General features: G+C 69.1%; 66 protein-coding genes (2 of these 66 only partly in view). 52 read left to right on the top strand and 14 right to left on the bottom strand.

Annotation, left to right across the window (positions count from 1 at the left end; all coding sequences use genetic code 11):
* The 27 genes from rplB to truA all read left to right on the top strand — a co-directional run.
* Positions 1–766, top strand: the 3' portion of a protein-coding gene (rplB, locus tag BIV24_RS05315) for a 50S ribosomal protein L2 (RefSeq protein WP_071364965.1). Its footprint begins 71 nt before the window's first position; only the last 766 of its 837 coding nucleotides appear in the window; its start codon lies off the left edge, out of view; it ends in the stop codon at positions 764–766.
* A gap of 12 nt (positions 767–778) precedes the next feature.
* Positions 779–1,060: a 30S ribosomal protein S19 gene (gene rpsS / locus BIV24_RS05310; RefSeq protein ID WP_003948639.1), complete on the top strand. Its 282-nt coding sequence runs from the start codon at positions 779–781 to the stop codon at positions 1,058–1,060.
* A gap of 42 nt (positions 1,061–1,102) precedes the next feature.
* Positions 1,103–1,450, top strand: coding sequence for a 50S ribosomal protein L22 (gene rplV, locus BIV24_RS05305; RefSeq protein ID WP_019329637.1), 348 nt, complete (start codon positions 1,103–1,105; stop codon positions 1,448–1,450).
* On the top strand, positions 1,450–2,274 hold the full coding sequence (gene rpsC, locus BIV24_RS05300) for a 30S ribosomal protein S3 (protein WP_071364964.1): 825 nt from the start codon (positions 1,450–1,452) through the stop codon (positions 2,272–2,274). The genes rplV and rpsC overlap by 1 nt, the downstream gene beginning before the upstream one ends.
* A 5-nt stretch (positions 2,275–2,279) precedes the next feature.
* Complete coding sequence (gene rplP / locus BIV24_RS05295; protein WP_030811678.1) at positions 2,280–2,699, top strand: 50S ribosomal protein L16; 420 nt, start codon at positions 2,280–2,282, stop codon at positions 2,697–2,699.
* Complete coding sequence (rpmC, locus tag BIV24_RS05290; protein ID WP_018564811.1) at positions 2,699–2,923, top strand: 50S ribosomal protein L29; 225 nt, start codon at positions 2,699–2,701, stop codon at positions 2,921–2,923. The genes rplP and rpmC overlap by 1 nt, the downstream gene beginning before the upstream one ends.
* Positions 2,923–3,204: a 30S ribosomal protein S17 gene (gene rpsQ / locus BIV24_RS05285; RefSeq protein ID WP_071364963.1), complete on the top strand. Its 282-nt coding sequence runs from the start codon at positions 2,923–2,925 to the stop codon at positions 3,202–3,204. The genes rpmC and rpsQ overlap by 1 nt, the downstream gene beginning before the upstream one ends.
* Positions 3,205–3,388: 184 nt before the next feature.
* Entirely contained in the window at positions 3,389–3,757 is a 369-nt protein-coding gene (rplN, locus tag BIV24_RS05280) for a 50S ribosomal protein L14 (protein ID WP_071364962.1), read from the top strand.
* A 2-nt stretch (positions 3,758–3,759) separates the two neighbouring features.
* On the top strand, positions 3,760–4,083 hold the full coding sequence (gene rplX, locus BIV24_RS05275; RefSeq protein WP_059127179.1) for a 50S ribosomal protein L24: 324 nt from the start codon (positions 3,760–3,762) through the stop codon (positions 4,081–4,083).
* Positions 4,080–4,637, top strand: coding sequence for a 50S ribosomal protein L5 (rplE, locus tag BIV24_RS05270; protein WP_107459218.1), 558 nt, complete (start codon positions 4,080–4,082; stop codon positions 4,635–4,637). Before rplX ends, rplE begins: the two co-directional genes overlap by 4 nt.
* Positions 4,638–4,642: 5 nt before the next feature.
* Complete coding sequence (locus tag BIV24_RS05265) at positions 4,643–4,828, top strand: type Z 30S ribosomal protein S14 (RefSeq protein ID WP_003948630.1); 186 nt, start codon at positions 4,643–4,645, stop codon at positions 4,826–4,828.
* Between the two features lie 267 nt (positions 4,829–5,095).
* Complete coding sequence (rpsH, locus tag BIV24_RS05260; RefSeq protein ID WP_030046382.1) at positions 5,096–5,494, top strand: 30S ribosomal protein S8; 399 nt, start codon at positions 5,096–5,098, stop codon at positions 5,492–5,494.
* A gap of 24 nt (positions 5,495–5,518) precedes the next feature.
* Positions 5,519–6,058: a 50S ribosomal protein L6 gene (gene rplF, locus BIV24_RS05255; protein ID WP_071364960.1), complete on the top strand. Its 540-nt coding sequence runs from the start codon at positions 5,519–5,521 to the stop codon at positions 6,056–6,058.
* 3 nt (positions 6,059–6,061) lie between these two features.
* Positions 6,062–6,445 (top strand): 50S ribosomal protein L18, encoded by a 384-nt coding sequence (gene rplR / locus BIV24_RS05250; RefSeq protein WP_071364959.1) that lies wholly within the window; start codon positions 6,062–6,064, stop codon positions 6,443–6,445.
* Positions 6,446–6,480: 35 nt separating this feature from the next.
* Positions 6,481–7,086 carry a 30S ribosomal protein S5 gene (rpsE, locus tag BIV24_RS05245; protein WP_015658456.1) on the top strand — a complete coding sequence of 202 codons (606 nt, stop codon included), beginning with the start codon at positions 6,481–6,483 and terminating at the stop codon, positions 7,084–7,086.
* Positions 7,086–7,268, top strand: a complete 183-nt coding sequence (rpmD, locus tag BIV24_RS05240) for a 50S ribosomal protein L30 (RefSeq protein WP_071364958.1) — start codon at positions 7,086–7,088, stop codon at positions 7,266–7,268. Before rpsE ends, rpmD begins: the two co-directional genes overlap by 1 nt.
* Before the next feature lie 2 nt (positions 7,269–7,270).
* Complete coding sequence (gene rplO / locus BIV24_RS05235) at positions 7,271–7,726, top strand: 50S ribosomal protein L15 (protein ID WP_071364957.1); 456 nt, start codon at positions 7,271–7,273, stop codon at positions 7,724–7,726.
* Positions 7,727–7,970: 244 nt separating this feature from the next.
* Positions 7,971–9,284: a preprotein translocase subunit SecY gene (secY, locus tag BIV24_RS05230; RefSeq protein ID WP_071364956.1), complete on the top strand. Its 1,314-nt coding sequence runs from the start codon at positions 7,971–7,973 to the stop codon at positions 9,282–9,284.
* A complete protein-coding gene (locus BIV24_RS05225) occupies positions 9,284–9,946 on the top strand; it encodes an adenylate kinase (RefSeq protein ID WP_071364955.1) in 663 nt (220 codons plus the stop codon). Before secY ends, BIV24_RS05225 begins: the two co-directional genes overlap by 1 nt.
* A gap of 224 nt (positions 9,947–10,170) precedes the next feature.
* Positions 10,171–11,007, top strand: coding sequence for a type I methionyl aminopeptidase (gene map / locus BIV24_RS05220; protein WP_071364954.1), 837 nt, complete (start codon positions 10,171–10,173; stop codon positions 11,005–11,007).
* A 140-nt stretch (positions 11,008–11,147) separates the two neighbouring features.
* Complete coding sequence (infA, locus tag BIV24_RS05215; RefSeq protein WP_004927214.1) at positions 11,148–11,369, top strand: translation initiation factor IF-1; 222 nt, start codon at positions 11,148–11,150, stop codon at positions 11,367–11,369.
* Positions 11,370–11,561: 192 nt separating this feature from the next.
* Complete coding sequence (gene rpmJ, locus BIV24_RS05210; RefSeq protein WP_003974245.1) at positions 11,562–11,675, top strand: 50S ribosomal protein L36; 114 nt, start codon at positions 11,562–11,564, stop codon at positions 11,673–11,675.
* Positions 11,676–11,862: 187 nt separating this feature from the next.
* Complete coding sequence (gene rpsM / locus BIV24_RS05205; RefSeq protein ID WP_071364953.1) at positions 11,863–12,243, top strand: 30S ribosomal protein S13; 381 nt, start codon at positions 11,863–11,865, stop codon at positions 12,241–12,243.
* Positions 12,244–12,308: 65 nt separating this feature from the next.
* Positions 12,309–12,713: a 30S ribosomal protein S11 gene (gene rpsK / locus BIV24_RS05200; protein ID WP_003956432.1), complete on the top strand. Its 405-nt coding sequence runs from the start codon at positions 12,309–12,311 to the stop codon at positions 12,711–12,713.
* Between the two features lie 142 nt (positions 12,714–12,855).
* Positions 12,856–13,878, top strand: coding sequence for a DNA-directed RNA polymerase subunit alpha (locus BIV24_RS05195; protein WP_024755423.1), 1,023 nt, complete (start codon positions 12,856–12,858; stop codon positions 13,876–13,878).
* Between the two features lie 177 nt (positions 13,879–14,055).
* Entirely contained in the window at positions 14,056–14,547 is a 492-nt protein-coding gene (gene rplQ, locus BIV24_RS05190; protein ID WP_071364952.1) for a 50S ribosomal protein L17, read from the top strand.
* Between the two features lie 72 nt (positions 14,548–14,619).
* Positions 14,620–15,462: a tRNA pseudouridine(38-40) synthase TruA gene (gene truA / locus BIV24_RS05185; RefSeq protein WP_071364951.1), complete on the top strand. Its 843-nt coding sequence runs from the start codon at positions 14,620–14,622 to the stop codon at positions 15,460–15,462.
* A gap of 49 nt (positions 15,463–15,511) precedes the next feature.
* On the opposite strand, the gene BIV24_RS05180 is transcribed toward truA, so the two are convergent.
* The 6 genes from BIV24_RS05180 to BIV24_RS05155 all read right to left on the bottom strand — a co-directional run bounded on the left by BIV24_RS05180 (position 15,512) and on the right by BIV24_RS05155 (position 23,982).
* Positions 15,512–17,470, bottom strand: coding sequence for an acyltransferase family protein (locus BIV24_RS05180; RefSeq protein ID WP_245766673.1), 1,959 nt, complete (start codon positions 17,468–17,470; stop codon positions 15,512–15,514).
* A gap of 117 nt (positions 17,471–17,587) precedes the next feature.
* The gene (gene manB, locus BIV24_RS05175) at positions 17,588–18,688 is read right to left on the bottom strand and encodes a mannose-1-phosphate guanylyltransferase (protein ID WP_071364949.1); all 1,101 of its coding nucleotides are present in this window, start codon (positions 18,686–18,688) and stop codon (positions 17,588–17,590) included.
* Between the two features lie 16 nt (positions 18,689–18,704).
* Positions 18,705–19,931, bottom strand: coding sequence for a glycoside hydrolase family 113 (locus BIV24_RS05170; RefSeq protein ID WP_071364948.1), 1,227 nt, complete (start codon positions 19,929–19,931; stop codon positions 18,705–18,707).
* Between the two features lie 20 nt (positions 19,932–19,951).
* The gene (locus BIV24_RS05165; protein WP_071364947.1) at positions 19,952–21,403 is read right to left on the bottom strand and encodes a glycosyltransferase family 2 protein; all 1,452 of its coding nucleotides are present in this window, start codon (positions 21,401–21,403) and stop codon (positions 19,952–19,954) included.
* 263 nt (positions 21,404–21,666) lie between these two features.
* Positions 21,667–23,031, bottom strand: coding sequence for a glycoside hydrolase family 26 protein (locus BIV24_RS05160; RefSeq protein ID WP_107459215.1), 1,365 nt, complete (start codon positions 23,029–23,031; stop codon positions 21,667–21,669).
* A gap of 78 nt (positions 23,032–23,109) precedes the next feature.
* Complete coding sequence (locus tag BIV24_RS05155) at positions 23,110–23,982, bottom strand: hypothetical protein (RefSeq protein WP_071364945.1); 873 nt, start codon at positions 23,980–23,982, stop codon at positions 23,110–23,112.
* Between the two features lie 331 nt (positions 23,983–24,313).
* Between BIV24_RS05155 and rplM the strand changes: the two genes are divergently transcribed.
* The 3 genes from rplM (at position 24,314) to glmM (ending at position 26,927) form a co-directional block, all read left to right on the top strand.
* Entirely contained in the window at positions 24,314–24,757 is a 444-nt protein-coding gene (gene rplM, locus BIV24_RS05150; RefSeq protein ID WP_071364944.1) for a 50S ribosomal protein L13, read from the top strand.
* Between the two features lie 42 nt (positions 24,758–24,799).
* On the top strand, positions 24,800–25,312 hold the full coding sequence (rpsI, locus tag BIV24_RS05145; RefSeq protein WP_071364943.1) for a 30S ribosomal protein S9: 513 nt from the start codon (positions 24,800–24,802) through the stop codon (positions 25,310–25,312).
* Positions 25,313–25,568: 256 nt separating this feature from the next.
* Positions 25,569–26,927 carry a phosphoglucosamine mutase gene (gene glmM / locus BIV24_RS05140; protein WP_071364942.1) on the top strand — a complete coding sequence of 453 codons (1,359 nt, stop codon included), beginning with the start codon at positions 25,569–25,571 and terminating at the stop codon, positions 26,925–26,927.
* A gap of 87 nt (positions 26,928–27,014) precedes the next feature.
* Here the strand turns inward: glmM and BIV24_RS05135 are convergent, their stop codons facing one another.
* Positions 27,015–27,977: a DUF389 domain-containing protein gene (locus tag BIV24_RS05135; RefSeq protein WP_071364941.1), complete on the bottom strand. Its 963-nt coding sequence runs from the start codon at positions 27,975–27,977 to the stop codon at positions 27,015–27,017.
* A gap of 42 nt (positions 27,978–28,019) precedes the next feature.
* Positions 28,020–28,988 (bottom strand): type I pantothenate kinase, encoded by a 969-nt coding sequence (coaA, locus tag BIV24_RS05130; protein WP_071364982.1) that lies wholly within the window; start codon positions 28,986–28,988, stop codon positions 28,020–28,022.
* Positions 28,989–29,224: 236 nt separating this feature from the next.
* Between coaA and BIV24_RS05125 the strand changes: the two genes are divergently transcribed.
* The 10 genes from BIV24_RS05125 to BIV24_RS05080 all read left to right on the top strand — a co-directional run bounded on the left by BIV24_RS05125 (position 29,225) and on the right by BIV24_RS05080 (position 38,559).
* On the top strand, positions 29,225–30,022 hold the full coding sequence (locus BIV24_RS05125; protein WP_071364940.1) for a hypothetical protein: 798 nt from the start codon (positions 29,225–29,227) through the stop codon (positions 30,020–30,022).
* A gap of 100 nt (positions 30,023–30,122) precedes the next feature.
* The gene (gene glmS / locus BIV24_RS05120) at positions 30,123–31,970 is read left to right on the top strand and encodes a glutamine--fructose-6-phosphate transaminase (isomerizing) (protein WP_071364939.1); all 1,848 of its coding nucleotides are present in this window, start codon (positions 30,123–30,125) and stop codon (positions 31,968–31,970) included.
* Between the two features lie 388 nt (positions 31,971–32,358).
* The gene (locus BIV24_RS05115; RefSeq protein ID WP_071364938.1) at positions 32,359–32,571 is read left to right on the top strand and encodes a DUF4287 domain-containing protein; all 213 of its coding nucleotides are present in this window, start codon (positions 32,359–32,361) and stop codon (positions 32,569–32,571) included.
* A gap of 33 nt (positions 32,572–32,604) precedes the next feature.
* Positions 32,605–32,976: a holo-ACP synthase gene (locus BIV24_RS05110; RefSeq protein ID WP_071364937.1), complete on the top strand. Its 372-nt coding sequence runs from the start codon at positions 32,605–32,607 to the stop codon at positions 32,974–32,976.
* Between the two features lie 43 nt (positions 32,977–33,019).
* Positions 33,020–34,456, top strand: coding sequence for an NAD(P)H-hydrate dehydratase (locus BIV24_RS05105; protein WP_107459213.1), 1,437 nt, complete (start codon positions 33,020–33,022; stop codon positions 34,454–34,456).
* Positions 34,457–34,541: 85 nt separating this feature from the next.
* Complete coding sequence (locus BIV24_RS35040; protein WP_425442525.1) at positions 34,542–35,045, top strand: L,D-transpeptidase; 504 nt, start codon at positions 34,542–34,544, stop codon at positions 35,043–35,045.
* Between the two features lie 58 nt (positions 35,046–35,103).
* Positions 35,104–36,267: an alanine racemase gene (gene alr / locus BIV24_RS05095; protein ID WP_071364936.1), complete on the top strand. Its 1,164-nt coding sequence runs from the start codon at positions 35,104–35,106 to the stop codon at positions 36,265–36,267.
* Between the two features lie 70 nt (positions 36,268–36,337).
* Positions 36,338–37,555 carry an alpha/beta fold hydrolase gene (locus BIV24_RS05090; protein WP_071364935.1) on the top strand — a complete coding sequence of 406 codons (1,218 nt, stop codon included), beginning with the start codon at positions 36,338–36,340 and terminating at the stop codon, positions 37,553–37,555.
* An 88-nt stretch (positions 37,556–37,643) separates the two neighbouring features.
* A complete protein-coding gene (tsaE, locus tag BIV24_RS05085; RefSeq protein ID WP_071364934.1) occupies positions 37,644–38,162 on the top strand; it encodes a tRNA (adenosine(37)-N6)-threonylcarbamoyltransferase complex ATPase subunit type 1 TsaE in 519 nt (172 codons plus the stop codon).
* A 214-nt stretch (positions 38,163–38,376) separates the two neighbouring features.
* Positions 38,377–38,559: a hypothetical protein gene (locus tag BIV24_RS05080; protein ID WP_071364933.1), complete on the top strand. Its 183-nt coding sequence runs from the start codon at positions 38,377–38,379 to the stop codon at positions 38,557–38,559.
* 9 nt (positions 38,560–38,568) lie between these two features.
* On the opposite strand, the gene BIV24_RS05075 is transcribed toward BIV24_RS05080, so the two are convergent.
* On the bottom strand, positions 38,569–39,126 hold the full coding sequence (locus tag BIV24_RS05075; RefSeq protein ID WP_079168022.1) for a hypothetical protein: 558 nt from the start codon (positions 39,124–39,126) through the stop codon (positions 38,569–38,571).
* Between the two features lie 193 nt (positions 39,127–39,319).
* Between BIV24_RS05075 and tsaB the strand changes: the two genes are divergently transcribed.
* Genes tsaB through BIV24_RS05055 form a run of 4 tightly spaced genes read left to right on the top strand, consistent with a single transcriptional unit; the run spans position 39,320 to position 41,844 of the window.
* Complete coding sequence (gene tsaB / locus BIV24_RS05070) at positions 39,320–39,973, top strand: tRNA (adenosine(37)-N6)-threonylcarbamoyltransferase complex dimerization subunit type 1 TsaB (RefSeq protein WP_071364931.1); 654 nt, start codon at positions 39,320–39,322, stop codon at positions 39,971–39,973.
* Positions 39,970–40,500 (top strand): ribosomal protein S18-alanine N-acetyltransferase, encoded by a 531-nt coding sequence (gene rimI, locus BIV24_RS05065; RefSeq protein WP_071364930.1) that lies wholly within the window; start codon positions 39,970–39,972, stop codon positions 40,498–40,500. The genes tsaB and rimI overlap by 4 nt, the downstream gene beginning before the upstream one ends.
* Complete coding sequence (tsaD, locus tag BIV24_RS05060) at positions 40,493–41,590, top strand: tRNA (adenosine(37)-N6)-threonylcarbamoyltransferase complex transferase subunit TsaD (protein WP_071364929.1); 1,098 nt, start codon at positions 40,493–40,495, stop codon at positions 41,588–41,590. Before rimI ends, tsaD begins: the two co-directional genes overlap by 8 nt.
* The gene (locus tag BIV24_RS05055; RefSeq protein WP_071364928.1) at positions 41,587–41,844 is read left to right on the top strand and encodes a hypothetical protein; all 258 of its coding nucleotides are present in this window, start codon (positions 41,587–41,589) and stop codon (positions 41,842–41,844) included. Before tsaD ends, BIV24_RS05055 begins: the two co-directional genes overlap by 4 nt.
* Before the next feature lie 27 nt (positions 41,845–41,871).
* Here BIV24_RS05055 and BIV24_RS05050 read toward each other — a convergent pair whose 3' ends face one another.
* On the bottom strand, positions 41,872–43,056 hold the full coding sequence (locus BIV24_RS05050) for a class I SAM-dependent methyltransferase (protein ID WP_071364980.1): 1,185 nt from the start codon (positions 43,054–43,056) through the stop codon (positions 41,872–41,874).
* 91 nt (positions 43,057–43,147) lie between these two features.
* Here BIV24_RS05050 and BIV24_RS05045 point away from each other — a divergent pair, with 91 nt between their 5' ends.
* The 4 genes from BIV24_RS05045 to groL all read left to right on the top strand — a co-directional run bounded on the left by BIV24_RS05045 (position 43,148) and on the right by groL (position 47,379).
* Positions 43,148–44,116, top strand: a complete 969-nt coding sequence (locus BIV24_RS05045; protein ID WP_079168020.1) for a polysaccharide deacetylase family protein — start codon at positions 43,148–43,150, stop codon at positions 44,114–44,116.
* Positions 44,113–44,949, top strand: coding sequence for a polysaccharide deacetylase family protein (locus BIV24_RS05040; protein ID WP_071364927.1), 837 nt, complete (start codon positions 44,113–44,115; stop codon positions 44,947–44,949). The genes BIV24_RS05045 and BIV24_RS05040 overlap by 4 nt, the downstream gene beginning before the upstream one ends.
* Positions 44,950–45,295: 346 nt before the next feature.
* Positions 45,296–45,604 carry a co-chaperone GroES gene (gene groES / locus BIV24_RS05035; protein ID WP_071364926.1) on the top strand — a complete coding sequence of 103 codons (309 nt, stop codon included), beginning with the start codon at positions 45,296–45,298 and terminating at the stop codon, positions 45,602–45,604.
* Between the two features lie 149 nt (positions 45,605–45,753).
* On the top strand, positions 45,754–47,379 hold the full coding sequence (gene groL, locus BIV24_RS05030) for a chaperonin GroEL (RefSeq protein WP_071364925.1): 1,626 nt from the start codon (positions 45,754–45,756) through the stop codon (positions 47,377–47,379).
* Positions 47,380–47,461: 82 nt separating this feature from the next.
* Here the strand turns inward: groL and BIV24_RS05025 are convergent, their stop codons facing one another.
* The 3 genes from BIV24_RS05025 to BIV24_RS05015 form a co-directional block, all read right to left on the bottom strand.
* Complete coding sequence (locus BIV24_RS05025) at positions 47,462–48,169, bottom strand: ester cyclase (protein WP_071364924.1); 708 nt, start codon at positions 48,167–48,169, stop codon at positions 47,462–47,464.
* Positions 48,170–48,283: 114 nt separating this feature from the next.
* Positions 48,284–49,057: an SDR family NAD(P)-dependent oxidoreductase gene (locus BIV24_RS05020; protein ID WP_071364923.1), complete on the bottom strand. Its 774-nt coding sequence runs from the start codon at positions 49,055–49,057 to the stop codon at positions 48,284–48,286.
* A 90-nt stretch (positions 49,058–49,147) separates the two neighbouring features.
* The gene (locus BIV24_RS05015; RefSeq protein WP_071364922.1) at positions 49,148–49,822 is read right to left on the bottom strand and encodes an MOSC domain-containing protein; all 675 of its coding nucleotides are present in this window, start codon (positions 49,820–49,822) and stop codon (positions 49,148–49,150) included.
* A gap of 80 nt (positions 49,823–49,902) precedes the next feature.
* Here BIV24_RS05015 and BIV24_RS05010 point away from each other — a divergent pair, with 80 nt between their 5' ends.
* On the top strand, positions 49,903–50,799 hold the full coding sequence (locus BIV24_RS05010; protein ID WP_071364921.1) for a LysR family transcriptional regulator: 897 nt from the start codon (positions 49,903–49,905) through the stop codon (positions 50,797–50,799).
* Between the two features lie 193 nt (positions 50,800–50,992).
* Here BIV24_RS05010 and BIV24_RS05005 read toward each other — a convergent pair whose 3' ends face one another.
* Complete coding sequence (locus BIV24_RS05005) at positions 50,993–51,325, bottom strand: WhiB family transcriptional regulator (protein WP_071364920.1); 333 nt, start codon at positions 51,323–51,325, stop codon at positions 50,993–50,995.
* A 381-nt stretch (positions 51,326–51,706) separates the two neighbouring features.
* Between BIV24_RS05005 and BIV24_RS05000 the strand changes: the two genes are divergently transcribed.
* The 3 genes from BIV24_RS05000 to guaB all read left to right on the top strand — a co-directional run.
* Positions 51,707–52,318 carry a response regulator transcription factor gene (locus BIV24_RS05000; protein WP_003948568.1) on the top strand — a complete coding sequence of 204 codons (612 nt, stop codon included), beginning with the start codon at positions 51,707–51,709 and terminating at the stop codon, positions 52,316–52,318.
* A 421-nt stretch (positions 52,319–52,739) separates the two neighbouring features.
* The gene (locus BIV24_RS04995) at positions 52,740–53,315 is read left to right on the top strand and encodes a sigma-70 family RNA polymerase sigma factor (RefSeq protein WP_030571403.1); all 576 of its coding nucleotides are present in this window, start codon (positions 52,740–52,742) and stop codon (positions 53,313–53,315) included.
* Positions 53,316–53,480: 165 nt separating this feature from the next.
* Positions 53,481–53,953, top strand: the 5' portion of a protein-coding gene (gene guaB / locus BIV24_RS04990; RefSeq protein ID WP_071364919.1) for an IMP dehydrogenase. Its footprint extends 1,033 nt past the window's final position; only the first 473 of its 1,506 coding nucleotides appear in the window; its start codon is at positions 53,481–53,483; its stop codon lies beyond the right edge, outside the window.

The raw sequence follows: 53,953 nt of genomic DNA, 5'->3' as shown, positions 1-53,953 counted from the left end.
CACGCGGTCCACGCCGGAGAAGTCGCTGGTCCGCCCCCTGCACAGCAAGGGCGGCCGTAACAACACCGGTCGTGTGACCGTTCGCCACCAGGGTGGCGGACACAAGCGCGCCTACCGCGTGATCGACTTCCGTCGTCACGACAAGGACGGCGTGCCGGCGAAGGTCGCGCACATCGAGTACGACCCCAACCGCACCGCGCGCATCGCGCTGCTGCACTACGCCGACGGCGAGAAGCGCTACATCCTCGCCCCGCGCAACCTGCAGCAGGGTGACCGCGTCGAGAACGGTCCCGGGGCCGACATCAAGCCGGGCAACAACCTGGCCCTCCGCAACATCCCGGTCGGTACCACGATCCACGCGATCGAGCTCCGTCCCGGTGGCGGTGCCAAGTTCGCCCGCTCCGCCGGTGCCTCCGTGCAGCTGCTCGCGAAGGAGGGCGCCTACGCCCACCTGCGCATGCCGTCCGGCGAGATCCGTCTGGTCGACGTCCGCTGCCGCGCCACCATCGGCGAGGTCGGCAACGCCGAGCAGTCGAACATCAACTGGGGCAAGGCCGGCCGCAAGCGCTGGCTGGGCGTCCGCCCGTCCGTGCGTGGTGTGGTCATGAACCCCGTGGACCACCCGCACGGTGGTGGTGAGGGCCGTACCTCCGGTGGTCGCCACCCGGTGTCCCCGTGGGGCAAGAAGGAAGGCCGTACTCGTTCCGCCAAGAAGGCGAGCAACAAGTACATCGTCCGCCGCCGCAAGACGAACAAGAAGCGCTAAGGACGGGTTGAGATGCCTCGTAGCTTGAAGAAGGGGCCCTTCGTCGACGACCACCTGATCAAGAAGGTGGATGTCCAGAACGAAGCCGGCACCAAGAACGTCATCAAGACCTGGTCCCGCCGCTCGATGATCGTCCCGGCCATGCTCGGCCACACGATCGCGGTGCACAACGGCAAGACCCACATCCCGGTGTTTGTCACCGAGTCGATGGTCGGCCACAAGCTCGGCGAGTTCTCGCCGACCCGCACCTTCCGGGGTCACGTCAAGGACGACCGGAAGTCGAAGCGCCGCTAGTAGCGGGGTGGAATGACCATGACAAACATCGAAGGGACAACCATGGAAGCCAGGGCCCAGGCGCGGTACATCCGCGTCACGCCCATGAAGGCCCGCCGTGTGGTGGACCTCATCCGTGGCATGGATGCCACGGAGGCTCAGGCGGTCCTGCGTTTCGCCCCGCAGGCCGCGAGCGTGCCGGTGGGCAAGGTGCTGGACAGCGCCATTGCCAACGCCGCGCACAACTACGACCACACCGACGCCGACAGCCTCTACATCTCCGAGGCCTACGTCGACGAGGGTCCGACCCTGAAGCGGTTCCGGCCGCGCGCCCAGGGCCGTGCCTACCGGATCCGCAAGCGGACCAGCCACATCACCGTGGTCGTCAGCAGCAAGGAAGGAACCCGGTAATGGGCCAGAAGGTAAACCCGCATGGGTTCCGGCTCGGTGTCACGACCGACTTCAAGTCGCGTTGGTACGCCGACAAGCTGTACAAGGACTACGTCAAGGAAGACGTCGCCATCCGTCGGATGATGACGTCCGGCATGGAGCGCGCCGGCATCTCGAAGGTTGAGATCGAGCGCACCCGTGACCGCGTGCGTGTGGACATCCACACCGCTCGTCCGGGCATCGTCATCGGCCGCCGTGGCGCCGAGGCCGACCGCATCCGCGGCGACCTCGAGAAGCTCACGGGCAAGCAGGTCCAGCTGAACATCCTCGAGGTCAAGAACCCCGAGACCGACGCTCAGCTCGTGGCCCAGGCCGTTGCCGAGCAGCTGTCCTCCCGTGTCTCCTTCCGCCGCGCCATGCGTAAGAGCATGCAGTCGGCCATGAAGGCGGGCGCCAAGGGCATCAAGATCCAGTGTGGTGGCCGTCTCGGCGGCGCCGAGATGTCCCGCTCGGAGTTCTACCGCGAGGGCCGTGTGCCCCTGCACACGCTCCGCGCGAACGTGGACTACGGCTTCTTCGAGGCCAAGACGACCTTCGGCCGCATCGGTGTGAAGGTCTGGATCTACAAGGGCGATGTCAAGAACATCGCCGAGGTCCGCGCCGAGAACGCCGCTGCCCGTGCGGGTAACCGCCCGGCTCGCGGTGGCTCCGACCGCCCGGCCCGTGGTGGCCGCGGTGGCGAGCGGCGCGGTCGCAAGCCGCAGCAGGCTCAGCAGGCTGCCGAGGCCCCCAAGGCCGAGGCTCCCGCCGCCGCTCCGGCTGAGAGCACCGGAACGGAGGCCTGACCGAAATGCTGATCCCCCGTAGGGTCAAGCACCGCAAGCAGCACCACCCGAAGCGCTCTGGTATGGCCAAGGGTGGAACGCAGGTTGCGTTCGGCGAGTACGGCATCCAGGCGCTGACCCCGGCGTACGTCACGAACCGCCAGATCGAAGCGGCTCGTATCGCCATGACTCGTCACATCAAGCGTGGCGGCAAGGTCTGGATCAACATCTACCCGGACCGCCCGCTGACCAAGAAGCCCGCCGAGACCCGCATGGGTTCCGGTAAGGGTTCGCCGGAGTGGTGGATCGCGAACGTCAAGCCCGGTCGGGTGATGTTCGAGCTGTCCTACCCGAACGAGAAGATCGCCCGTGAGGCGCTGACTCGTGCCGCCCACAAGCTGCCGATGAAGTGCCGGATCGTCAAGCGCGAGGCAGGTGAAGCGTGATGTCGGCCGGTACCAAGGCGTCCGAGCTGCGCGAGCTGGGCAACGAGGAGCTTCTTGGCAAGCTCCGCGAGGCCAAGGAAGAGCTGTTCAATCTCCGTTTCCAGGCGGCGACGGGCCAGCTCGAGAACCACGGCCGTCTGAAGGCGGTCCGCAAGGACATCGCGCGGATCTACACCCTGATGCGCGAGCGTGAGCTGGGCATCGAAACGGTGGAGAACGCCTGATGAGCGAGAACATGACTGAGAACACTGAGGCGCGCGGCTTCCGCAAGACCCGCGAGGGTCTCGTCGTCAGCGACAAGATGGACAAGACCGTCGTCGTCGCCGTCGAGGACCGTGTCAAGCACGCGCTGTACGGCAAGGTCATCCGCCGTACGAACAAGCTCAAGGCGCACGACGAGCAGAACGCCGCGGGTGTCGGCGACCGCGTCCTCCTGATGGAGACCCGGCCGCTGTCCGCGACCAAGCGCTGGCGCGTCGTCGAGATCCTCGAGAAGGCGAAGTAAGGAAGCGGGGGTCCGCCCCCGCTGACCCCCGCCGGGGGCCGCACCGAGAGGTGCCAGGCCCCCGGCGTGGGTCTCCGCCTGCAGAGGTGCAAGTAATTCCTGCGGGGCATTCCCCGCAGGACAGTTCCGCCAGGCTCTCCGGTTCAACACCTGGAGGGAACCGGCAGACGATCAGGAGATAGACGTGATCCAGCAGGAGTCGCGACTGCGCGTCGCCGACAACACAGGTGCGAAGGAAATCCTTTGCATCCGTGTGCTCGGTGGCTCCGGTCGCCGCTACGCGGGCATCGGTGACGTCATCGTCGCCACCGTCAAGGACGCGATCCCCGGTGGCAACGTGAAGAAGGGTGACGTCGTCAAGGCGGTCATCGTTCGCACCATCAAGGAGCGCCGCCGTCCGGACGGCTCGTACATCCGCTTCGACGAGAACGCCGCCGTCATTCTGAAGAACGACGGCGACCCTCGCGGCACCCGTATCTTCGGCCCGGTCGGCCGTGAGCTGCGCGAGAAGAAGTTCATGAAGATCATCTCGCTCGCGCCGGAGGTGCTGTAAGCATGAAGATCAAGAAGGGCGACCTGGTCCAGGTCATCACCGGTAAGGACAAGGGCAAGCAGGGCAAGGTCATTGCCGCTTACCCGCGCGACGAGCGCGTCCTGGTCGAGGGTGTCAACCGGGTCAAGAAGCACACCAAGGCCGGCCCGACCGCCAGCGGTTCCCAGGCCGGCGGCATCGTGACCACTGAGGCCCCGATCCACGTGTCCAACGTTCAGCTGGTCGTGGAGAAGGACGGCAACAAGGTCGTCACGCGTGTCGGCTACCGCTTCGACGAGAACGGCAACAAGATCCGCGTTGCCAAGCGGACGGGTGAGGACATCTGATGGCTACCACCACTCCGCGTCTGAAGCAGAAGTACCGTGAGGAGATCACGGGCAAGCTGCGTGACGAGTTCAAGTACGAGAACGTCATGCAGATCCCGGGCCTCGTCAAGATCGTGGTCAACATGGGTGTGGGCGACGCCGCCCGCGACTCCAAGCTGATCGATGGCGCCATCCGCGACCTCACCACGATCACCGGTCAGAAGCCGGCCGTCACCAAGGCCCGCAAGTCCATCGCGCAGTTCAAGCTGCGTGAGGGTCAGCCGATCGGTGCCCACGTCACGCTCCGTGGCGACCGCATGTGGGAGTTCCTGGACCGCACCCTGTCGCTCGCGCTCCCGCGCATCCGCGACTTCCGCGGCCTGTCCCCCAAGCAGTTCGACGGCCGTGGCAACTACACCTTCGGTCTCACGGAGCAGGTCATGTTCCACGAGATCGACCAGGACAAGATCGACCGCGTCCGGGGTATGGACATCACCGTGGTCACCACGGCGACCAACGACGCTGAGGGCCGCGCGCTCCTTCGTCACCTCGGCTTCCCGTTCAAGGAGGCGTGAGCGAGATGGCGAAGAAGGCTCTGATCGCTAAGGCTGCTCGCAAGCCCAAGTTCGGTGTGCGTGGCTACACCCGCTGCCAGCGCTGCGGCCGTCCGCACTCCGTGTACCGCAAGTTCGGCCTGTGCCGCGTGTGCCTTCGTGAGATGGCTCACCGTGGCGAGCTGCCGGGCGTGACCAAGAGCTCCTGGTAATTCCTCCCACCCGTCGCCCGACCACCGCCCCCTCAAGGGCGGCCCTTCGGGCCGACGGGCTGGATTGGGATTCCCAAGGCTCTCGGTAAGCATCTGGGGGCGGCGGGACGCCCAGCACCCATGCCTTAGGCTTGTGGGGTTGGGCGCCTGCCGTGCCCGTACGACTTACTACGCCGTAGGTCCACCGCGCCGCACCCGTCCCGTCTCGGATCGGGGAGAGGGATGGCGCACCAGGAAACCCCGGCGAGAGAGGCCGAAGGCCAATTCATGACCATGACTGATCCGATCGCAGACATGCTTACGCGTCTGCGGAACGCGAACTCGGCATACCACGACTCCGTGACGATGCCGGCATCGAAGATCAAGTCGCACATCGCGGAGATCCTCCAGCAGGAGGGCTTCATCACGGGCTGGCGCGTCGAGGACGCCGAGGTCGGCAAGAACCTCGTTCTCGAGCTGAAGTTCGGCCCGAACCGTGAGCGCTCCATCGCGGGCATCAAGCGGATCTCCAAGCCCGGTCTCCGGGTTTACGCGAAGTCCACCAACCTGCCCAAGGTGCTCGGCGGCCTCGGCGTGGCGATCATCTCCACGTCCCACGGGCTCCTCACCGACAAGCAGGCCGGCAAGAAGGGCGTAGGCGGAGAAGTTCTCGCCTACGTCTGGTAACGGAAGGGAACGGAGGAAACAGCTATGTCGCGCATCGGCAAGCTCCCCATCGCGGTTCCCGCCGGCGTGGACGTCACCATCGACGGCAGCACGGTCGCGGTCAAGGGCCCCAAGGGCGAACTGACCCACACCATTGCCTCGCCGATCGAGATCGTCAAGAACGAGGACGGCACCCTTCAGGTGACCCGCCCCAATGACGAGCGTCAGAACAAGGCCCTGCACGGCCTGTCCCGCACGCTGGTGGCGAACATGATCACCGGCGTGACCCAGGGTTACGTGAAGAAGCTCGAGATCAGTGGTGTCGGTTACCGCGTGACCGCCAAGGGTTCGAACCTCGAGTTCGCGCTCGGCTACAGCCACTCGATCACCGTCGAGGCGCCCGAGGGCATCACCTTCAAGGTGGAGGCCCCGACCCGCTTCTCGGTCGAGGGCATCGACAAGCAGAAGGTCGGCGAGGTTGCGGCCAACATCCGCAAGCTGCGCAAGCCTGACCCGTACAAGGCCAAGGGCGTCAAGTACGAGGGCGAAGTCATCCGCCGCAAGGTCGGAAAGGCGGGTAAGTAAGCCATGGCATACGGACAGAAGATCCTGAAGGGCGACGCCTACAAGCGCGCCGCGATCAAGCGCCGTCACATCCGGATCCGCAAGCGGATCAACGGTACGGCGGAGCGTCCGCGTCTGGTCGTTACCCGCTCCAACCGCCACATCGTGGCCCAGGTGATCGACGACCTCAAGGGTCACACCCTTGCGTCGGCGTCCACCCTGGACACCTCGATCCGCGGTGGCGAGGGCGACAAGTCCGCGCAGGCCAAGCAGGTCGGTGCCCTGGTCGCCGAGCGCGCCAAGGCCGCCGGTGTCGAGGCCGTCGTGTTCGACCGTGGTGGCAACCAGTACGCCGGGCGCATCGCCGCCCTGGCGGACGCCGCCCGCGAAGCCGGGCTCAAGTTCTGAGCCGCTGTAGCTAGCGGAAAGAGAGAGGTAATCCAATGGCTGGACCCCAGCGCCGCGGTGGCGGTGCCGGTGGCGGCGAGCGGCGGGACCGGAAGGGCCGTGACGGCGGCGCTGCTGCCGCCGAGAAGACCGCGTACGTTGAGCGCGTCGTCGCGATCAACCGCGTCGCCAAGGTTGTGAAGGGTGGTCGTCGCTTCAGCTTCACCGCGCTGGTCGTGGTGGGCGACGGTGACGGCACCGTGGGTGTCGGATACGGCAAGGCCAAGGAGGTGCCGGCCGCCATCGCCAAGGGCGTTGAGGAGGCCAAGAAGCACTTCTTCAAGGTCCCGCGGATCCAGGGCACCATCCCGCACCCGATCCAGGGTGAGAAGGCTGCCGGCGTCGTGCTGCTCAAGCCCGCGTCCCCCGGTACCGGTGTTATCGCCGGTGGTCCGGTGCGTGCCGTGCTCGAGTGCGCCGGTATCCACGACATCCTGTCGAAGTCGCTCGGCTCCGACAACGCGATCAACATCGTGCACGCGACCGTGGAGGCCCTGAAGGGTCTGCAGCGTCCCGAGGAGGTCGCGGCCCGCCGTGGTCTGCCGCTCGAGGACGTCGCTCCCGCGGCCCTGCTGCGTGCGCGTGCCGGGGCGGGTGCGTGATGGCTCAGCTCAAGGTCACGCAGGTCAAGTCCTACATCGGTAGCAAGCAGAACCACCGTGACACCCTGCGCTCCCTTGGTCTCAAGGGCATCAACACGCAGGTCGTCAAGGAGGACCGCCCCGAGTTCCGCGGCATGGTGCACACCGTCCGCCACCTCGTGACGGTCGAGGAGGTCGACTGATCATGGCGGAGCAGAACCCGCTCAAGATCCACAACCTCCGTCCCGCCCCGGGCGCCAAGACCGCCAAGACCCGTGTGGGTCGTGGTGAGGCGTCGAAGGGTAAGACGGCCGGTCGTGGTACCAAGGGTACGAAGGCCCGTTACCAGGTTCCGGAGCGCTTCGAGGGTGGCCAGATGCCGCTCCACATGCGCCTCCCGAAGCTGAAGGGCTTCAAGAACCCGTTCAAGACCGAGTTCCAGGTCGTCAACCTCGACAAGCTGGCCGCGCTGTACCCGCAGGGTGGCGAGGTCACGGTCGAGGACCTGGTGGCCAAGGGTGCCGTTCGCAAGAACAGCCTCGTCAAGGTCCTGGGCCAGGGCGAGATCTCCGTGGCGCTGCAGGTGACGGTGGACGCCGTCTCCGGCTCCGCCAAGGAGAAGATCACCGCCGCCGGCGGTACCGTCACCGAGCTCGTCTGACCCTTTCGGGCGTCTTGATGGCATGAACGATCCCGACCGGGGATACCCCACAATTGGGGTATCCCCGGTTGGTCGTTCCTAGGTAGGTGCTCTCGCCGGTAAGGTGGCCTGCACTGTCAACTTTCGCGGGGGTGTCGCGGTATGGGCACTCACGGCGGCAGTTGATCGTTACCCATGTCGTTGTCAGTCGGAATCTCAAGACCGTCACCCTTGACGCAGTCGCGCGGGGGTCGCAGGAGGCACCGTGCTCACCGCGTTCGCCCGGGCGTTCAAGACGCCCGACCTGCGCAAGAAGCTGCTCTTCACGCTCGGCATCATCGTGGTGTACCGGCTCGGTACGCACATCCCGATCCCTGGTGTCGACTACAAGAACGTCCAGACCTGTATCGACGTCGCCAAGGGCAACCAGGGCCTGTTCGGGCTGGTCAACATGTTCAGCGGCGGCGCGCTGCTGCAGATCACGATCTTTGCGCTGGGCATCATGCCGTACATCACGGCGAGTATCATCCTCCAGCTGCTGACCGTGGTCATTCCGCGCCTGGAAGCCCTGAAGAAGGAAGGCCAGTCGGGTACCGCGAAGATCACGCAGTACACCCGGTACCTGACGGTGGCGCTGGCGATCCTCCAGGGCACCGGCCTGGTGGCCACCGCCCGTAGTGGCGCCCTGTTCTCCGGCTGCCCGGTGGCAGGTTCGATCGTGCCGAACCAGTCGATCTTCACCACCATCACGATGGTCATCACCATGACCGCCGGTACGGCCGTCGTCATGTGGCTCGGTGAGCTGATCACCGACCGCGGCATCGGCAACGGCATGTCCATCCTGATGTTCATCTCGATCGCCGCGACCTTCCCGTCCGCCCTGTGGGCCATCAAGAAGCAGGGCAGCCTGGCGGGCGGCTGGATCGAGTTCGGCACCGTCATCCTGGTCGGCCTGATCATGGTCGCCCTGGTGGTCTTCGTCGAGCAGGCGCAGCGTCGCATCCCGGTCCAGTACGCGAAGCGCATGATCGGCCGTCGCGCCTACGGCGGTACGTCCACGTACATCCCGCTGAAGGTGAACCAGGCGGGTGTCATCCCCGTCATCTTCGCGTCGTCGCTGCTGTACATCCCGGCTCTGATCGCGCAGTTCGCCGGAGGCAACTCCAGCTGGAAGACCTGGATCGACCAGAACCTCACCAAGGGTGACCACCCGATCTACATCACCCTCTACTTCTTGCTCATCGTTTTCTTCGCGTTCTTCTACGTGGCGATCTCCTTCAACCCCGAGGAAGTCGCGGACAACATGAAGAAGTATGGTGGCTTCATCCCGGGCATCCGGGCTGGTCGGCCGACCGCTGAGTACCTGAGCTACGTACTCAACCGGATCACCTGGCCGGGTTCGCTGTATCTGGGTCTGATCGCACTCGTACCGACAATGGCGTTGGTGGGCTTCGGGGCGAACCAGAACTTCCCGTTCGGTGGTACCAGCATCCTGATCATCGTGGGTGTCGGCCTTGAGACGGTGAAGCAGATCGAGAGCCAGCTCCAGCAGCGCAATTACGAAGGGTTCCTCCGCTGATGCGAATCGTCCTCGTCGGGCCACCCGGTGCTGGCAAGGGAACGCAGGCCGCGTTCCTCGCCGAGAACCTGTCGATCCCGCACATCTCCACGGGCGACCTGTTCCGCGCCAACATCAGCCGGCAGACGGAGCTGGGCAAGCTCGCGAAGTCCTACATGGACGCGGGCAACCTGGTCCCGGACGAGGTCACCATCGCGATGGCCAAGGACCGCATGGAGCAGCCGGACGCGCAGGGCGGCTTCCTGCTGGACGGCTTCCCGCGGAATGTGCAGCAGGCCGTGGCGCTGGACGAGATGCTCAAGGCCGAGGGCATGAAGCTGGACGCGATCCTCGACCTGGAGGTCCCCGAGGACGAGGTCGTCAAGCGCATCGCGGGTCGCCGCGTCTGCCGAAACGACTCGGCACACGTCTTCCACGTCTCGTACAAGCCGGCGAAGCAGGACGGCGTCTGCGACATCTGCGGCGGCGAGCTGTACCAGCGGGACGACGACTCGGAGGAGACCGTCCGCAAGCGGCTGGAGGTCTACCACACGCAGACCGAGCCGATCATCGACTACTACAAGGCGCAGGGCCTGGTGGTCACGATCTCGGCGCTCGGCAAGGTGGACGAAGTCACCGCCCGCGCGATGCAGGTGCTCGACCAGAGGACCGGCGACAAGTAGTCGCCCCGCCCCGCCTCTGCCGCTTTACGGCCGCGGTTCCCCTCCCGGGGGCCGCGGCCGATCTGCGGGGCATCCCAGGTGTGGCGACCCCGCTGGGCGCCGCGCCCTCGCACTCCCGGTCGGCCTGAACGGGCTCGTCCCCCGAACGCCGGACGGGTTGGGTGGTCCCTCCCCGTATCTTTGATGGTGTCCGTCTCTCTCCGGTCCAGAAAGGCCGCAGCCGCATGGTGCAGATCAAGACCCCCGAGCAGATCGCCAAGATGCGTGAGGCGGGGTTGGTCGTCGCCGCCGTGCACGCCGCCACGCGTGAGGCGGCCGTGCCGGGCGCCACGACGAAGGACCTGGACGAGGCCGCGCGCAAGGTGCTCGCCGAGCACGGCGCGAAGTCGAACTTCCTGGGCTACGGCGGCTTCCCCGCGACCATCTGCACCTCGGTGAACGAGGTCGTGGTGCACGGTATCCCGTCCGACGAGGTCGTGCTCAAGGACGGCGACATCATCTCCATCGACGCGGGCGCGATCGTGGACGGCTGGCACGGCGACGCCGCCTTCACCGCGTTCGTGGGCTCGGGTCACGCTCCGGAGCTGGTCGAGCTCTCCCGGGTGACCGAGGAATCGATGTGGGCCGGGATCGCCGCGATGAAGCTGGGCAACCGGCTCGTCGACGTCTCGCGCGCCATCGAGACGTACATCCGCCGGCAGCCGAAGCCGGGCGGCGGACGCTACGGGATCATCGAGGACTACGGCGGGCACGGCATCGGCACCGAGATGCACATGGACCCGCACCTGCTGAACTACGTCGAGCGGCGGCGCGGCAAGGGCCCGAAGCTGGTGCCCGGGTTCTGCCTGGCCATCGAGCCGATGGTGTCGCTGGGGACGCCGAAGACGGAGGTCCTCTCGGACGACTGGACCGTGATCACGACGGACGGTACGTGGTCGTCCCACTGGGAGCACTCCGTCGCCCTCACCGAGCAGGGCCCGCTGGTACTCACGGCTCCGGACGCCGGCAAGGCCAAGCTCGCGGAGTACGGCATCACCGTCGCCCCCGACCCCCTGGCATGATGATCTCGTTCGTGGGGCAGACTGCCTCGATTCGTGTTTCCTGGGGCCCTGACGTAGACTGACTCGTCGGCTCTCGTGCATCCGCATGTCCGCGTGCGTGAGACGAAGTCGATCAAGGTAGTCGATTCGAAGGGCGAAGCGTGGCCAAGAAGCAAGGTGCCATCGAGATCGAGGGCACTGTCGTCGAGTCTCTGCCGAACGCCATGTTCAGAGTCGAGCTCCAGAACGGCCACCAGGTCCTGGCACACATCAGCGGCAAGATGCGCATGCACTACATCCGCATCCTCCCTGACGACCGGGTCGTGGTGGAGCTGTCTCCGTACGACCTGACGCGTGGCCGGATCGTTTACCGGTACAAGTAAGGCTTGGACGGGTCTCGCACCCGCCCCCGCGGCCGGAAGGGTCGTGGCTGGACAGGCCTGTCCTGTCAAACTCCCCGGAGTGATCCAGGGGAGCCACTCCGGACGTGTCCGGAGTGAACTTCAACGGTACAAGTAGATCTTTGCCCGCTCCCGCCCTCCAAGGCGGGGCATCGACCCGGAGAACCTCACCCCATGAAGGTCAAGCCGAGCGTCAAGAAGATCTGCGACAAGTGCAGGGTGATCCGCCGTCACGGCCGGGTCATGGTCATCTGCGACAACCCGCGCCACAAGCAGCGCCAGGGCTGACGCACGACCCACCCTCTGCATCCGCAGAGCTTCGCGCGACGCGAGCAATATGTTCATACGCAGGACCCGGGCCTGAAGTTCAGGCCTGACACCCCCGGTTCGGAGGCCGGGGACCCAGTTCGTACCTCGTACGGCGGCTGGGATCCGGTCCTGTGGAAGACCTCCGAAGATCAACTGGAGCCATTGAATGGCACGCGTTTCCGGTGTTGACATCCCGCGCGAAAAGCGCGTGGAGGTCGCCCTCACCTACGTGTTCGGCATCGGCCGGACCCTCTCGCAGGCGACGCTGGCTGCGACCGGCGTTGACCCGAACACCCGCGTTCGTGACCTCTCCGAGGAGCAGCTGGTCGCGATCCGCGAGTACGTCGACAACAACATCAAGACCGAGGGTGACCTCCGTCGCGAGATCCAGGCCGACATCCGCCGCAAGGTCGAGATCGGCTGCTACCAGGGTCTGCGTCACCGCCGCGGTCTGCCTGTCCGCGGTCAGCGCACCAGCACCAACGCCCGCACCCGCAAGGGCCCGCGTCGCGCCATCGCCGGCAAGAAGAAGCCGGGCAAGAAGTAGTCCGCAGCGGACACCTGTCCACGGTCTTCGCTGTAGGACCGACCACCTCCCGTAGGAGTTAGTAGATGCCCCCCAAGGGTCGTCAGGGCGCTGCCAAGAAGGTGCGCCGCAAGGAAAAGAAGAACGTCGCTCACGGCCACGCGCACATCAAGAGCACGTTCAACAACACGATCGTCTCGATCACGGACCCGTCCGGCAACGTGATCTCCTGGGCCTCCGCCGGCCACGTCGGCTTCAAGGGCTCCCGGAAGTCCACGCCGTTCGCCGCGCAGATGGCCGCCGAGTCGGCTGCCCGCCGCGCCCAGGAGCACGGCATGCGCAAGGTCGACGTGTTCGTGAAGGGCCCGGGTTCCGGTCGTGAGACCGCGATCCGCTCCCTGCAGGCCACGGGCCTCGAGGTCGGCTCCATCCAGGACGTCACCCCGACCCCGCACAACGGCTGCCGCCCGCCGAAGCGTCGTCGCGTCTGACGCCTCCCGGCCGCGGTTTTCCGGGCGGTACGGCCCTCTTCGGGTCGTACCGCCCGTACCCTTGTAGTACCCCGTGCCGTCGAGGTACGGGCTGTCGGGCGTCATATAGCGGGCGTCCACGACTGAAGGATCTGATCCACACATGCTGATCGCTCAGCGTCCCTCGTTGACCGAAGAGGTCGTCGACGAGTTCCGCTCCCGGTTCGTGATCGAGCCGCTGGAGCCGGGCTTCGGCTACACCCTCGGCAACTCCCTGCGTCGTACGCTCCTCTCCTCGATCCCGGGTGCGGCGGTCACGTCCATCCGCATCGACGGCGTTCTGCACGAGTTCACCACCGTGCCGGGCGTCAAGGAGGACGTCACCGACCTGATCCTCAACATCAAGCAGCTGGTCGTCTCCTCCGAGCACGACGAGCCGGTCGTGATGTACCTGCGCAAGCAGGGCCCGGGTCTGGTCACGGCCGCCGACATCGCGCCGCCGGCCGGTGTCGAGGTGCACAACCCCGACCTGGTCCTCGCCACGCTCAACGGCAAGGGCAAGCTGGAGATGGAGCTGACCGTCGAGCGGGGTCGCGGTTATGTCTCCGCCGTGCAGAACAAGCAGGCGGGCCAGGAGATCGGCCGTATTCCGGTCGACTCCATCTACTCGCCGGTTCTCAAGGTCACCTACAAGGTCGAGGCGACCCGTGTCGAGCAGCGCACCGACTTCGACAAGCTGATCGTCGACGTCGAGACCAAGCAGGCCATGCGTCCGCGTGACGCCATGGCGTCCGCCGGTAAGACCCTGGTGGAGCTGTTCGGTCTGGCCCGCGAGCTCAACATCGACGCCGAGGGCATCGACATGGGCCCGTCCCCGACGGACGCCGCCCTGGCCGCCGACCTCGCGCTGCCGATCGAGGAGCTGGAGCTCACGGTCCGCTCCTACAACTGCCTCAAGCGTGAGGGCATCCACTCCGTGGGTGAGCTCGTCGCCCGCTCCGAGGCCGACCTGCTGGACATCCGCAACTTCGGTGCGAAGTCCATCGACGAGGTCAAGGCGAAGCTGGCCGGCATGGGCCTGGCCCTGAAGGACAGCCCGCCCGGATTCGACCCGACCGCCGCCGCCGACGCCTTCGGCGCCGACGACGACGCGGACGCCGGGTTCGTCGAGACCGAGCAGTACTGAGAGTTCGGGCCAGACGGTCCGTACCCGGGCGTGGGTGCGTCGCTTGTCGACACCATCCCGCGCCCTTTCCGGGAGCACCCCTTCGGGGCCGCTCCCGGATCTCCGACAGGCGACCGCCTGCTCGGATACTGACCCCGGTACCTGACACGGCCGGGGCAGACACCAAGGAGAAAGAGAATGCCGAGGCCCACCAAGGGTGCCCGCATGGGCGGCAGCGCCGCGCACGAGAAGCTGATCCTCGCGAACCTCGCGAAGGCGCTGTTCGAGCACGGTCGTATCACCACCACCGAGGCGAAGGCCCGCAAGCTGCGGCCGTACGCCGAGCGTCTGGTCACCAAGGCGAAGAAGGGCGACCTTCACAACCGCCGTCAGGTGCTCCAGGTCATCACGGACAAGAGCATCGTTCACACGCTCTTCACCGAGATCGGCCCGCGCTACGAGAACCGTCCGGGTGGCTACACCCGCATCACCAAGATCGGTAACCGCCGTGGCGACAACGCGCCCATGGCTGTGATCGAGCTGGTCGAGGCGCTGACGGTGCAGCAGAAGGCCGTCGGCGAGGCCGAGGCCGCCACCAAGCGTGCGGTCAAGGAGGCTGAGGAGGTCAAGGTCGAGGAGACCAAGGCCGAGGAAGCCGTCGAGGCTGCCGAGGAGTCGAAGGACGCCTGAGGCCAGCCCTCGCGCTGAGCGGGTCCGTCCCTTGGGGCGGGCCCGCTTTCGCGTACCTGAGAGGATCCAGGAGTGAGTGACGAAGTACAGCCCGGACACGTCCGCATCCGCCTCGACCTTTCCTACGACGGCACCGACTTCCACGGCTGGGCCAAACAGGCCGGCGGCAGGCGGACCGTGCAGGGGGAGGTCGAGGACGCCCTGCGCACGGTCACCCGGTCCGGCCAGGCCTACGAGCTGACGGTGGCCGGGCGGACCGATGCCGGGGTGCATGCGAGGGGACAGGTCGCCCATGTAGATCTGCCCCGGGAGGTCTGGGCCGAGCAGAGCGGAAAACTGCTCAAACGGCTCGCCGGGCGTCTGCCCAGGGATGTGCGGGTGTGGGCGCTCAGGGAGGCGCCCAGCGGCTTCAACGCCCGTTTCGCCGCGATCTGGCGGCGCTACGCCTATCGCGTCACGGACAACCCCGGCGGTGTGGATCCACTGCTGCGCAACCACGTCCTGTGGCACGACTGGCCTCTGGACGTCGACGTCATGGACGCCGCCGCCAAGTCCCTGATCGGGGAGCATGACTTCGCGGCGTACGCGAAGAAACGCGAGGGGGCGACGACGATCCGCGAGATCCTCGACTTCGGGGTGCGCCGGGGGGCCGACGGCATCATCGAGATCGAGGTCCGCGCCGACGCCTTCTGCCACAACCAGGTGCGCTCCATGGTCGGCGCCCTGCTGTTCGTGGGCGACGGCCACCGTGGCGTGGAGTGGCCGCGGAAGGTCCTCGACGCCGGCGTCCGCGACAGCGCCGTCCATGTCGTCCGCCCGCTCGGGCTGACCCTGGAGGAGGTCGCGTACCCGGCGGACGACCAGCTCGCCGAGCGCCAGCGGCAGGCGCGGCGGGTGCGGGGCACGGTGCACTGAAAGGGGGCTCCGCGGCGGTCGCCGCAGAGCCCCCGGCCTGGGACGCGGGCTACGCCTTGTCCAGGATTTCCTTCAGGGCCGGCTCGAGGAAGGGCTTCAGGGTCTTCGAGTACGACGATGTGATGTGGCTGTTGTCGAAGTAGACGACCTGGTCGCCGATGACCGCCGGGCACACGTCCGCGGTGCAGAACGCGGGCGTCGTGTCGATGATGTCCGCGCCGTACTTCTCGGCCACTTCCCGCTCCATGGCGCGGAACTCCGTGTACTCCAGCGCCTGCCACTGCTTGCGGTTGCAGGGGGTGATGTCGTCGATGTGCGTGGCGAGACAGTCCGGGATGTTCTGGCCGGGCTCCGGGGTGTCCGTCATGTAGACGAGCTTGGCGCCGGTCTCCTTGAACACCTTGAACGAGGCCTCGGCGCCGGACCGGTTCGCCTCACGGCGCGCTCGGTCGGCGATGACGAGGACGTCCGGGTGGATCTTCTTGAGCTCCGCGAAGGCCGACTCGCGCCAGCTGTCGCACTCGGTGTACTCGCGGTTCACCTGGGGGTTGACGATGCGGTACATCTGCGGCGAGCAGCCGCCCTTCGACAGGGTCACCACCTTTACGCCCAGTTCCTCGCCGATCTCGTGGTAGGTGTCGCTCCACTGCCAGGCGTGCGAGTCCCCCATGAGGACAAGGGTCTTCGAGCCCTTCGGGTCGCCGATGACACACCCGTCGCGCAGCACGAACTTGGTGACGTCGAAGTTGTCGATGCAACCGCGCTCGGCGGAGTTCTTCGGTGTGCTGGGCAGGGCGCTCTGCACGGCCGCGGAGAGCTGTGTGCGGCGCACGGAGTCCTCGACCGACGCCGCGCTGGTGTACCCGACCGCGACCGTGCTCGACGAGGGCGAAGTCGCCAGGTTCAGCGGGACGATCGTCGCCAGGACCATCGCCCCGGCCGTGCCCGCGGTGGTGAATCCGCCGGTGAAAACGCCCTTCCAGGGGCGGGCCAGCAGCGACACGTTCTTCTTGAATGTGCGCTCGACGGTGTAGTGCAGAAGGACGGCCGCCAGGAACGAGAGGACGACGACGCGCATCCGCTCCTCGAACGTGAAGTCCCGGTCGGTGATGGACGGCCAGAGCACCAGGAGCGGCCAGTGCGTCAGGTACCAGCCGTAACTGGCGTTGCCGATGAAGTCCAGGACGGGATTGTCGAGCAGCCGCTCCACGCCGAACCGGGGGTTGGCGCAGCCGCCGGCGATGACCATGACGGTGCCGATGACCGGGCCGGCCACCGCGTATCCGGGCAGCGGTGTCTCGCTGGTGATGAGCATCGCGGTGACGAGCACGGTGCCGAGCCCCAGCCACGTGATGACCGCGGCCAGACCGGTGTTCATGCGGGAGACCTGCGTGGCGGCGAGGGCGAGAAGGACGCCGCAGGTGATCTCCCAGATCCGGGTGTGGGTGCTGAAGTACGCGAGCGGCTGGTTCTCGGGGGTCTTCGACCAGCCCAGATAGAACGATCCGGCGATGACGGCCATCAGGAACAGCGCGACCAGGGCACGGTTGCGGAAGATCTTGCGGCTGATCCAGACCAGCACGACGAGGAGGATCGGGGCGGCGAGGTAGAACTGTTCTTCGATGCCCAGCGACCAGAAGTGCTGATACGGGGTCTGCGACCCGTCGTTGGCGAAGTAGTCGGTGCCGTTCTCGACCAGGCGCCAGTTCAGGAAGCTGAGGGAGGCGCTGAGGCCGTCCTCCATGTAGGTGCGGAACCTGAGCGGGCTGCCGTATACCCATGCCATGACCGCGGTGCCGACGATGACGAGGGCCATGGGCGGGGTCAGGCGGCGGAAGCGGCGGGCCCAGAACTTGGTCAGGGACACCTTGCCGGTCTTGTCGATCTCGGCGAGGAGCTGGCCGCCGATGAGGAAGCCGCTCAGCACGAAGCTCACGTCCACGCCGCCGTGGATGTCGAGTATGCCGCAGTGCATGCTGACCACCATCATGATGGCCACGGCGCGCATGCCCTGAATGTCCGGCCGGTACTTGCGAAGACGCTCCGTCTGCGCGGCCGTTGAGCGATGGCGGGTCACGGTTCTCCCAGTAACTGTGCGGTCAAGCCGTTCGGCGGGCAGACGAGGTCAGTGGACCGTCGGGCAGGCGGCAGCCGTACCGCTGACGCGCACCCCTTGGGCGGGGATACGGATGCCGCACGACAGCCGCAGCTGGGCGGGCAGCTCGTTCTGTGCGCCGACGTGCGAGTGGCAGCCCACCACGACCTCGCGGAGAAACGATTCGCTGCCGATCGAGGAGTCGTGGTCGACCACGGACTCGCGGATTTGTGCGCCCTCGGCCACGGTGACGTTCGCGCCGATGATGGAGCGGTCGACGACCACGTGCGGACCGATGACGGCACACGGGCCGATCGTCGAGCCGCCCGTGATGCGGGCGGTCGGGTCGACGGCGGCCGTGGGATGGATCAGGGCCTCGGCCGGCATCTCCACGAGGGGAGAGGTCGCCTTGCCGGTGACGAGGTCGGCGGAGCCGTGGACGAAGGCCAGCGGCGTACCGAGATCGCGCCAGTAGTCCTCCGTGGTGTGGCCGAACACGCGTCGCCCCTGGGCGACGAGCTGCGGGAAGGTCTCCTGCTCGACCGAGACCTCGCGGTCGGCCGGGATGGTCTCCAGGACGGACCGGCTGAAGACGTAACAGCCCGCGTTGATCTGGTCGGTGACGCACTCCGCGGCCGTCTTGGGCTTCTCGAGGAAGGACAGCACCCGGCCGGTTCCGTCGGTGGGGACGAGACCGAAGGCGCGCGGGTCGGGAACCCGGGTGAGATGCAGGGTCACGTCCGCGTCCCGGTCCTCGTGCCGCGCCAGGACGGCCCGCAGGTCCAGGCCGGACAGGATGTCGCCGTTGAGGATGAGGACCGGAGCGTCGGCCGAGCCCCCGCGCAGCAGACGCGCGGCGTTGCGGATCGCCCCGCCGGTGCCGAGCGGGACCTCCTCGACGGCGTAGGAGATCTCCAGGTCCTGGGAGAAGTCCTTGAACTCCTGCTCGAAGAGGCTGGCGAGGTACGAGGTGGCGAACACCACGTGCTCGACCCCCGCGTCCATGAGCTTGGCGATCTGGTGCCGGATGAAGGAGGAGCCCGCGACGCTGAGCAGCGGTTTCGGAGTGTGGTTCGTCAGTGGGCGCAGGCGGGTTCCCTTGCCGCCCACCAGGATGATGGCTTCTTGCATGATTGCCTTCGCTCGGTCAGCTTGTGGTGGCGGTGCCGGGTCCTGCGTAGTCAGAGCTGAAACAGGACTTGATGGCCTTCTCGGAGAGGGGGCGTCCGGCGAAGTCCATCCGGGAGGCGACCTTGTCGTCGGGCTCGGTGTTCGGGTCGTCGTCGAACCAGAGCGACCACCAGTAGATGCCCTGCATCCGCCGGTCCTGGACGACCTGGCAGACGGCGTTGTACCAATTGGCCTGCACCTGGGGGTTGAGGGCACGCCTGGCATAGAAGTCACCGGGAGCGTGGTACGCGCCGTTCATGGCGCCGATGCCCGTCTCGGAGACGAGGATGTTCGGCAGCGGGCCGGTGGCCTTCTTGTCCAGCCAGTCGTTCCAGCCCTTGACCAGGTCCCCGACCGGAGCGGTGTCCGGCACCTTGATGGGGAAGTAGGCGTCGACGCCGAGGTGGTTGACCGGCATGTTGATCCGGCGGGAGACGTAGTTGTCCCAGTTGGCGTCGTAGGCGACCTCGCCGGAGAAGGCCTTCTCGGCGTAGCTGACCAGGGCATCCCAGCCCGCGTCGCCTTCCAGGGAGTTGAGCTCGGTGCCGATCACGAAGGTGTCCGCCTTCGTGTCCTGCGCGGCTTTGAGATACGGGGTGAGGAACTGCTGGTACGAGGCGAACCAGGCGGAGCGCGAGGCAGGCTCGATGCTGCCGCGCCAGTCCTTCGACTGCTCCAGGGTCCCTTCGGCCAGGATCGGACGGGCCGTGGTGCGGAAACCGGCGTCCTTGAACACCTTCAGCACCCGCTGCAGACGTTCCGGGGATGGTGTCTTGGCGCCGGCCGAAAGCTTGTTGGACGTGGAGTTCTCGATGAAGAACGGGAAGGAGACGGACACCGAGTTCGCGCCCAGGCCGATGAGGTACTTGGCGTGCTTGCGGGCCTGGTTCTCGATGAACGTGTCGGAGCTTTTGTTCTTCTCCTCCTCCCAGTAGAGCTGTACGCCCCACTGCGCCATGCCCTTCTTCCAGGGCTTGGTGACCTGGCGGGCGTCGGTGGAGGAGGACGGGGAGGAGGCCGGCGCGTTGTCGGCGGTGTGGCCGGTCGGGCCGGTGGGGTCCTCGGTGTCGCCCAGGACGATCTTGGGCATGGCCGAGCCCGCCTCCCAGCGCACCGGGTGGTCGCCGAGGACGAAGGGGGCGCCCAGCACGATGGTGAGGACGGTCACCGGGAAGATGGCGAGCAGGGGAAGTCGCGAGCGCATGTCAGTGGTCTCCCGGACGGTCAGGCGGGCTTGGCGATCACGACGAACTTGTTCTCCTCGCGCCGGACGAACTTCAGGAAGCCCTTGAAGCCTCCGAGTCCCTCCAGCACGGAGAAGACGGGGATGAGTGCGATCACGACAATCGGCTCCCACCACTTGCGCCGGCCGTTGACCGACGCGAGCGCGTTCAGTCGCAGGCCCTCCCAGTAGGTCCAGATGACATAGGCGAAGTTGAGCGCCCACAGGATGACCACGGACTGGGTCACGGGCGAGGTGTTCATGTCGTCGATCAGCCAGCCGAGAAGCAGCACGGCGGTGATGTGCTGGAGCGGGCCGAGGATCCAGGTGGCCACGCAGATCGACAGGAACCAGCGGTAGCGCCAGGGCACGGCCTTGTTGAAGCAGAGTGCCACCAGGCCCCAGGCCCACCGTTCGCGCTGCTTCACGAAGTCTGCCGAGTTGGCGGGGGAGGCGCCGTAGCAGCGGCCGTTGAACCAGTCGCTGCGGCCCGGGTACTTGCGGCAGAAGGTCAGGGCGAGGCGGGCGTCCTCGACGATCTCCTTGGGGCCGAAGTCCCAGCCGATAGTGGCCTCGATGGAGGCGCGCAGGACCAGCAGCTCGCCGTGCACACCGGCGGCCGGAGTGCCGAGGCCGGTCAGCGCGCGGAAGCGGGCGATGTCGTCGGCGGGCCGCACCGCGTCCGCGAGCCAGGTGAACTGGTTGACCGCGTTCTCGCGGGGATACGTGAGGATGCCCTGGGCCATGTGCTTGACCTCGTCGGGGTGGGCACGGCGCTGCCGGTTGATGAACTGGGCCAGCGAGGACGCGGTGTCGGGGCCGACTCCGGTGTCGTCGTCCATGTGCAGCACCCACACGTAGTCCAGGGCCTCGCCCTCCGCGATGCGCAGCTCGTGGGCGTAGTGGTTGGCGCGGGCCTTGAAACGGGTGCCGTTGGCCGGGACGTAGTCCTTGGGGACGGTGATCACCCGGATCAGCGGGTGGGAGTCGGCGAGCCGGTCGATGGCCTCCGCCGCCTCGCAGCCCTCCTCGGTGAGGATGTCGACGCGCATGTACGGGAACCACTCCGGCAGGTGCTCGACGTACGAGAGGATCGAGCGCTCCAGGGCCGGGTAGGTGTCGTGCCGTCCGATGGTCGGGCAGAGGGCGATCAGGAAGTCCTGCTCGACCAGTGCGGGAGGCATCATCCGGTCGCTCTGGCGGACCCGGCGGCGGATCAGCAGAGCACCTTGGAGGCCGACCATCACGCCGATCACAGGCAGGGACCAGACGATGGTCAGGGCCCAGCTCAGCGCGGACGAACTCGGCCGGTAGGTCCAGAGCCCCATGATGACCAGGAGGACGAACGGCAGCAGGAACGGGAGGATCCCGGGCTTCCACGTCGCGGTTCGCTGAGTGAGTTTCTGGTTGTGCCGCGAGTGCGGCGCACCCCCGTCGACAAATGTCGATGCCATGACGACTGCGGAACTCCTGTGAGATCGGTCGGCGCATCGAGGGAGCGGGCAGGGCGGAATGACGCCCTACGCGCGTCGCATGTTCACGTCCTGGCGTGCAGGTCCTCGAACGCCTCTTCGGCGTCTCGGCCGCTACCCCTCAGATGCCCCCCCATGGGCGCCCAGACCACCGGCCGAACAGGTGCACGATGTTTACATGCTTCAGATATGTAAGAGAAGCGTGTGTGAATGTTGTGGTCAAAAATTAACCGACTCGTAAAGGCTCATTGTTGACTGATGACCGAACGTGCCCAGTCGCTGCCGCTGATCACCTTGGAGGACCAGTAGGTCCGCTTCACATCCGCTCCCGTGTTCTTCCCCCGAGGCGATGAGACGTTGTCGTACGTCAGCGCCTGGCCCCACACCGTCCACAGCACCCACGGCGTTCTGGTCAGGGTGTCCGGCTGCGCGGCGTTGAGCGGCACGTGGAAGGACTCGGCGATGATCCGGGGCTTGCGGTACTGCTCCAGGCCGCGGTACCAGACCTCCGTCCACGCCCCCGGGCCGAAGGGCTCGGAGGGGGTGTCGCTGTAGTCGTCGACGCCCACCACGTCCACATAGCCGTGGCCCGGGTAGTAGGGGTCGGGCCGGTGTCCGTAGGACCCGTCCCAGGAGTTCGGCGCCCAGACGAAGATCAGGTTGTGCAGTCCGCGTCGCCGCACCAGGTGGTCGTACGTCAGGCGCCACAACTGCCGGTACCAGGCCGGGTCCCGGCCCGCCCACCAGAAGCCGTGCCCGGATCGCGTGTTCATCTCGTGGTACGGGCGCAGCAGAACCGGAACCCCGCGGTCGGCGAGGTAACCCAGGTGGTCGGTGAGGAAGTCGAGGTCGTGCAGCAGAGCCCGGTGCTCGGTGCTGCCAGGGGTGACCACACGGGCGAACCAGCCGGGGTCCCGCGCGCCGGGCGAGTTGCGGTGCAGCGTCTGAGGGAAGCCCTTGACCGGGCTTCCGGGGTACGGCTGATGGAAGGAGAAGCCGACGATGCCCGCCGGACCGCCCCCGTTGTGCGGCAGGGAGACCTCGCCGCCGGACGCGCAGTCCGCGTGTGTGCCGGAGGGGTGGTACGAGCCGTCGGCCGGCCGGGGCAGGCCCGTCCAGACACCGAGGGCGAGATCCACGGCGTCGTCGACGTACCCCCATAGCGGGCGGCAGCTCGGCCAGGAACGCGAGTAGGAACGGGATTCGCCCACCGCCCAGCCCGGCCGGCCGTACCCGGGGCCCAGGTCCAGCTCCACGAATCCGGGCAGCCGCCCGGTGATGTCCCGGGCCTTGCGGTAGTAGTAGCCCGGCTGCTTGGGGCCCCGGTAGTCGCCGTATCCCGGGTTGTACCGCTCGTTGTGCAGCTCCACGTGCTGGCCGATCACCGTGCGGCTCGGACGGCCGTGACGCGCGTCGTTCTCCAGGCCGGCCAGCATCGCGTACACCCGGCGTGCGGCCGGGGTCGCCTGCGGGTCCCGTTCGCGCAAGTCGGTCCGGACCGTCCCGGCTTCCTGCTCGTCCTTGTCCGGCCAGGCCCACACCGCCACAGGCGCCGTCAGCGCCGCGCCGATCGCGGCCCCAATCAGTCCGACCCGCCCCCGCATACGCATGACGTCACGCCGATTCCATGACCGGCGACACGACGTCCCGGCGTTCCCCGGGAAGGGCGTGGACCCCCGTGTGGCAGGTCACCGGTCGGCGGCTGCGGAGGCCTGCGCCTCGCCGCGGTGGCGGATCTGGCGGAACGCGTACTCGGCCAGGTCGTCACCGGCCGTGAACACCTTCGCGTCCTTGGTCGTCACGTTCTTGCCGTCGGTGAAGCCGGCGAGCGTGAAGTACGCGTAGCGGCCGACGGAGTTGGCGGTGTTGCGGCAGATCTTCGTACGGCAGAACGCGGGCACGCCGCCGCCGGAGAGCGAGACGACGTTGCTCTTGCTGTCGGCTCCCTGCTTGGCCTTGGTCGCCTGGGCCGTGGTGTCGAAGAGGGCCACGCCGACCGTCACCGCGACGCCGTCCCTGGTGTAGGTGGCGCGGATGACGCGGGTGCAGCCGTTCTTGGTGAGTACGGCGGGGAGCGTGCCCTGCGTGGCGGAGGCGCAGTTCGTCGCGGAGGCCGTGGGGCCCTTCTTGTAGACGTTCGCGCCCACGGTCAGCCGGGTGTCGGGGAAGAGCGTGTCCGGGCCGATCGGGGCGGTGTCCTTCTTCGAGCTGGAGATGAAATCCATCGGGTCCAGCGGGGGAGGGGCCGAGGTCGGCGCGAACGTCGGGGCGGTGTTGGCGCTCTCGCTGGGGATGTCGGCGGTGCCGGGCAGGCTGTGGGAGGGATTGTCGGAGGCATGGGAGCTGCCGTCCGCGGACACGATCGCCACAGCCACCGCGGCGCCCACCGCGATCGTGGTCAGGGCGCAGCCGAGGACCAGCAGCAGCCGACGGCGCTTGGTGCGCGCCTCGGAGGCCTCGGCGAGGGCGGCCCAGTCCGGAGTGCCGCTGCTACCCGACGGTGATTGCTGGGAACCCGGTTTCCAGGGATCCCACGGGGGCTCCCCCTGCCCATAACTCATGCGGCGCATCTTAGACGGGCCGCGACACGCCTTGTCCCGTCTCGGTCAAGCACCGCGGTCCACCCCGGCCCGGGGCGGTGAAGCGTTCCGTACCCCGGCCGAGCGCGCGGAGCGGGCCTGTTTTGACCCGTACGGGCGGTCCCGTTATTCTGGCTGTTCGTTGTGTGTATTGGCTTGCTCATTCTCACGTGAGGGGCCCTTACACCGGTCCGCCGGGCCGATGACCAGCGACCAGCACGCGGTTTGCGTCACCGTGGTGCGGTCAGGGCTGTCGTGATCGTCTTCGGTGACCTTGTCAGGAACCTCACTGAAGAAGCGAAGGCTACGAACCGTGCGTACGTACAGCCCCAAGCCCGGCGATGTGACGCGCCAGTGGCACGTCATTGACGCTCAGGACGTCGTCCTGGGTCGTCTCGCCACGACTGCCGCCAGCATTCTGCGCGGCAAGCACAAGCCGATCTACGCGCCCCACGTTGACACCGGTGACTTCGTCATCATCATCAACGCGGACAAGGTGCACCTGTCCGGCAACAAGCGGACGCAGAAGATGGCGTACCGCCACTCCGGCTACCCGGGTGGTCTGCGCTCCGTCCGCTACGACGACCTGCTGGCGAACAACCCGGAGAAGGCCGTCGAGAAGGCCGTCAAGGGCATGCTCCCCAAGAACTCCCTCGGTCGTCAGATGCTCTCGAAGCTGAAGGTCTACTCGGGCGACCAGCACCCGCACGCTGCCCAGCAGCCGGTGCCGTTCGAGATCACCCAGGTCGCGCAGTAATTCCGGCCACCCCCTAAAGCTGAAGAGAATCTGAGGAGAATCGTGGCCGAGACCACTGCCGAGCAGCCGCTCGAAGAGCTTGACATCGACAGCTACACCACCGAGACCGAGGTCCCGCTCGAGGGCGAGTACACCTCCGAGTCCATGGCCTCGCGCTTCGGTGAGCCCCAGCCGGCCGCCGGCCTGGGTCGTCGCAAGAACGCCATTGCCCGCGTCCGGATCGTTCCGGGCACCGGCAAGTGGAAGATCAACGGTCGCACCCTCGAGGACTACTTCCCGAACAAGGTGCACCAGCAGGAAGTCAACGAGCCCTTCAAGGTGCTCGAGCTCGAGGGCCGCTACGACGTCATCGCCCGCATCGCGGGTGGCGGTGTCTCCGGTCAGGCCGGTGCGCTCCGTCTCGGTGTCGCCCGTGCGCTGAACGAGGCGGACGTCGACAACAACCGCGGCCCGCTGAAGAAGGCCGGCTTCCTCAAGCGCGACGACCGTGCGGTCGAGCGGAAGAAGGCCGGTCTGAAGAAGGCCCGCAAGGCTCCGCAGTACAGCAAGCGCTAATCGCGTTCGCTGGCCGCAGCAGGCGCCATCCCGCCTGCTGCGCGCATGTATCGCCCCGGCAGCACGCTTCGTGCCGCCGGGGCGTACGTTTACCTGGGACGGTTGCATGTCACAGGCTTATGGAGCATCCCGACAGGCGGGAGACAGCTCCCTGGGATAAGCCTCGAGGCAGGGGCCCGGTCGATATGCGCATCCGGTCCCTGTCCGAACACCTGACATGAGCCGCACATTCGCAGCAAGTTCGGAGGACACCACAGTGGGACGACTCTTCGGCACGGACGGCGTGCGCGGTGTCGCCAACGCGGACCTGACGGCCGAGATGGCGCTCGGCCTCTCCGTGGCGGCGGCGCACGTACTGGCCGAGGCGGGCACCTTCGAGGGCCACCGGCCGACGGCGGTCGTCGGGCGGGATCCGCGTGCGTCCGGGGAGTTCCTGGAGGCCGCCGTGGTCGCCGGTCTCGCCAGCGCGGGCGTGGACGTGCTTCGCGTCGGCGTACTGCCCACCCCCGCCGTCGCGTATCTGACGGGTGCGCTCGGAGCCGATCTGGGTGTGATGCTCTCCGCCAGCCACAACGCCATGCCCGACAACGGCATCAAGTTCTTCGCCCGCGGCGGCCACAAGCTCGCCGACGAGCTGGAGGACAGGATCGAGTCCGTCTACGAGGAGCACCGCACCGGCGCCCCCTGGGACCGGCCCACGGGAGCCGGGGTCGGCCGGGTGAAGACGTACGACGAGGGCTTCGACCAGTACGTGGCCCACCTCCTCGACGCGCTGCCGAACCGGCTCGACGGGCTCAAGGTCGTCCTCGACGAGGCGCACGGTGCCGCCTCCGGCGTATCGCCCGAGGCGTTCTCGCGCGCGGGAGCGGAGATCGTCACCATCGGCGCGGAGCCGGACGGGCTCAATATCAATGACGGCTGCGGCTCCACCCACCTGGACAAGCTGCGTGCCGCCGTCCTCGAGCACGGTGCCGACCTGGGCATAGCGCACGACGGCGATGCGGATCGCTGTCTGGCCGTGGACCACACCGGTCAGGAGGTGGACGGCGACCAGATCCTGGCCGTGCTCGCGCTGGCGATGCGCGAGCGCTCCACGCTGCGCTCCGGCACCGTCGTCGCGACCGTCATGTCCAACCTCGGTTTCAAGCTCGCCCTGGAGCGCGAGGGACTCAAGCTCGTGCAGACCGCGGTCGGCGACCGGTACGTGCTGGAGGAGATGAAGGAGAAGGGCTACGCGCTCGGCGGCGAGCAGTCCGGCCACGTCATCATCCTCGACCACGCCACCACCGGCGACGGCACGCTGACCGGGCTGCTGCTGGCGGCGCGGATCGCCGAGACCGGCCGTACGCTCAAGGACCTCGCGTCCGTGATGGAGCGGCTGCCGCAGGTGCTGGTGAACGTCCCGGACGTGGACAAGACCCGGGTGGGCACGTCTGTGGAGCTGGTGTCCGCCGTCGCCGAGGCGGAGCGTGAGCTGGGGACGGCCGGACGGGTGCTGCTGAGGCCGTCGGGGACGGAGCCGCTGGTACGGGTCATGGTCGAGGCGGCCGACATCGACCAGGCCCGGTCGGTGGCCGGGCGGCTGGCGGACGTGGTGAAGTCGGCGCTCGGCTAGTGCTGTGACCGGAAAGGTCTGCCGGAAAGCTCGCGGCGAGGTGCCGTGCCGGGCGTCGCGACGGGGCAAACGTTGCCTGTTGCGGCACTAGGTCCCGGGTGTTTGGTACCCCTTCGTCCTGGCGGCACGTTCGCGCTGCCTGGCCCAGAGCCATTTCTGGGACAGCAGGGTGAGCGTGCCCGCCAGGACGATGCCGAGCAGGTTCAGCAGCAGCTGTTCGCTGGAGCCCCACGCCTGGCGGTACTCGTCGTAGGAGAAGGCCACGGCCGCGTTCGCCGCCGCCGGAACGGTGGTCACCGAGATCGCGACGCCCACCAGCGCACCCGACTTCGACGACGTCAGCGAGAGCGTGCCGGCGATGCCCGCGAGGACGGCGACGACGAACGAGAACGCGTCCGGGCGGTAGATGAAGTTGGTGTTCGGCCGCACCGCCTCCAGCTGGACCTTGCTGAACAGGCCCACCGCGTCCATGAAATAGGTGAAGCCGACCGTCACCAGCATCGCGGCCGCGAAGCCCACCAGCAACGCGGTCAGCGAGCGGAGTGCCAGCCGTGGCATCCGCTGCACCAGCGCCGTGCAGATCCCCGCCAGCGGGCCGAACTCCGGGCCCACCGCCATCGCGCCCACGATCAGGATCGCGTTGTCGAGGACGACACCGCAGGCCGCGATCATCGTGGCGAGGATGATGAAGGCGACGTAGGTGACCGACAGCGTCGACTCCTCGTGCGTCTCGTCCGCCAGCTGCTCCCACAGCACCGCGTCGGCGCCGTCGCCCGGCGCCTCCTTCTCGGCCTCCTCGGCCCGCCGGGACAGCGACAGGCCGATGTCCTCGACCGCGATCGAACCCGTCTCCTCCAGGCCCAGCCCCTTCAGCCCGCCGATCAGCTCGTCGCCCGACTCGCGGGCGACGTCGCACAGCACCACGTCTCCGGCGGGATCGCGGGCGGCGTCCCGCAGCACGATCAGATGGGCGGTGCCGACCGTCTGTTCGATCAGGTGCACCACCTTGTCGGTCTTCTCCACCGGGGCTATCAGGCGCAGATGCAGCATGGCGCCTATCTAACAGGCTCGGTGCTTTCCTCCGTACGGGCCCTACAGCTTGCGCAGGCTCAGCCGCTGGACCTTGTGGTCCGGGCCCTTGCGCAGCACCAGGGCGGCGCGGCCGCGTGTCGGGGCCACGTTCTCCAGCAGATTGGGCTTGTTGATGGTTCTCCAGGTCGTACGGGCGTAGTCGAGTGCCTCCTCCTCGGAGACCTGGGTGTACTTGCGGAAGTACGAGGACGGGTTCTGGAAGGCGGTCTGGCGGAGCTTTCTGAACCGGTTGAGGTACCAGCGTTCGATGTCCTCGGGGCGGGCGTCGACGTACACGCTGAAGTCGAAGTAGTCCGCGAGGCCGACGCGGGTGCGGCCGTCCTTGCCGGGAAGGGCGGGCTGGAGCACGTTGAGGCCCTCGACGATGAGGATGTCCGGGCGGCGGACGGTGAGCCTTTGACCGGGGACGATGTCGTAGATCAGATGCGAGTAGACGGGGGCGGTCACCTCGTCCTTGCCGGCCTTGATGTCGGCGACGAAGCGGGTCAGCGCGCGGCGGTCGTAGGACTCGGGGAAGCCCTTGCGGGACATCAGGCCGCGAGCCCGCAGTTCCTGGGTGGGCAGCAGGAAGCCGTCGGTGGTGACCCGTTCCACGTGCGGGTGTTCGGGCCAGCGGGACAGCAGGGCCTGGAGGAGGCGGGCGACGGTCGATTTGCCGACCGCCACCGAGCCCGCCACGCCTATGACGAACGGGGTGCCGGACTGGGAGCCCTGTTCGCCGAGGAAGGTGTTGAGGGCGCCCCTGAGGCCGTCCGTGGCCTTCACATACAGGTTGAGCAGCCGGGACAGCGGCAGATAGATGTCCCGTACCTCGTCGAGGTCGATGACGTCGCCCAGACCGCGCAGCTTCTCGACCTCCTCGGCGGTCAGCGGCAGCGGCGTCTTGTCGCGCAGCGCGCTCCACTCGGTACGGGTGAGGTCGACGTAGGGAGTCGCCTCCGGCCGGGACCGGTGGGCGCTCCGGGGCATCGAGGAGACCGGAGAGATCACAGTCCATTGTGAACGGAGATTGAGCGGGTGGCCGCGTGGGCTGCGTCACGCCGGCGTCCGGGCGCCTTGAGGTGCGGCGCCCCAAGGAAGATCACGTCGCCGTCACGGTCGGATACCGGGCGGTAAAACCCTGATCACCTGTGTGTGGGCCGTACGTAAAGTATGCGTAAAGCGTGCGGAGGGACCCGCAGGCAAGAGTAGAGAGACCTTCCTTCGTGAGATCCAGCACCGTGCGTCGTGCCGCCCTCGCCGCTTCCGCCGCGGCTCTCGCCCTGCTCGCCACCGCCTGTGGCGGATCCTCCGACGACGACGGCAAGGGCGGTGACGGGAAGACCGCCCAGGCGGACAAGGCAGCCTCCGCCGCTCCCGCCAAGGTGCTGAGCGCCACGGAGTTGGAGAAGGCCGCGCTCACGCAGGCGGATGTCAAGAGCGGCAAGATCCTCACCAAGGTTCCGGCGCAGGACGACACCGCGCAGGACAAGGTGAAGGCGGACGACGGGACCTGCGCACCGCTCGCGTACCTCCAGGCGGCCAGCTACGTCGGCAAGCCCGCGGCCACGGTGAAGCGGGTGTGGCTGGGCGATGCCGAGAAGCCCGCGGCGGGCGCCACCGACGATGAGAAGTTCTTGGCGGGCCTCGACAAGGAGAAGAGCGTCGAGACGCTCGCCTCCTACGCGGACGGCGGTGCCGAGCGGGCGATGAAGGATCTGAAGGCGGCCGCTCAGAAGTGCGCCGACGGTTTCTCCTACACCGCGGCCGGCGAGAAGGCAAAGTTCGCGAAGGTGGTGACGACCCAGGAGCCCGGTGGTGCCGACGAGGCACTGGCCCTGACCCTGACGGTGGTGGGTGACGGGGGTGTGAAGGCGCCGGTGAAGACCGTCGTGGTCCGCAAGGGTGCCACCATCGCCTATTTCCCCGCCATCAACCTCGCCTCGTTCGGCACCGGCAAGGAGTTCGAGTTCCCGACGCAGATCGTCGACGCCCAGCTGGCGAAGCTCACCAAGCTCGGCTGATCCGGACGGCTTCCTCGGCTCCACGTACCCCAGTAGGAATTTCCGATTTCGGGCACGTTCCGGGAGGTTCGGGCGCCGCGCTGACCGTAGGCTGCGGCACATGTGCGGAATCGTGGGATACGTGGGGCCGCAGTCGGCGCTCGACGTGGTCGTGGCGGGACTGAAGCGGCTGGAGTACCGGGGCTATGACTCGGCCGGCGTGGCCGTGCTCGCGGACGGGGGCCTGGCTGCGGCCAAGAAGGCCGGGAAGCTGGTCAACCTGGAGAAGGAGCTGGGGGACCGGCCGCTGCCGACCGGCACCACCGGCATCGGGCACACCCGGTGGGCCACCCACGGCGCCCCGACCGACGCCAATGCGCATCCGCACCTCGACAACGCGGGCCGCGTCGCCGTCGTCCACAACGGGATCATCGAGAACTTCGCGGTGCTGCGGGCCGAGCTGGAGGAGCGCGGCCACACCCTCGCCTCCGAGACGGACACCGAGGTCGTCGCGCACCTGCTCGCCGAGGAGTTCTCCGTGACCGCGGACCTCGCGGAGGCGATGCGGCTGGTGTGCGGGCGGCTGGAGGGCGCGTTCACGCTGGTCGCGGTGCACGCGGATGCGCCGGACGTGGTCGTGGGCGCCCGGCGGAACTCGCCGCTCGTGGTCGGCGTCGGGGACGGCGAGGCCTTCCTCGCCTCGGACGTGGCGGCGTTCATCGCCCACACGCGCTCCGCGATCGAACTGGGCCAGGACCAGGTGGTGGAGCTGCGGCGGGACAGGGTGACGGTCACCGGCTTCGACGGACGGCCCGCCGACGTCCGCACCTTCCACGTCGACTGGGACGTCTCGGCCGCGGAGAAGGGCGGCTACGACTACTTCATGCTCAAGGAGATCGCCGAGCAGCCCAAGGCGGTCGCCGACACGCTCCTCGGCCGGATCGACGCGGCCGGTTCGCTGTGCCTGGACGAGCTGCGGATCTCGGCCGCCGAGCTGCGCGAGGTAGACAAGGTGGTGATCGTGGCGTGCGGGACCGCCTTCCACGCCGGGCTCATCGCCAAGTACGCCATCGAGCACTGGACGCGGATCCCGTGCGAGGTGGAGCTGGCCAGCGAGTTCCGCTACCGGGACCCGATCCTCGACCCGCGCACGCTGGTCGTCGCCATCTCCCAGTCCGGCGAGACCATGGACACGCTGATGGCGCTCCGGCACGCCCGTGAGCAGGGCTCCAAGGTGCTGGCGATCTGTAACACCAACGGCTCCACGATCCCCCGCGAGTCGGACGCCGTGCTGTACACGCACGCGGGCCCGGAGGTCGCGGTCGCCTCGACGAAGGCGTTCCTGACGCAGCTCGTGGCCTGCTACCTGGTGGCCCTGTACCTGGGGCAGGTGCGCGGCACGAAGTGGGGCGACGAGGTCGGGGCCGTCATCCGCGACCTGTCGAAGATCTCCCACGAGGTCGAGCGGGTCCTCAGGACCATGGAGCCGGTACGGGAGCTGGCGCGCACCCTCGCGGGCAAGAACACGGTGCTGTTCCTGGGCCGGCACGTGGGCTACCCGGTGGCGCTGGAGGGCGCCCTGAAGCTCAAGGAACTGGCGTACATGCACGCCGAGGGCTTCGCGGCGGGCGAGCTGAAGCACGGGCCGATCGCGCTGATCGAGGAGGACCTGCCGGTCGTGGTCGTGGTGCCGTCGCCGCGCGGACGCTCGGTCCTGCACGACAAGATCGTCTCGAACATCCAGGAGATCCGGGCGAGGGGCGCCCGCACGATCGTGATCGCGGAGGAGGGCGACGAGGCCGTGGTCCCGTACGCCGACCACCTGATCCGCATCCCGGTGACCCCGACCCTGCTCCAGCCGTTGGTCGCGACGGTACCGCTGCAGGTCTTTGCCTGCGAACTGGCGACGGCCCGGGGCAACGAGGTCGACCAGCCGCGGAACCTCGCGAAGTCCGTCACGGTGGAGTAGGGCGTTCTGGGGCGTGGGGCCACACCGGACCCGGGTGTCGGGGGCCGGGGCGGCCCGGGGCAGCCGCGGACGTTCTTGGCGCGGCGGGTACGCCCGGCGGATGACCGGGCCGCTGTCTTCCTCCCCCTCAGAGCGTCGCAAGCGCGGCCTTGCGGTACTTCGCGAGCTGGTTCCTCCAGTAGTCGCCCGGGTACTCCCACGCGAATTCGGAGGCCGTGTTGCCCAGGGCGGCGAAGTGCGGGGCCGCGTCCTCGGCGTGGCCGCCCAGCGAGAAGGCCAGGGCGAAGGCGCTGTGCCGATGAATTCCCGTACCCGCGCCGGTCCTATGACCGTACGTTGTACCGACGACGGCATGGACGCAGACGTGAGCGCAGGAAGGACATCCACCATGACCGCACCCGTCAAGGGCCCCGCCAGCTACTTCCCCTCCATCGAGAAGAAGTACGGCCGTCCGATCGCCGAGTGGAAGGACCTCATCCGCTCCTCGCCGCTGACCAAGCACATGGAACTGGTCAACTGGCTCAAGTCCGAGCACGGTCTGGGGCACGGCCACGCCAACGCCCTGGTGGCGCACACCCTCGCCGAGGGCAGCGGCAAGTGAGGATCCGCTGACGCGGCGCCATAGGGTGCCGGAATGAGCATCATCGGAGTCGGTATCGACGTGGCCGAGATCGACCGGTTCCGGGCCGCGCTGGAGCGTACCCCCGGGCTGGTCGAACGACTCTTCCTGGAACGTGAGTTGCTACTGCCGAGCGGTGAGCGGCGCGGTATCGCCTCGCTGGCCGCGCGGTTCGCGGCCAAGGAGGCGGTGGCCAAGGCCCTGGGCGCGCCGCCCGGGCTGCACTGGACGGACGCCGAGGTCTACGTCGAGGGCAGCGGGCAGCCGCGGCTGCGCGTGACGGGCACGGTCGCGGCCCGCGCCGCCGAACTCGGCGTACGGGCCTGGCACGTGTCGCTCAGTCATGACGCGGGCGTGGCCTCGGCGATGGTCATCGCCGAGGGGTAGCGCCTGCGCCACCTCGTGACGGTGGTGGGGGAGACTCGGCGGTATGCGTACTGCGTACAGCGTGGAGACGGTGAGGGCGGCCGAGCGTGCGCTCATGGCGCGGCTTCCGGAAGGAGCGCTGATGCAGCGCGCCGCCGCCGGACTGGCCGCCGCCTGCGCCCAGGTGCTGGGCCGGGTGTACGGAAGCCGGGTGGTGCTGCTGGTCGGCAGCGGGGACAACGGCGGTGACACCTTGTACGCCGGGGCACGACTCGCCCGGCGCGGGGCTGGGGTGACGGCGGTGCTGCTGACGCCCGAACGCACCCACAAGGGTGGGCTCGCGGCCCTGCGGAGGGCCGGCGGCAGGGCGCTTTCGGAACGTTCGGACGTCGCCGAAGAGTTGATCGACCGGGCCGACCTCGTCGTCGACGGAATCGTCGGGATCGGCGGCAAGGGCGGGCTGCGGCCGGACGCCGCACGGCTCGCCTCGCTCGCGGCGCGGTCGTACGCGGCCGTCGTCGCCGTGGACCTGCCGAGCGGCGTGGAGGCCGACAGCGGGGAGGTGCGGGGGGACGCCGTACGGGCGGACCTCACCGTGACCTTCGGTACGCACAAGCCGGCCCTGCTCGTCGATCCGGCACGCGAGCACGCGGGGACCGTTCGCCTCGTCGACATCGGGCTCGACCTGCCCGAGGAGGCCGAACTGGAGGCGCTGCAGCACGCGGACGTGGCGGCGCTGCTGCCGATGCCGACGGCTCGGAGCGACAAGTACCGGCGCGGGGTGGTCGGGATCGCCGCCGGGTCCGCGCGCTACCCCGGGGCGGCCGTGCTCGCCGTGGCGGGGGCGCTGCGGGGCGGGGCCGGGGCCGTGCGCTATGTGGGGCCCGCCGGCAGCGCGGTGATCGCCCGTTTCCCGGAGACCCTGGTGTCCGACCGGGGGCCCGCGAAGGCCGGGCAGGTGCAGGCGTGGGTCGTGGGGCCGGGCGCCGGGGACGACGCGTCGAGCGTGGCTCAGGTGCTGGAGGCCGAGGTGCCCGTGCTCGTCGACGCGGACGGGCTGCGGCTGGCCGACCGGGACGCCGTACGCGGTCGTTCGGCCCCCACCCTCATGACCCCGCACGCCGGGGAGGCCGCCGCGCTGCTCGGGGTGTCGCGCGAGGAGGTCGAGGGCGGCCGGCTCACGGCGGTACGGGAACTGGCCGCGCGGTACGGCGCCACCGTGCTGCTCAAGGGCTCGACCACACTGGTGGCGGACCCCGGGGGCGGGCCGGTGCGGGTGAACGCGACGGGCACGCCGTGGCTGGCGACCGCCGGGAGCGGGGACGTGCTGTCCGGGCTGTCCGGCTCGCTGCTCGCGGCCGGCCTCCCGGCGCGGGACGCCGGGAGCGTGGCGGCGTATCTGCACGGCCTCGCGGGCCGGTATGCGGCGGACGGCGGGCCGGTGGGGGCGCACGACGTGGCGAACGCGATTCCGCAGGCCTGGCGGGACGTGCGCGACTGAACGTCAGCCGGGGCGGTGGCTGCGTACGGGTGACCTGCGAGCGCGGCGTACCCGCCTCGCCGCCCCATTACGATTGTCTGATCACATGGTCAGTACGCGTATGGCGAGCCGTGGTGCCGCGGTCCTCCTCGCCGTTGTCACCGCTCTGCCCGCAGCGACCGCCGTCGCCGCTTCCCCGGCCCCGCCCGGGGCCTTGGACCCCGACGTCGCGAGGAAGTGCCCCGTACGGTCCTACCGCGTCGCGTGCATCGACCTGACGCACCAGCTCACCTGGGTGCAGAAGGGGAAGAAGGTGATCTACGGGCCCGTGCCGGTCCGTACCGGAGCCGCGGGGTACAAGACCCGCACCGGGTGGCACCGGATCTTCTGGAAGCACAAGAACCACTGGTCGTCGCTCTACGGCACCCCCATGCCGTACAGCCAGTTCTTCAGCGGCGGCCAGGCCTTCCATGCTGTGGACGACGACATCGACAGCGGGGACGGTTCCTACGGCTGTGTGAACCTGCGCCCCGCCGAAGCCCGCAAGCTGTGGGGCGTACTGAAGGTGGGCGACCGCGTGTACGTATGGGGGCGCAAGCCCGGCACCTGAACCATGAGCGACACCGGCGCCGGAGCGCCGACGGAGGCCTTTGAGACACTGGGGCGCCATGACAAGTTCTGAGACAGCACCCCTCCGCGCCCGCGCCGAGATCGATCTGGCGGCCCTTCGAGCCAACGTACGAGCCCTGTGTGCCCGCACGCCGGGCGCGGCCCTGATGGCCGTGGTCAAGGCGGACGCGTACGGCCACGGCGCGGTGCCGTGCGCCCGTGCCGCCCTCGAAGCCGGCGCGCAGTGGCTCGGCACGGCCATGCCGGAGGAGGCCCTCGCTCTGCGCGCGGCCGGTCTTCCGGGGCGGATCATGTGCTGGCTCTGGACGCCCGGCGGCCCCTGGCGGCAGGCGATCGAAGCCGATGTCGACGTGTCCGTGAGCGGGCTGTGGGCCCTGGCGGAAGTGCGTGAGGCGGCGGCCGCCGCGGGCGCGCCCGCCCGCGTCCACCTCAAGGCCGACACCGGCCTGGGACGCAGTGGATGCCAGCCCGGGGACTGGCCCGAACTCGTCGCCGAGGCCCTGCGTGCCCAGGCGGAAGGCCTGCTCACCGTCGTCGGCCTGTGGTCGCACTTCGCCTGTGCCGACGAGCCGGGCCACCCCTCCATCGAGGCCCAGCTCACTTGCTTCCGCGAGATGGTGGCGTACGCCGAGGGGCAGGGCGTACGCCCGGAGGTGCGCCATATCGCCAACTCACCTGCCACGCTCACCCTCCCCGAGGCCCACTTCGACCTCGTCCGCACGGGCATCGCGATGTACGGCATCTCGCCGAGCCCCGAACTCGGCACCCCAGCCGACTTCGGACTGCGTCCGGTGATGACATTGAAGGCTTCGCTCGCCCTGGTGAAGCAGGTCCCCGGCGGACACGGCGTCAGCTACGGGCACCTGTACACCACCGCCGGCACCACCACCCTCGGCCTGGTCCCCGTCGGATACGGCGACGGCATCCCGCGCCACGCCTCCGGCGCCGGCCCGGTCCTGGTCGATGGCAAGCTGCGCACGGTCGCGGGCCGGATCGCCATGGACCAGTTCGTGGTGGACCTGGGCGGCGACGAGCCCGCGCCGGGCACGGAGGCGATCCTCTTCGGCGCCGGCGACCGCGGCGAGCCCACCGCCGAGGACTGGGCACAGGCGGCCGGGACCATTGCATACGAAATCGTGACCCGGATCGGTACTCGCGTCCCGCGCGTCTACGTGAAGGTGGATGCGGAGCAAGAGGGCTAACTCCATACGGGTGAAATCCGGACAGGCCCCCGGCGGAACGAGCAGAGCCCTCGGCAAGGAGGAGCGGGACGTGAGCGAGAGCAGCGCCGAGGCCGCGGAGGCCGTCGCGGGCGCATCCGCCTCTGCCGCGGGCAACTGGCGCGCCGCCGGTTTCGCCGGCGTGGCGATAGGCGTGGTCGCGGCGGGCGCCGCCGCAGGTGTCGCCCTTGAGCGGCTGACGGTCGGCCGCGGCATGCGCAGGAGGGCGCGGCTCGCCCTCGACTCGACGGGTCCGTACGGAGCGCTGCGCGGCACCCCCGGCAAGGCGTACGCGGACGACGGGACCGAGCTGTACTACGAGGTGGACGACGTCGAGCCCGAGGGCGGCTCCGCGCCACGCCGGCGCCGGCTCTTCGGCCGTAAGGCCCCGGCCCCGGTCACCGTCGTCTTCAGCCACGGCTACTGCCTCAACCAGGACTCCTGGCACTTCCAGCGGGCCGCGCTGCGCGGTGTCGTCCGGACGGTGCACTGGGACCAGCGCAGCCACGGCCGCTCCGGGCGCGGGATGGCGCAGGCCGACGGCACACCGGTCTCCATCGACCAGCTCGGGCGCGACCTCAAGGCCGTGATAGACGCGGCCGTGCCCGAGGGGCCGATCGTGCTCGTCGGACACTCCATGGGCGGCATGACGGTCATGGCGCTGGCCGACCAGTTCCCCGGCCTGATCCGTGACCGGGTCGTCGGTGTCGCCCTCGTCGGCACGTCCTCCGGGCGGCTCGGTGAGGTCAACTTCGGACTGCCCATGGCGGGCGTCAACGCCGTGCGGCGCATCCTGCCCGGAGTGCTGAAGGCGCTGGGGCAGCAGGTCGCGCTGGTGGAGAAGGGACGCCGGGCCACCGCCGACCTGTTCGCGGGGCTCATCAAGTGGTACTCGTTCGCGTCGCGGGACGTCGATCCGGCCGTCGCCCGGTTCGCCGAGCGGATGATCGAGGGCACACCGATCGACGTGGTCGCCGAGTTCTACCCGGCGTTCAACGACTATGACAAGACGACGGCGCTGGCCCGCTTCGCCGACCTGCCGGTCCTCGTGCTGGCCGGGGTCCAGGACCTGGTCACGCCGAGCGAGCACAGCGAGGCGATCGCCGATCTGCTGCCCGATGCCGAACTGGTGCTTGTGCCGGACGCCGGCCACCTCGTCATGCTGGAACACCCGGAAGTCGTGATAGACCGCCTCGCCGATCTGCTCGCCCGTACGGGGGCGGTGCCGATCACGGCTACCGTGGGTGGCTGTGACTCCGCCTTCTCCTGAGGGAGACGGCTTCCAGCCTCTGGCTGCGGTCCGGCCCGAATCGACCCCTCGCGGGGCGTAAGAAGCGCACTACTCCAAGTGAGTGACGATGGAAGAACTCTCGCACACCCCGGCGTCTGACGGCGTCACCGTCCGGCTCACCATCACCTCCCCCGAACAGATGCAGGAGCTGGGGCGTCGGCTCGCCAAGCTGCTGCACGCCGGCGACCTCGTGATGCTGAACGGTGAGCTGGGCGCGGGCAAGACCACGCTGACCCGCGGGCTCGGCGAAGGGCTCGGGGTGCGGGGCGCGGTCACCTCCCCGACCTTCGTGATCGCCCGTGTGCACCCGTCCCTGGTGGAGGGCCCGCCGCTGGTCCACGTGGACGCCTACCGCCTGGGCGGCGGGCTCGGCGAGATGGAGGACCTCGACCTCGATGTCTCGCTGCCGGATTCCGTGGTCGTCGTGGAGTGGGGCGAAGGCAAGGTCGAGGACCTGACGGACGACCGGCTCCACGTGATCATCCATCGGGCGGTCGGCGACACGACGGACGAGGTGCGCCACGTCACCCTCAGGGGCTTCGGGCGGCGCTGGGAGACGGTGGACCTGGGCGTGCTGTCGGCCTGAGCGGTGCCCTGCTCGACCGGTGGGCGCGGGACGGCGGATCTCCCTGGGCGGACCGCCAGGGGCCCGTCGGCGGGTGCTTCGTATCTTCGACCGAACGTACCGACAACCCGTCGGCAAGATGTTGCGTTGCAGGTGCCGGGCGTGGTCACATGGATGTCAGTCCGTGGTTAGGCGTGCCTAACTGCGCCGGCCCCCGTGGCACCAGGAGGCGTCCATGCCGGCTTCAGAACGAGACGAGGCGCGGCCGCGCGTGATGGCCGAAGCGGCCCGCGTGTCGATGCGGGACCTGCTGGCGTCGTGTGCCGCGGCGAAGGTGATCTCGACGCCGCCGAAGGACCCCGCACCCGAGACTCCCCAGGCCACGCCCGCGACGCGCCAGCAGCGCAGGGCCGCGTAGCCGTCGCGCCTACCGGACGACGACGACCTTCTGCTGGGGCGTCGCGAACTCCCACATCGCCGCGCCGTCCGCCCGGGACTCGCGGATGCCGCCCAGCTTCTTCGAGGCGTCGGGCGCCGCCGTCGAGCCGTCGACCGCGGCGCTGAAGCCGAACACCACACCATGCTGCGTCGTGAACAGCACGATGTGCTCCACCTGCACACCGTCCGAGCCGGGCCTGGCAGGGTTCCGGGAGGTCACCGCATACGTGCCCGGCAGCGGATCGACCGTCCCCGGCGTGACCTTGAACGTGCGCTGGACCTTGTTGTCCGCGCCGACCAGCCACACCCGGTCGTCGCCGACCGAGTACACGACCCGCTCCCCGGTGCCGGAGCCGCCGGGCAGCACCGCCGGGTCCTTCTCGGCCACAGGCGGCTTCTTCGACGCGGTGGCCTTCGGCGAGGTCTTCACCTGCGGCTTGCCCAGTGAGTCGGGCGCGTGTGCCGACGCCTGGTAGGCGAGGAATCCGACCGCGGCGACGGCCGCCGCGGTGAGCCCGGCCACGAATCCCGAGCTGCTCCTAGCCACCTGTGCCCACCTCTCGGCCCCGCGCGGACGGACTCGTCTGCCGCTCGCGGACGTACTCGTAGCTGTATGCGTCTCGTACGACGTGCCGATTCGCTCACCGATCTCGTCGTACGTATGCGCTGTGACGTTAGCAGCAGGCGCGGACCGCACCGGGGCGGCCGTATGGCGGGCGCGGGCGCCGTACGCTGTTTGCGTGCTCTTGCTCGCTCTGGATACCGCCACCCCCGCCGTCACCGTCGCTCTGCACGACGGCACGTCCGTCGTCGCCTCGTCGAGCCAGGTGGACGCGCGCCGACACGGGGAACTCCTGCTGCCCGCCGTCGACCGGGTCCTCGCCGAGGCGGCCACACGGCTCGACGCCGTCACGGCCATCGTCGTGGGCGCGGGCCCCGGCCCGTACACCGGGCTGCGCGTCGGCCTGATGACCGCCGACGCCTTCGGGCTCGCCCTCGGCGTGCCCGTGCACGGCGTGTGCACGCTCGACGCCCTCGCGTACGCCTCCGGACTCGACGAGCCCTTCGTCGCGGCCACGGACGCGCGCCGCAAGGAGGTCTACTGGGCGCGGTACGACAACGCCCGCACCCGGGTCACCGAGCCCGCGGTGGACCGGCCCGCCGAGATCGTGGAGACGGTCGCGGGCCTGCCCGCCGTCGGCGCCGGCGCGCTGCTCTACCCGGACACCTTCCCGCGGGCGCGGGAGCCCGAGCACGTCTCGGCCGCGGCGCTCGCGTCCCTGGCGGTGGAGAGAATGGCGGCCGGCGAGGAACTGCCCGCGCCCCGGCCGCTGTATCTGCGCCGCCCGGACGCGCAGGTGCCCAAGAACTACAAGGTGGTCACCCCCAAGTGACCGCGCCCGTGACGCCCGTACTGCGCGAGATGCGCTGGTGGGACATCGATCCCGTACTGGAGCTGGAGAAGAACCTCTTTCCCGAGGACGCCTGGTCGCGGGGCATGTTCTGGTCCGAGCTGGCGCACTCCCGGGGCCCGGAGGCGAGTCGGCGGTACCTGCTGGCCGTCGAGGGCGAGCGGGTCGTCGGCTACGCGGGCCTGGCCGTCCAGGGCGACCTGGGCGACATCCAGACCATCGCCGTCGCCCGCGACCACTGGGGCACGGGGCTCGGCAGACGGCTGCTGACCGAGCTGCTGCAGGCCGCGACGGCCTTCGAGTGCGCCGAGGTGATGCTCGAGGTCCGGGTCGACAACGTGCGCGCGCAGAAACTGTACGAGCGCTTCGGCTTCGAGCCCATCGGGTTCAGACGCGGCTACTACCAACCGGGGAACGTGGATGCCCTGGTGATGCGCCTGACCACAGCATCCGACAGCGGCTTCGCCGCGGATTCGACATCAGTACAAGGAACCGAGAGCAATGGCTGACGAACCCCTGGTCCTGGGGATCGAGACCTCATGTGACGAGACCGGAGTCGGCATCGTCCGCGGCACCACCCTCCTCGCGGACGCCGTCGCGTCCAGCGTCGACGAGCACGCGCGTTTCGGCGGAGTGGTGCCCGAGGTCGCCTCCCGGGCGCACCTCGAGGCCATGGTGCCGACCATCGACCGGGCACTGAAGGAAGCGGGGGTGAGCGCGAAGGACCTCGACGGCATCGCGGTCACCGCCGGGCCCGGCCTCGCCGGTGCCCTGCTGGTCGGCGTCTCGGCGGCGAAGGCGTACGCCTACGCGCTGGGCAAGCCGCTGTACGGCGTCAACCACCTCGCCTCCCACATCTGCGTGGACCAGCTGGAGCACGGCGCCCTGCCGGAGCCCACGATGGCGCTGCTGGTGAGCGGCGGGCACTCCTCCCTGCTGCTCTCCACCGACATCACCTCCGACGTACGGCCGATGGGCGCGACCATCGACGACGCGGCGGGCGAGGCCTTCGACAAGATCGCGCGCGTGCTGAACCTCGGCTTCCCGGGCGGCCCGGTCATCGACCGGTACGCAAAGGAGGGCGACCCGGACGCGATCGCCTTCCCACGCGGTCTGACCGGGCCGCGCGACGCGGCGTACGACTTCTCCTTCTCCGGTCTGAAGACGTCCGTGGCCCGCTGGATCGAGGCGAAGCGGGCGGCGGGGGAGGAGGTGCCGGTGCGTGACGTGGCGGCCTCCTTCCAGGAGGCGGTGGTGGACGTGCTGACCCGCAAGGCCGTACGGGCCTGCAAGGACGAGGGCGTCGACCATCTGATGATCGGCGGTGGCGTCGCGGCCAACTCCCGGCTGCGGGCGCTCGCCCAGGAGCGCTGCGAGGCGGCCGGTATCCGGCTGCGGGTGCCGCGTCCCAAGCTGTGCACGGACAACGGCGCGATGGTCGCGGCGCTGGGAGCCGAGATGGTGGCCCGCGGCCGGGCCGCGTCGGACTGGGACCTGTCGGCGGACTCTTCGCTGCCGGTGACGGACCCGCACGTGCCCGGGAGCGCGCACTCCCACGACCACGTCCACGAGACCAGCAAGGAGAACCTGTACTCGTGACGGTCGCGCTGATGTGGGAGGCCCGGGCGGCCACCGGACGGGGCGAGGAACTGCTGGCCTGGGCGCGGGCCCAGGAGCTGTCGTCGCGGCCCCTGCGTCGCGAGACCTTCCGGGCGCCGCAGGACCGCGTTCTCGTCATCACCTGGTGGGACGCGGAGCACTCTGCCGACCTCCCCGAACTCCCCGAACCCGCAGGGGAGTTGGTGGCCCGTGCGGTGCACCGGTGGCGGTTCGATTCGGTATCTGAGGACTGACCTCCCACCGGGGGACCCCCGGTGGCGTCAGGCGTCGGCCTGGACGGGGTGGCCGAGCAGCATCGTCGGCGCCCCCGCCACCCGCGTCAGGAACACGGTCACCGCGTTCCGGCCGTGCGGCTTGGGCAGGACCTTCCTGCGCAGTTCCTCCGGCTCGACCGCCGAGCCGCGCTTCTTCACGGTCAGGACCCCGACCTCCCGCTCCCGCAGCAGCGCCTTCAACTTCTTGACGTTGAAGGGCAGTCGGTCGGTGATCTCGTAGGCGGTGGCGTACGGGCAGGCGCGCAGCTCGTCCGCCGTCACGTAGGCGATCGTCCCGTCGATCAGCCCGCCGTCCAGTTCCTCGGCCACCTCCGCCACCAGATGCGCGCGGATCGCGGCGCCGTCGGGTTCGTAGAGGTAGCGGCCGAGCGGGCGGACCGGCGGATCCGGCAGGCCGCGGCCCCGCAGCACCCGCGGGCCGGGCAGCAGCGCGGCACGGACGAGCCCCGGCTGCGTGCCGAACCACAGCACCGCTTCCTTCACTTCCCCGCCGTCCGAGATCCACTCGGCCTCCGCCTCGGCGGGCACCGCGTCGTGCGGGACGCCCGGAGCGACCTTCAGGGCGGCGTGCGGGGCCTTCAGGGCCGTGGCCACGGCCCAGGACAGCGGGGGCGAGTACGCCTCGGGATCGAAGATCCGGCCTCGACCCCCGCGCCGCGCGGGGTCGACGAAGACGGCGTCGTACGAGGACACGTCCACGCCCGTGACATCCGCCTCGCGCACCTCGATCAGCGTGGACAGGCCCAGCGCCTCGGCGTTCGCCCGCGCCGCCGCCGCGGTCAGCGGGTCGCGGTCCACGGCCAGGACCCGGATCCCGGCTCGGGCGAGGGCGATCGCGTCACCGCCGATGCCGCAGCACAGGTCGGCGACGCTGGACACCCCGAGGGCCCGCAGCCGCTCGGCGCGGTAGGCCGCGACCGTGGTCCTGGTGGACTGCTCGAAGCCGTTCGGTGTGAAGAACATCCGCTCCGCGTCCTCGGCCCCGAATTTCGCCGCCGCCCGCTCGCGCAGCCGCGCCTGTGCGAGGGCCGCCGAGACCAGCTCGGCGGGGTGCTCGCGGCGCAGCCGGGTCGCGACGGCCAGCTCCTGCGCCGGAGCGGTGCCGCGCACCTCGTCGAGGAGGGCACGGCCCTCGGGGGTGAGCAGGGAGGCGAAGGAGAGGTCGTTCACGAGGTCATTGTCGGCCAGTCGGTGGATGGCGTGCGTCCGGCCCGCGGTGTCGGCCCGCCGTGGCCGCGGACGGCTGGAAGGATCCGACATCATGCGGCTCGTACGACAAAATGACGAAAAGCGTGCGAAGTGCCCAAGGGGGCGCGTGCGGTGCTCGAAGGGCGCGGCGAAGCGTGTGCCGCACATCGGGACGACGTCCGTGGCGCGTGCGGCCCTCGCCGTCCTGGCCGTCACCGCCCTCGCATCCGGCTGTTCCGGCGACGGCGTGCAGGGCGCGTACGGCCAGCAACTGCAGGCGCCGCCGGCACGTGCCCTCGACGGATACGCCGACAGGCTGCACTCCTCGTACAACCAGCGCGTCGCGGCCGCCACGCGCTGGGGACTGGCGAAGGCACCGCTGGTCGCGCCACCCCCGGCGAAGAAGTCCGCGATCACCTTCCGCAAGGGGTTCGAGGTCCAGGGTGGTGCGGGACTGCCCCCGGTCTTCACGACCGTCCCCACCACGGACAAGGTCGTGTTCCTCACCATCGACGACGGTGCCGACAAGGACCCGGCGTTCCTGCGGATGATGAGCGATCTGAAGATCCCGTACACGGCATTCCTCAGCGAAGACCTGATCGACGACGACTACGACTACTTCCGCAGGATGCGCGACCTCGGCGTCACGCTGAACAACCAGACACTGCACCATCCCTACCTCCCGGGACTGTCGTACGAGGAGCAGAGGAACGAGATCTGCGGCATGCAGGACCTGATGCAGAAGCAGTTCGGCACGCGCCCGACGGTCTTCCGGCCGCCGCACGGCAACTACAACAAGGACACCCTCCGTGCCGCCAAGTCCTGCGGCATCAAGTACGCCCCGATCTGGAACGAGGAGGTCTACGTCGACCACTGGGAGTATCGCGAGTGGGATCGCAGCCTGCACCCCGGCGACATCGTCCTGTCCCACTTCCGGGGGGCGTCGGACTGGAACGGCACGATGCCCGACCTGGCCCGCCGCTTCCTGAAGAAGGTCACCGACGACGGGTACGCGGTGGCGCGTCTGGAGGACTACCTGTGAGGGCGCGGTGGGCGGTACGGGCGCTGCTCGCCGGGGTGCTCGCTCTCGCGGTCCTGTCCGGCTGCGCCCAGTCCGTCGACCCGATCGAACGGCTGGGCAAGAAGGCGGCGCAGAAGGTACGCGCCTCGCACGAGCCGCACCGGGGGAAGTACCGCCGCTGGGGGCTCGCCGCTCCGCTCGCACCCGCGCCCCGGCCGGTCCGCTCCCCGGACTACGGCGAGGACCCGGCGGGCGCGGGCCTGCCGCCCGTCCTCGACCATGTGCCCACCCGCGACAAGGTCGTCTTCCTGACGTATGGTGCGGACGCCGAGCGGGATCCTCGGTTCATCGACATGGTCCGTGAACTCCGGTTGCCGGTCAGCGTGTTCCTCGCGGACCGTGCCGTCGGGCCGGGGTACGCGCGCGCCGCACGCCTGCGGGCGGCCGGCGCGGGCATCGAGAACCTCACCGTGGGCCACACCGAACTGCGCGGGCTCTCCTACGCGGAGCAGCGCGCCGAGATCTGCGGCCAGCAGGAGCGGCTGAGGTCCCGCCTGGGCCTGCATCCCCGGCTGCTGCGCCCGCCGTACGGCGCGTACGACCGTACGACGCTCCAGGCGGCGGCGGACTGCGGCATGGCGGCCCTGATCCTGTGGCGCCGGATGCCGGGCAGGGACCCCGAGTCGTACGAGCGGGGCGGGCCCCTCCATCCCGGCGACATTCTGCGGCCCCACGTCCAGCCCCGTGAGGAGGAGAGCCGTCCCTCCGTGCCCCTGACCACGGAGACGGCCCGCCTCCTGCGCCGCATCCAGGCGAGCGGGCTCACGGTGGCGCGCTTGGAGGACTACCTGTAGCGGAACCGGGCCGGCGCGTCCGGCTCGTTCCGGAGCGACTCGGTCCGTCCGGCTTGAGGGGGAGGCCCTTCGGGCCGATAGAGCGGGCAGGGGGCGCAAGCCCCGGGGCGGTCACCTCGGCACGGGAGGGGTACGAACTCCGGTGTCCCCCTCCGCGCGCCGCGCCGCGGACAATTGGCACTCCGCTTGACCGAGTGCTAATCGCGGTCATAGTCTCAGCCCTGGCACTCGCCACCGGAGAGTGCCAAGAAGCGACGGGCAGGTCCGGCACCCGCGACGACGGATCGACCTGGTCGCCACCTCAGACAGTTAACCCCGTGAGATCTCCGAAGGGGGAGGTCGGATCGTGACGACCGCCAGCTCCAAGGTTGCCATCAAGCCGCTCGAGGACCGCATCGTGGTCCAGCCGCTGGACGCCGAGCAGACCACGGCCTCTGGCCTGGTCATCCCGGACACCGCGAAGGAGAAGCCCCAGGAGGGCGTCGTCCTCGCCGTGGGCCCGGGCCGTATCGAGGACGGCAAGCGCGTCGAGCTCGACGTCAAGGTCGGCGACGTCGTGCTCTACAGCAAGTACGGCGGCACCGAGGTGAAGTACAACAACGAGGAGTACCTCGTTCTCTCGGCTCGCGACGTGCTCGCGATCATCGAGAAGTAATTCACCGAAGCAGACTGCTGTGAGCTGCGCCCCTGGCCCCCGCGACCGTTGATCAGCCGGGCGTCGGGGGCGCGGTTCGTTTTTCACCGCGATGAGCGGCTGCTCCGGGAGGGCAGCCGCGGATCGCAACGAGAGGACTGAAACGCTCCATGGCGAAGATCCTGAAGTTCGACGAGGACGCCCGTCGCGCCCTCGAGCGCGGCGTCAACAAGCTTGCCGACACGGTCAAGGTGACGATCGGCCCGAAGGGCCGCAACGTCGTCATCGACAAGAAGTTCGGTGCTCCCACCATCACCAACGACGGCGTCACCATCGCCCGTGAGGTCGAGGTCGAGGACCCGTACGAGAACCTCGGCGCCCAGCTGGTGAAGGAGGTGGCGACCAAGACCAACGACATCGCGGGTGACGGTACGACCACCGCCACCGTGCTCGCCCAGGCGCTGGTGCGCGAGGGCCTGAGGAACGTCGCCGCGGGTGCCTCCCCGGCCGCCCTGAAGAAGGGCATCGACGCCGCCGTCAAGGCCATCTCCGACGACCTGCTGGCCACCGCCCGCCCGATCGACGAGAAGTCCGACATCGCCGCCGTCGCCGCGCTGTCCGCCCAGGACCAGCAGGTCGGCGAGCTGATCGCCGAGGCGATGGACAAGGTCGGCAAGGACGGTGTCATCACCGTCGAGGAGTCCAACACCTTCGGTCTGGAGCTGGACTTCACCGAGGGCATGGCCTTCGACAAGGGCTACCTGTCGCCGTACTTCGTGACGGACCAGGAGCGTATGGAGGCCGTCCTCGACGACCCGTACATCCTGATCAACCAGGGCAAGATCGGCTCCATTCAGGACCTGCTGCCGCTGCTGGAGAAGGTCATCCAGGCGGGCTCCTCCAAGCCGCTGCTGATCATCGCCGAGGACGTCGAGGGCGAGGCCCTCTCCACCCTCGTCGTGAACAAGATCCGCGGCACCTTCAACGCCGTCGCCGTGAAGGCCCCCGGCTTCGGTGACCGCCGCAAGGCGATGCTGCAGGACATGGCGGTCCTCACCGGCGCCACGGTCATCTCCGAGGAGGTCGGCCTCAAGCTCGACCAGGTCGGCCTGGACGTGCTGGGCGCCGCCCGTCGCGTGACGGTCACCAAGGACGACACCACCATCGTCGACGGTGGCGGCAAGTCCGAGGACGTCGTCGGCCGCGTCGCCCAGATCAAGGCCGAGATCGAGACCACCGACTCCGACTGGGACCGCGAGAAGCTCCAGGAGCGCCTCGCGAAGCTGGCCGGCGGCGTGTGCGTGATCAAGGTCGGCGCCGCCACCGAGGTGGAGCTGAAGGAGAAGAAGCACCGTCTGGAGGACGCCATCTCCGCGACCCGCGCCGCGGTCGAGGAGGGCATCGTCTCCGGTGGTGGCTCCGCGCTGGTCCACGCCTCCAAGGTGCTGGCGGACGGCCTCGGCAAGCAGGGCGACGAGGCCACCGGTGTCTCCATCGTCCGCCGCGCGGTCGTCGAGCCGCTGCGCTGGATCGCCGAGAACGCGGGCCTGGAGGGCTACGTCATCGCCTCCAAGGTCGCCGAGCTGGACAAGGGCAACGGCTACAACGCCGCCACCGGCGAGTACGGCGACCTGGTCAAGGCCGGCGTCATCGACCCGGTCAAGGTCACCCGTTCCGCCCTGGAGAACGCCGCCTCCATCGCCTCCCTGCTGCTGACGACCGAGACCCTGGTCGTCGAGAAGAAGGAAGAGGAAGAGCCGGCCGCGGCCGGGCACGGCCACGGTCACGCCCACTGACGTACGCCGTAAGCCGTACCGAGGCCCGGCGCCCCCCAGTGGGGCGCCGGGCCTTCGCGTTGCTCCACGTCTTCAGGGCGTCCTACGTCTCCAGGGCGTCGAGCGCGCCCAGTTGCTCCATCAGCCCCAGCTGGTCGTGCTGCCACCAGGTCTCGGCGATCTTCCCGTCCTCGCCGAACCGGAACAGCGTCATCCCGCTCATGGTGACGTCCCTCCCGGTGGACGCGATCCCCAGGAACTCGCCCTTGTGCGTGGCGTTCCAGGTCCACAGCGCACAGACCCGGTCACCCTGGGCGATCACTTCGTCGAGCCGGTACGTGAAGTCGAAGGCGCTCCGCCACATCTCGTACTCGCGCCGCAGCGCATCGAGCCCGATCGTGTCCTGCGCGTTGACGGGATCGTGGCTGTGGCAGTCCTCCGTGATCAGGTCGTTGAGCGGCGGCAGTTCACCCCTGGTCGCCAGCGTCTCGAAGAACCGCCGGACGTTCGCCGTGTACAACTGCTCGTCCCGCACCACGTCCAGATCCGTGAACGTGGGCATCTCGTCGCACAGGGCGACCATGTCGCGGAAGATCTTCTCGCTCTCGGGAAGGTGCGAGTTCCGCATGGCCTCCTCGTACGAGGGGAACTCCACGATCTCGATGAAGTGCGAGGCGTCGGACCGATCCTTGCCGATCACGCTGTGCGTCGCGGTCCGCTTGCCCCTGGTCTGCTCGACCCATGTCTCCATGATCCGGTTCATCTCGTCGAACCGGCGGGTCCTGCAGTCGATGAGCCGCACAAATGTCATGACGCCGCCTCCGGCCCCCCTGGGTCCGCAGATACGGTCATTTTCCCACCTGAGGGGCGGCGCCACCCGTCCTGCCGGCCCCCGTACGCGTGCCGTCGAAGGCCGCGCCCGCTCCTACCGCGGCCCGTACTTGCGCCCCGTCCGCGAGGTGAGTCCGCCCAGCAGCCCGCGCGGCGTCACTTTCACGACGCTCATCAGCGCCTTGTACCGCGGGTCCGGAATGGACAGCGACTTGCCCCGGGCGAGGTCCGTGAGCGCCGCGGCGACCAGCTTGTCCGCATCCAGCCACATCCAGTTCGGGATGTTGTCCGTGCCCATCCCGGCCCGCTCGTGGAACTCCGTACGGACGAAGCCCGGGCACAGCGCCATCAGCCGCACGCCGGACCCGGCCATGTCCTTCGCCGCGCCCTGCGTGAACTGCACGACCCATGCCTTGGACGCGCCGTAGGTGCCGCGCGGCACGAACGCCGCGACCGAGGCCACGTTGACGATCCCGCCGCGCCTGCGCGAGCGCATCGCCTCCGCCGCCGCGCTCGTCAGCCTGAGCACGGCCTCGCAGTGCACCTTGAGCATCCGCAGCTCGTCGGCCATCGATACGTCGAGATAACGGCCCTTGTTGCCGAAGCCCGCGTTGTTGACGAGCAGGTCGACCGGGTTCCTGAGGTCGGACAGGCGCGCGGCCACCGCCTCGATGCCCTCGTCGGTCGCCAGGTCCGCCGTCAGCACCTCCGCCTCGATGCCGTGCCGGTCGTGCAACTCCGTCGCCTGTTCCCGCAGCCGCTTGGTGTCCCGGGCCACCAGGACGAGGTCATGGCCGTCGGCGGCGAGCCGTCGTGCGAACGCGGCGCCGATGCCCGCGGTCGATCCCGTAATCAAAGCCGTTGTCATGGGCCAACGATAGTGACCCGGAGGGAACGAATCCGCCTGCCGGGCAGGCACGTTCACCGACTTCGCCGCCAACGTCCGTATGTCCGGGCGCTATTTCTCCACCGCGTACTTGCGCGTGTACTCCCGGGCCGCCTCCGCGGCCCCCGGGTGCAGCGCGTCACCCGCTGCCAACAGGCGTGGCAGCAGATGCCGTTCCGTGGTCGTCGCCCGGAACTCGAGGGCGACCGTCACATCGTGGTCGGGCCGGTACGCGATCTCGATGGGGTCGCCGGCCCGGATCTCGCCCGGCTCGATCACCCGCAGATACGCGCCGGGCGCCCCCTGCTGCGTGAACCGCTTGACCCAGCCGGGCTCACCGAGGTGCTCCTGGAAGGTGCGGCACGGGATCCGCCCGGAGGTGACCTCCAGCACCACCTCGCCTCCGATGCGCCAGCGCTCGCCGATCCGCGCACCGGACACATCGAGCCCCTCCGTGGTGAGGTTCTCGCCGAACGAGCCGCTCGGCAGCGGCCGGTTCAGCTCCCGCTCCCAGTCGTCCAGGTCCTCGCGGGCGAACGCGTACACCGCCTGGTCGTCGCCGCCGTGGTGCCGCAGATCGCACACGGCGTCCCCGGCCACTCCGCTCGCGCCCGTTCCCTTGGGCCCGGGCGCGGCCACCCGGACCGGCCCGTCCACCGGCCGCTTGTCGATGCCGGTCACGCCCTCCGGCTGGTCGGTGTACTCGACTGCCGTGGGCCGGCCCACGTTCAGTGACAGAAGCTTCATGTCCGCACGGTAGGCGATCTACGACCAAAGCGTCGAAGCGGTATTCGCCGTCGCATCCAAGACTGACTTATGCTCAAAGGGTGATCGAGGCCCGACATCTCCGTGTGCTGCGTGCCGTGGCCGCCAGCGGCTCCTTCTCGGCGGCGGCGCGCGAACTGGGCTGCACCCAGCCCGCCGTCAGCCAGCAGATGAAGGCGCTGGAGACGTCCGTCGGTACGCCCCTGCTCATCCGCAGCGGCCGCGAGATGCGCCTGACGCAGGCCGGCGAGGCGCTGGTCAGGCACGCGGCGGGCATCCTCGCCGGGCTGACGGCCGCGGAGGAGGAGGTCGCCGCCATCGCCGGCCTCAGGGCCGGCCGCGTCCGCCTCGTCTCCTTCCCGAGCGGCAGCTCCACGCTCGTCCCCGCCGCGCTCGCCGCCCTGCGCGCCGCACACCCCGGCACCCAGGTCTCTCTCGAGGAGGCCGAACCGCCCGAGTCCGTCGACAAGCTGCGCGCCGGCGACTGCGACATCGCGCTCGCCTTCCGCTACGAGGGCGCGGCGGGTGCCGAGGAGTGGGACGACCTGGTCGTCCGCCGCCTGCTCACCGACCGGCTCGTCGCCCTCGTCCCCGAACGCCACCGGCTGGCGCGTACGGAGTCGGTCGCCATCGGCGACCTCGCGCAGGAGTCGTGGATCGCGGGCTGTCCGCGCTGCCGGGGACAGCTGGTGGAGGTGTGCGAGAGCGCCGGCTTCATGCCGCGCATCGACTTCGCGACCGACGACTATCCGGCGGTGGCCGGATTGGTCGGGGCCGGTCTCGGAGTGGCCGTCCTGCCGCAGCTCGCGATCGAGTCCGCCCGTCCGAGGGGTGCGCGGCCGGTCGCGCTGGAACCCGAGGTGCGGCGGGAGATCGTCGCGCTCACCCTGCCCGACCTGGCCCATGTGCCGGCGGTGGCGGCAACGCTCGGGGAACTGGAGCGGGCAGCCGTGCGATGACCCGCTCCACGGCGGAGCCGCCCGCTGCGCGATCGGCTGCCCCCGCAGCCGTGCAGCTCTCCCGTACGGGCCCCGCGGAGCCCTGGAAACACCCCCTGGGCGGTATCTCGCGCCCGGCGTAACCCCTTTGGGCGATACCCCGCCCCACAAGTATGGGCACGCCAGTGCGTGCCCGCGCTGCAGAAACGTTCTTTCAGTTGTTCGGGGCGGCGGTGCCCCCGTTGGCCGTGGATGCCGGTACCAGCCGGTTCCGTGCTCGCCCCATGAGCTCTTCGCGCTCGTCCTCGGTCAGGCCGCCCCATACGCCGTACGGCTCTCGCACTGCCAGCGCGTGGGCCGCGCACTCCGCGCGCACGGGGCATCTCATGCAGACCTCTTTGGCCGAGTTCTCGCGCGCGCTCCGGGCCGCGCCGCGTTCACCTTCCGGATGGAAGAACAGCGAGCTGTCGACCCCACGGCAGGCCGCATGGAGCTGCCAGTCCCACAGATCCGCGTTCGGACCGGGAAGGCGGGAGAAATCTGCCATTGCGTGTCCCCTTGTTGCCGTTCTGGGCGGATATCTGCGCTTCCGACCGTACAACGACGATCTTAGGAGATGAAAATATGACTCATTGCGAATCTAGCTCCAGACACCAGCAAACGGGAAGAAAAGCGGCTAAATGGGGCATACGTTGTGATGAAAGTTCGAGGGTCCGCCGCGCATGTCTGCACCGTGTTCGCGCCCTCACGTACAGTGCCGAAGATGGCTTGCTGCACCGTAACTCTTTCGAGTGACCATCGTTGAGAGTGCGGAGGCGGTTGAAAGAACAAGCGCTCGGGCAGGGGTCCGAGGGTGTCGACCGCTCAGGTGACGATTCGTACCAGCCTGGAGGCTCAAGGTGACGCGCATCAGCTGCGGAGGGCGGTCATGACATCCGTCCTCGTCTGCGACGACTCCCCGCTTGCCCGAGAGGCGCTCCGCCGCGCGGTGGCGACTGTGCCCGGCGTCGAGCGCGTGACGACGGCGGCCAACGGCGAGGAAGTCCTCCGCCGCTGGGGGGCCGACCGCTCGGACCTGATTCTGATGGACGTACGCATGCCCGGCCTGGGCGGCGTCGAGACCGTGCGACGGCTCCTGTCCGCCGACCCGGGAGCACGCATCATCATGCTCACCGTCGCCGAGGACCTGGACGGGGTGGCGCTCGCGGTCGCCGCGGGCGCACGCGGCTATCTGCACAAGGACGCCTCGCGTGCGGAGCTGCGGGCGACCGTGACGCAGGCCCTCGCCGACCCGACGTGGCGGCTCGCACCGCGGCGGCTGCGCTCCGCCGAGATGGGTGCCGCGCCGACACTCACCGCGCGTGAGATCCAGGTCCTGGAGGGCATGAGCCACGGCCGCTCCAACGCGGAGATCGGCCGCGAGCTGTTCCTCTCCGAGGACACCGTGAAGACGCACGCCCGGCGGCTGTTCAAGAAGCTCGGCGCCTCGGACCGCGCGCACGCGGTGGCGCTCGGCTTCCGATGGGGCCTGGTCCGCTAAGTGGACCACCGCGGGGGCATGCAGATCCCCGCCTACCGCAGGGTGGGCGGGGTGCAGCGACCCCAGGAGAGACCCGGCGCGCTCCCACGTCGTCCGGCACGGTGCCCCATGCTCGGCTTCTCGCGCGCGGGGGCACCCCCGTCAAGGATCCGAGTCCGGCATGTCGCGTGCATGCGGCGAACGGCGCGGGGACGTGCCGGTATCTCCCTGGAGCCGCTGGGCGAAGGGGCTCGCCGGACGCCCGCTGCTCGTTTCGCCGCGGATGCCGCATCCTTGAGGTGTGGAGTTCCTCGGGGACGAGTCGGTCGAGCGGGAGGGGAGGGCGCAGGGTATGGGTTTCGGCGCACCTGCTCATAACGCTTCGGTGCACAACTACGGACGCGGTGCCACGGATCGGACGACACCGAGGCACCATGGACCGATGCGCGACGACGAGACAACGGTGATCGGGGCGCTCGTCCATCGTGCCGTCGACGGCGACGAGCAGGCGACCCATGACCTGCTCGCCCGCGTTCACCCTCTGGCCCTGCGCTACTGCCGCACGCGCCTGTCCCGCCTGCCCGGCGACGCCCGGCACTTCGTCGAGGACCTGGCCCAGGAGGTCTGCGTCGCGGTGCTCCTCGCGCTCCCGCGCTACAAGGACACCGGCCGCCCCTTCGAGGCGTTCGTCTTCGCGATCGCCGCGCACAAGGTCGCGGACCTCCAGCGCGCGGCGATGCGCCACCCCGGCTCGACGGCGGTCCCGTCGGACGAGATGCCGGAACGCCCGGACGATTCGCTGGGCCCCGAGGAGCGGGCGTTGCTGAGCAGCGACGCCGAGTGGGCCAAGAAGCTTCTGGCCAACCTCCCCGAGAACCAGCGCGAGCTGCTCCTGCTGCGCATCGCGGTGGGCTTGACCGCGGAGGAAACCGGTCAGATGTTGGGAATGTCACCGGGGGCAGTGCGGGTGGCGCAGCACAGGGCGCTGAGCCGGCTCAGGGCGCTGGCGGAGCAGTAGCGACGCCATTGCGGGGCTGGCTGCACACCCTTTGTGAACAAGCCGGTCACTGACTCCGTACGAACATACGAAGAGGAACCCCGCCCTCCCAGCATGGAATGAGAGAGCCATGCTTCCCGTTAGCATGGAGATCTGCACCGATCAAGGCCATTTGGGGAAGGTGTCATGACTGTCTACGTCGACGGAGTGCCCGAGAAGTTCGCGACACTCGGGCTGACCTACGACGACGTGCTGCTGCTGCCGGGCGCGTCGGACATGGCGCCCGACGAGATCGACACCACCTCGCACGTCTCCAAGAACGTCCGGGTCAACATCCCGCTCCTGTCCGCCGCCATGGACAAGGTCACCGAGTCGCGCATGGCGATCGCGATGGCTCGCCAGGGTGGCGTCGGTGTACTCCACCGCAACCTCTCCATCGAGGACCAGGCCAACCAGGTCGACCTCGTCAAGCGTTCCGAGTCCGGCATGGTGGCCAACCCGATCACCATCCACCCGGACGCCACCCTCGCCGAGGCCGACGCCCTGTGCGCGAAGTTCCGCATCAGCGGTGTCCCGGTCACCGACGGGTCCGGCAAGCTGCTCGGCATCGTCACCAACCGCGACATGGCCTTCGAGAACGACCGCTCCCGGCGGGTGCA

This window comes from Streptomyces colonosanans (assembly GCF_001866645.1).
In the GTDB taxonomy this organism is placed as follows: domain Bacteria; phylum Actinomycetota; class Actinomycetes; order Streptomycetales; family Streptomycetaceae; genus Streptomyces; species Streptomyces colonosanans.
Note: the sequence above shows the minus strand (reverse complement) of the source record. Positions and strands in the feature narration are given on the sequence as shown.

What these genes read in the sequence shown, in the direction of transcription:
- groL (WP_071364925.1), top strand. Translation starts at nt 45,754, where the DNA reads ATGGCGAAGATCCTGAAGTTCGACGAGGACGCCCGTCGCGCCCTCGAG.
- rpsQ (WP_071364963.1), top strand. Translation starts at nt 2,923, where the DNA reads ATGAGCGAGAACATGACTGAGAACACTGAGGCGCGCGGCTTCCGCAAG.
- rpmJ (WP_003974245.1), top strand. Translation starts at nt 11,562, where the DNA reads ATGAAGGTCAAGCCGAGCGTCAAGAAGATCTGCGACAAGTGCAGGGTG.
- BIV24_RS04995 (WP_030571403.1), top strand. Translation starts at nt 52,740, where the DNA reads ATGCGCGACGACGAGACAACGGTGATCGGGGCGCTCGTCCATCGTGCC.
- BIV24_RS05225 (WP_071364955.1), top strand. Translation starts at nt 9,284, where the DNA reads ATGCGAATCGTCCTCGTCGGGCCACCCGGTGCTGGCAAGGGAACGCAG.
- BIV24_RS05110 (WP_071364937.1), top strand. Translation starts at nt 32,605, where the DNA reads ATGAGCATCATCGGAGTCGGTATCGACGTGGCCGAGATCGACCGGTTC.
- rplO (WP_071364957.1), top strand. Translation starts at nt 7,271, where the DNA reads ATGGCGGAGCAGAACCCGCTCAAGATCCACAACCTCCGTCCCGCCCCG.
- BIV24_RS05080 (WP_071364933.1), top strand. Translation starts at nt 38,377, where the DNA reads ATGCCGGCTTCAGAACGAGACGAGGCGCGGCCGCGCGTGATGGCCGAA.
- BIV24_RS05000 (WP_003948568.1), top strand. Translation starts at nt 51,707, where the DNA reads ATGACATCCGTCCTCGTCTGCGACGACTCCCCGCTTGCCCGAGAGGCG.
- rpsM (WP_071364953.1), top strand. Translation starts at nt 11,863, where the DNA reads ATGGCACGCGTTTCCGGTGTTGACATCCCGCGCGAAAAGCGCGTGGAG.
- BIV24_RS05115 (WP_071364938.1), top strand. Translation starts at nt 32,359, where the DNA reads ATGACCGCACCCGTCAAGGGCCCCGCCAGCTACTTCCCCTCCATCGAG.
- rpmC (WP_018564811.1), top strand. Translation starts at nt 2,699, where the DNA reads ATGTCGGCCGGTACCAAGGCGTCCGAGCTGCGCGAGCTGGGCAACGAG.
- alr (WP_071364936.1), top strand. Translation starts at nt 35,104, where the DNA reads ATGACAAGTTCTGAGACAGCACCCCTCCGCGCCCGCGCCGAGATCGAT.
- rpsK (WP_003956432.1), top strand. Translation starts at nt 12,309, where the DNA reads ATGCCCCCCAAGGGTCGTCAGGGCGCTGCCAAGAAGGTGCGCCGCAAG.
- rplF (WP_071364960.1), top strand. Translation starts at nt 5,519, where the DNA reads ATGTCGCGCATCGGCAAGCTCCCCATCGCGGTTCCCGCCGGCGTGGAC.
- BIV24_RS05170 (WP_071364948.1), bottom strand. Translation starts at nt 19,931, where the DNA reads ATGCGCTCGCGACTTCCCCTGCTCGCCATCTTCCCGGTGACCGTCCTC.
- rpsS (WP_003948639.1), top strand. Translation starts at nt 779, where the DNA reads ATGCCTCGTAGCTTGAAGAAGGGGCCCTTCGTCGACGACCACCTGATC.
- BIV24_RS05165 (WP_071364947.1), bottom strand. Translation starts at nt 21,403, where the DNA reads ATGGCATCGACATTTGTCGACGGGGGTGCGCCGCACTCGCGGCACAAC.
- map (WP_071364954.1), top strand. Translation starts at nt 10,171, where the DNA reads ATGGTGCAGATCAAGACCCCCGAGCAGATCGCCAAGATGCGTGAGGCG.
- BIV24_RS05005 (WP_071364920.1), bottom strand. Translation starts at nt 51,325, where the DNA reads ATGGCAGATTTCTCCCGCCTTCCCGGTCCGAACGCGGATCTGTGGGAC.
- BIV24_RS05160 (WP_107459215.1), bottom strand. Translation starts at nt 23,031, where the DNA reads ATGCGTATGCGGGGGCGGGTCGGACTGATTGGGGCCGCGATCGGCGCG.
- glmS (WP_071364939.1), top strand. Translation starts at nt 30,123, where the DNA reads ATGTGCGGAATCGTGGGATACGTGGGGCCGCAGTCGGCGCTCGACGTG.
- BIV24_RS05045 (WP_079168020.1), top strand. Translation starts at nt 43,148, where the DNA reads ATGCGGCTCGTACGACAAAATGACGAAAAGCGTGCGAAGTGCCCAAGG.
- BIV24_RS05105 (WP_107459213.1), top strand. Translation starts at nt 33,020, where the DNA reads ATGCGTACTGCGTACAGCGTGGAGACGGTGAGGGCGGCCGAGCGTGCG.
- tsaD (WP_071364929.1), top strand. Translation starts at nt 40,493, where the DNA reads ATGGCTGACGAACCCCTGGTCCTGGGGATCGAGACCTCATGTGACGAG.
- rpsE (WP_015658456.1), top strand. Translation starts at nt 6,481, where the DNA reads ATGGCTGGACCCCAGCGCCGCGGTGGCGGTGCCGGTGGCGGCGAGCGG.
- rpmD (WP_071364958.1), top strand. Translation starts at nt 7,086, where the DNA reads ATGGCTCAGCTCAAGGTCACGCAGGTCAAGTCCTACATCGGTAGCAAG.
- rplQ (WP_071364952.1), top strand. Translation starts at nt 14,056, where the DNA reads ATGCCGAGGCCCACCAAGGGTGCCCGCATGGGCGGCAGCGCCGCGCAC.
- BIV24_RS05155 (WP_071364945.1), bottom strand. Translation starts at nt 23,982, where the DNA reads ATGAGTTATGGGCAGGGGGAGCCCCCGTGGGATCCCTGGAAACCGGGT.
- coaA (WP_071364982.1), bottom strand. Translation starts at nt 28,988, where the DNA reads ATGCCCCGGAGCGCCCACCGGTCCCGGCCGGAGGCGACTCCCTACGTC.
- BIV24_RS05135 (WP_071364941.1), bottom strand. Translation starts at nt 27,977, where the DNA reads ATGCTGCATCTGCGCCTGATAGCCCCGGTGGAGAAGACCGACAAGGTG.
- BIV24_RS05015 (WP_071364922.1), bottom strand. Translation starts at nt 49,822, where the DNA reads ATGAAGCTTCTGTCACTGAACGTGGGCCGGCCCACGGCAGTCGAGTAC.
- rplP (WP_030811678.1), top strand. Translation starts at nt 2,280, where the DNA reads ATGCTGATCCCCCGTAGGGTCAAGCACCGCAAGCAGCACCACCCGAAG.
- rplX (WP_059127179.1), top strand. Translation starts at nt 3,760, where the DNA reads ATGAAGATCAAGAAGGGCGACCTGGTCCAGGTCATCACCGGTAAGGAC.
- BIV24_RS05180 (WP_245766673.1), bottom strand. Translation starts at nt 17,470, where the DNA reads ATGCGCGCCGTGGCCATCATGATGGTGGTCAGCATGCACTGCGGCATA.
- rplR (WP_071364959.1), top strand. Translation starts at nt 6,062, where the DNA reads ATGGCATACGGACAGAAGATCCTGAAGGGCGACGCCTACAAGCGCGCC.
- BIV24_RS05195 (WP_024755423.1), top strand. Translation starts at nt 12,856, where the DNA reads ATGCTGATCGCTCAGCGTCCCTCGTTGACCGAAGAGGTCGTCGACGAG.
- BIV24_RS05025 (WP_071364924.1), bottom strand. Translation starts at nt 48,169, where the DNA reads ATGACATTTGTGCGGCTCATCGACTGCAGGACCCGCCGGTTCGACGAG.
- BIV24_RS05265 (WP_003948630.1), top strand. Translation starts at nt 4,643, where the DNA reads ATGGCGAAGAAGGCTCTGATCGCTAAGGCTGCTCGCAAGCCCAAGTTC.
- BIV24_RS05020 (WP_071364923.1), bottom strand. Translation starts at nt 49,057, where the DNA reads ATGACAACGGCTTTGATTACGGGATCGACCGCGGGCATCGGCGCCGCG.
- BIV24_RS35040 (WP_425442525.1), top strand. Translation starts at nt 34,542, where the DNA reads ATGGTCAGTACGCGTATGGCGAGCCGTGGTGCCGCGGTCCTCCTCGCC.
- rplV (WP_019329637.1), top strand. Translation starts at nt 1,103, where the DNA reads ATGGAAGCCAGGGCCCAGGCGCGGTACATCCGCGTCACGCCCATGAAG.
- manB (WP_071364949.1), bottom strand. Translation starts at nt 18,688, where the DNA reads ATGCAAGAAGCCATCATCCTGGTGGGCGGCAAGGGAACCCGCCTGCGC.
- tsaE (WP_071364934.1), top strand. Translation starts at nt 37,644, where the DNA reads ATGGAAGAACTCTCGCACACCCCGGCGTCTGACGGCGTCACCGTCCGG.
- rpsH (WP_030046382.1), top strand. Translation starts at nt 5,096, where the DNA reads ATGACCATGACTGATCCGATCGCAGACATGCTTACGCGTCTGCGGAAC.
- rpsC (WP_071364964.1), top strand. Translation starts at nt 1,450, where the DNA reads ATGGGCCAGAAGGTAAACCCGCATGGGTTCCGGCTCGGTGTCACGACC.